The sequence below is a fragment of the Komagataeibacter ossonobensis genome (assembly GCF_057359305.1).
Map to the genome: position 1 here is coordinate 285,250 of NZ_JBXAYQ010000001.1, position 55,608 is coordinate 340,857.

Consider the following 55,608-nt stretch of genomic DNA (forward strand, 5'->3'; position numbering starts at 1 on the left):
CAGGGCGACCTTGGTGCCGGGGCCAGCACTGTCCACCTGCGCATTGTCCACGACCACGGTCTGGACTTCGGCATCCGAGGTCTCGGTGGTATAGCCAAGGAATTCGCTGGCGCCGAAGGTATCACGCGCCTCGAACCACACGGTTTCGGTGGCACTGTCGCCTGATCCGCTCCATGCCGCGCGGGCGCGCTTGCGCTGCACATCCATGGCCTCGTTGAAGCCTGCGACGTCAACGCTGTGGCTGGTGCCACGCAGGGCGTCCTGTGTCAGGTCAAGCGGGAAGCCGAACGTGTCATACAGCTTGAAGGCTACAGCCCCCGGCAGGGGCGCGCCATCGCCAAGGTGTTCCGTCTCGTCCGCCAGCAGCGACAGCCCACGGTCCAGCATGGCCTTGAAGCGTTCTTCCTCGCCCTTCATCGTGCCCTCGATCAGGGCGCGGACATGGATCAGTTCGGGATAGGCTTCGCCCATCTGCCGGATCAGCGCGGGAACCAGTTTGTAGAATGTCGGCTCCGTCGTGCCCATCATGTGCAGGTGGCGCATGGCGCGGCGCATGATGCGGCGCAGCACGTAGCCCCGCCCGTCCTTGGACGGCAGCACGCCATCGGCAATCAGGAACGAGGTGGAGCGCAGATGGTCGGCCACCACGCGGTGACTGGCATTGAACGGCCCGTCCGGGTCCTGTCCCGTGACCTCGGCCGAGGCCAGGATCAGCGCGCGGAAGGTATCGGTATCGTAGTTGTCGCGCTTGCCCTGCAGGATGGCGGCAAAGCGCTCAAGCCCCAGCCCGGTATCGATGGACGGACGCGGCAGGGGCGAACGGGTGCCGGGCGGATTCTCGAAATACTGCATGAACACGAGGTTCCAGATTTCGGTAAACCGGTCGCCGTCCTCATCGGGGGAACCTGGGGGGCCGCCCGCCACTTCGGGGCCGTGATCGTAGAAGATTTCGGAGCACGGGCCACACGGGCCGGTATCGCCCATGCGCCAGAAATTGTCGGAGGTGGGAATGCGGATGATCCGGTCATCCGACAGGCCCGCGATCTTGCGCCACAGGGTGGCTGCTTCCTCATCATCGGCATAGACGGTGGTCAGCAGCTTTTCCTTGGGGAGCCCGAACGTGCCGGTGACCAGTTTCCAGGCCAGTTCGATGGCTTCGGCCTTGAAATAATCCCCGAACGAGAAATTGCCCATCATCTCGAAAAAGGTGTGATGGCGGGCGGTGTAGCCCACATTGTCCAGGTCGTTGTGCTTGCCGCCCGCGCGCACGACCTTCTGGGCCGTCGTGGCACGGGAATAGGGGCGCGTTTCCTGCCCGGTGAACACGTTCTTGAACTGCACCATACCAGCGTTGGTAAACAGCAGTGTCGGATCGTTGTGCGGCACCAGGGACGAGGACGGCACGATCTGATGCCCGTTCCCCGCGAAATAGTCGAGGAAGGTGGCACGAATGTCGTTTGTTGTGGGCATGGCGGGAAACAGACGATCCTGTATTGAAGGTATAGATGTAAAACCGGTTTCATTCACCTAGCGCACGTAGCGCCAGACCGGAAGTATGAACATGCGTGTTGTGCCCATATGGCTGTTGCGTGCCATGCGTGGCGCAGGGCGGACAAAACCGCGGGAAGGGAGAAAACATGACCGGGGAATGGCAGGCGGAACGTGAGTGGCCATTGCTGACGCAGGGGCTTGCCGGCCGCCTGCGTCGGGATTGCATGAAGCAGTGGCTGGATTTTGTGGGACATCCGTTCGTGCATGGCGTGGCCGATGGCACGATGGCGGTGGAGGCGTTCCGCAACTTCCTGATTCAGGATTACCTCTATCTGGTCCAGTACGCCCGCGCCTGCGCCCTGCTGGTTCACAAATCGGATACCCTTGCATCCATGCGGCATGCGGCCGGTCTGCTGTCGGGCATACTCGATACCGAACTATCCATGCATGTGGGCTACTGCCAGCAGTGGGGAATAGGGGATTCGGCGCTGGAACAGGCAGAGGAATCAATCGAATTACTTGCCTACAGCCGTTTTATACTTGACCGTGCACAGACGGGCGACATGCTCGACCTGCTGGTGACACTCGCGCCATGCCTGATCGGTTATGCCGAGGTGGGGGCACGACTGCATGCCAGTCCGCGCACGCTGCGCGAAGGCAATCCATACTGGTCATGGATCGCGTTATATGGGGGAGATGAATATACCGCGCTGGTGGAAGACGGCATCCGTCGCCTGGATGAAGTGGGCGCGGCCTATGGCGCGCAGGCGCGTTATCCGGCCTTGCTGCGGGAATTTACAACCGCCGTGCGGCTGGAAACCGTATTCTGGACCACGGCGCGTTCGGGCTGAAACGGGACAATTTCCGCCGTCGTGCGTTCGGGTTGGGTGGATTCGGGATGAAAAACAAGCTTCCGGCTGATATGGAAGTTCGCCATCATCCCTGCCGCCGCCCCTGCCGCCAGCGCCAGAACGGGATAGGCCTTGAATACGGGGGAAAGGTGGAACAGCGTGAATACGCATCCACGATTGAGGAAGAAGCCCAGTGAATTGCCCGCAAGGAAACGCAGCCACTGAATGACGAAATGATGCTGGTTGCCAACGTTGTGGAAGGTCCACAGGCGATTGATCAACCAGTTGATCGATGCCGCAATGAAATATGCGGCAATGGTGGCAATCGTCAGGCCCACGAAGGGGCGTAGGCTATAGACCGTTCCCGTATCCCAACACAGCCCCAGAAGACCAACAACACCAAATTTCAGGAACTGTGTCATTTTCTGGGAAGATAGAATTGGCAAGACATTATCCTTCTGCCTGCGGACAGGCGACCATCACATGAACAGGTCTGCATGTGATACTGCGGCTCCGCGCTGAGCGGATATGTCATACGATATAACACGATCTGAATGAAAGGAGAAAAGAGGCAGATCAAAGCCTCTTTTCTTTTCTTTACATTGATTAGTGCAAGATGATCTCGACGCGACGGTTCTGGGGCTCACGCGTGTCGGGGCCGGTCGGCACCAGCGGGTGGGCTTCACCATAACCATGGATGTCGATGGCGTTGGCGGGCACGCCGTCACGGATCAGTTCAGCCTTCACGCTGTCAGCACGACGCATGGACAGGCCAAGGTTGTACTTCTCACCACGCGGGCCGGGATGGGCCGAGGTGTTGTCGGTGTAGCCGTTGACTTCGATGCGGGTCGTCTGGACGTGGGTGGACGCCTGGGCGGCCTCTGCCACGATCTCACGCGAGCGGCCGGTAAGGGCTGCGCCGTCCCAGTCGAAGAACACCAGGTAGGTACGGGCTGCAGTCGGTGCGGGCGGCACGACGGCAGGGGCCGGCGGCGGCGGCGGCGGCGCGTTGTTGAACGCGTAGCGGACACCGACGATGAACTCGTGGTTGAAGCGGTGGTCGAAGCGGACCGCCGTGTTGCCGGAATGGATGTTACCCATACCGAAGTCTTCAACCTGACCAACCATGCGGTATTCGGTGGTCATCTGCAGGCCGGACACGCCCGGGATGTCGTAGGCCGCACCAACGATACCCTGATAGGCGAAGCTGCCGTTCGTGCCCGTCATACGGCCGCCCGTGGACATGCCGGTAACGTTCGCGTTTTCCCACAGGTAACCGGCACCGGCACCGACAAACGGCGTGACAGGCACGTCGATGTTGAACAGACGCTTCAGGTCGATGTCATACAGTACGTTGATGAAGCCGCCATAGGAACGGTCATGGCCCTTGGTCTTCTCGGAACCGACGCTGTTGATCGCGGTCCAGCTGTAGGCACCTTCGACTTCGGCGCGCAGGCCGTTACCGAAACCCCAGCCAACATTGGCGAAGCCGGTCCAGCCATGGCCGTGACGGACGTGCTGACCACCGTCGCCACCCGGCATGTCGGGCTTGTCCTCAGCTGCACGTCCGTGCTGGGTCTGAGTCAGATCATAACCACCGCCAATGCCAACATAGGGGCCGGTGATGGTGGTCGCTTTGGCGGCGAACGGGGCCGCTGCCAGCAGGCTGGTAGCCAGTAACGCTGCGCGAAGACGCATGTTTCAGTCCTTAACTCTGTTGTTGCAGGGCAGAGCCCTATCTTGTGGTCGGGCAATGGATTTGCCCCGAGACAGGGCAGCCTGAGATTACCCGCAAGCTATGATGCGGGATTAGCCTGTCTGGGCTGACTTGAGAATGGGCAAAATGCCGCATGCCACTGAGGTGTGGCGAAAAACACACATATCTTTCAGGGCATTTGGGGCCACTTCGTGAAAAGTCCCGATTTTATAAGGTTTTTTTTGAAGTCCGATAATAGACCCCTTTATTTTGCATAGGACAGTGCCGGAAACGGAAGGGCTGATTCGTGCCCTGTAATGCATCGGAACGATTCGATATGGAAAGGGGAGCATCCTGCGCTCCCCTTTGTAAAAATGTCTATTTTTCAGTTTATTGCAGTATGTGTCGTCAGTGCAGGATAATTTCGACGCGACGGTTCTGCGGTTCACGCGTATCGGGCTGGGTGACCACCAGGGGATGGGCTTCGCCATAGCCATGGATGTCGATCCCGCTGGCGGGTACGCCGTCACGGATCAGTTCGGCCTTCACGCTGTCCGCGCGATGCAGGGACAGGCCAAGGTTATACTTTTCGCCACGTGGCCCGGGATGGGCTGATGTGTTGTCGGTATAGCCGTTGACCTCGATACGGGTTGTCTGGACATGGGTGGAAGCCTGCGCCGCTTCCGCCACGATCCCGCGCGCGCGATCGGTCAGCACCGCGCCATCCCAGTCAAAGAACACGAGATAGGTCCGGGCCGCGCTGGGGGCGGGCGGGGCTACGGCGGGTGCTGGCGGCGGTGGCGGCGGCGCGTGGTTGAAGGCGTAGCGGACGCCCACGATGAACTGGTGGTTGAAGCGATGGTCGTAGCTCAGCGTGCGGTCGCCGCCGCCTGTCTGGTTGATATTGCCCATGGCGAAGGATTCCACCTGTCCGATCATGCGGTATTCGGTGGTCATCTGCAGGCCGGGTACGCCGGGGATGTCATAGGCGGCACCCACGATGCCCTGATAGGCGAAGCTGCCATTCGTGCCGTTCTGGCGTATGTTCAGGCTGCTGGTGATGGGGGTGCTGGCATCCACGTTCTGCCACAGGTAACCGGCGCCGACACCGACGAAGGGTGTCACGGGCACGTCGATGTTGAACAGGCGCTTGAGGTCGATGTCATACAGCACGTTGACGAACCCGCCATAGGATCGGTCACTGCCACTGGTCCGGCCGCTCTGGTGGCGTCCATCGCCCGTGGAGTCCCGATAGCCTGTCAGGGCGGACCAGTTGTAATCCCCTTCGATTTCAGCGCGCAGGCCATTGCCGAAGCCCCAGCCGAACGTGGCAAACCCGGTCCAGCCGTCGCCATGTTCCATGCGTTCGCGTGAATGGGCTTCCTTCAGCAGCCGGGCATTATCCGATGCGTCAAGGTAACCATCGGTTTTCACGTTGTTTTCGTACTGGTTCCTGTCAAAGCCATGGGCATGCTGGGTCTGGGTCAGGTCGTAGCCGCCGCCAATATCGACATAGGGTCCTGTAATCGTTGTGGCCATGGCGGTGGCGAATGGCGCCGCGCCCAGTGCGGTCACCAGTAATACCATGCGAAGACGCATATTCCCGTCCTTAAAGATACTCGATCAGACGCCTTCTTGTTTGTGGAGATGGGGGCATGTTCCACACTGGCCTGATGCATGTTGATACAGTTGGCCCGGGGGCCATTATCGCAATGCCAGCGGGAAGGGGCTTAGACGGGAATGCCGGGAAACCTGCCCGCACCTGTCCATGGCTGGATCGTTGTGCGGACCAAAGATTGAGATAGTATTAAATGCCCTTTCCCCATCGGATCGGTCGGAAAAGGGCGTTGTACAAATATCACATGGACAGATGCAGGATCAGGGCGTGCAGCCATCCGCGCGCAGCACGTCCAGCACGACATCGTCGGGCACGTCACGGCAGGTGAAGGCCCGTCCAATGCCGCGCACCAGCACGAAGGACAGGCGGCCGTCGCGCATCTTCTTGTCGCGCTGCATGTTGTGCACAAGCTGGGCTGCGGAGAAATTCCGTCCCGTATCGCTGATCCGCGCGGGCATGGACAGCCGTTCAAGGTGATGGGTCACGCGGTCCAGGTCTTCCGCCGGGCAGTAGCCCAGCCGGACCGACAGCATGAACGCCAGCCGCAGGCCGATGGACACGGCCTCCCCATGCAGAAGGCTGCCATTGTACCCCATCTCGGCTTCCAGCGCGTGGCCGAAGGTATGGCCAAGGTTGAGCAGTGCGCGGCCATCGGCCTTGCGTTCCTCGCGCTCATCCGCAATGACCACCCGCGCCTTGAAGGCGCAGGCCATGCGGATGGCTTCGGCCTGCATGGCCGGGTCGCCATCCAGCACGTCCGCCCCGTGGCGTTCGCACCAGTCGAACAGGCCGGCATCCCCCAGCAGCCCCGACTTGACGATTTCAGCATAGCCCGCGCGCAGTTCGCGCACCGGCAGGGTGGCAAGGGCGGAGGTATCGGCCAGTACCGCGATGGGCTGGTGGAACGCGCCCAGCAGGTTCTTGCCGAACGGGGTGTTGATGCCGGTCTTGCCACCCACGGACGAATCCACCTGCGACAGCAGCGTGGTGGGGATCTGCACGAAGGGCAGGCCACGCAGCGTGGTCGCGGCGCAGAAACCGGCCAGATCCCCCACCACGCCACCGCCCAGCGCCACGACCGTGGTGCCGCGTTCGACATGCGCCTCCAGCAGGGCGTTGGTCACGCGTTCATACATGCCAATGGTCTTTGAACCCTCCCCGGGGGGAATGGTGATGACTTCGGCGCGGATCCCGGTTTCCTCCAGCCCTTCCAGCAGGCGGGGCAGGTGCAGGGGGGATACGGTTTCATCCGTCAGGATCATCACGCGCTTCTGCGGCAGGACAGGGGCCAGCAGCGCACCCGCGCGCCGGATCACGTCGGGACCAATCACGACATCATAGCTGGCGCGGTCCAGCCGTACTGGCACCCGCAGCGGCTGCTGGTTATGTTTCAGGGCCTGCATGACATGGTCGGCGCTGTGTTCCACGTTGTCGTCTCCACAATCCACGATGATATCGGCTTCGGCATAGACCGGATGGCGCAGTCGCATGAGATCCGCCAGCACCGCATGCGGGGATGTTGCGTTCAGCAGGGGCCGGTGCGTGCGGTCGGCCACGCGCTGCAGCAGCACCGGCAGCGGGCAGCGCAGCCAGATGGAGATCGCGTGTTCGCGTACGCCCGCACGCGTGCGGGAATCCATGAATGCCCCCCCGCCCGTCGCCAGCACCACGGGGGGACCGGACAGCAGGCGGCGGATGACCAGACGTTCACCGCGCCGGAATTCGGGTTCGCCATATTTCTGGAACAGGTCTGCGATGGTGTAGCCGGCCGCCCGCTCGATTTCCTCATCCGAATCGACAAAGGGCACACCCAGCCGTGCGGCGAGGATGCGCCCGATCGTCGTCTTGCCCGCCCCCATAAGCCCGACCAGCACGATGGTGCGTCCACTGCCCGGCTGCCGTGGCATGGCGGGGCCAACGGCATTGAGGTCAAGCGGTATGGCGAGCGATGAGGCGGCCGGTGTGGGCCGGTCGGGGGGAATCTGGCGTGACATGCCGGACAACCTAACATACAGCAGGATGGAACCGGTAGAGTCCGCGCCTGGGTCCCGCCATGCGCGTGAAAATGTGTCACCGGCCCGGTCATGTGTCACCGGGTATGCTGGATATGGAAAGCGGTTGGATGATCCGTATTGTTATTGCCGTCATAGGCGTCCTGGTCGTGTGCGCGGTGGGGGGATTTTTCTCCCTCGGCGCCTTTCCGCCTGCGCTGGTGCAGCAGGATGTGCACAGGGATATTGCGTTCGCCGCCCCCGTGGCGGCGGCCCCTGCGGCGCTGGGCACGCCTGCCCCCCTGCCGGTGGCGCCGCTGGCCCCGGTGGCGGGGCCAGCGCCTGTTCCCACGCGGTAAGCAGCAGACCACGACATGGCCGGGGATGGGGTTGATGCCTTTCTGGAAATGCAGGCGGCCGAGCGTGGGGCGGCGCTGAACACCATCAGCGCCTATGCCCACGATCTTGGGGACATGATGCAGGCCCTGCACGCGGGTGGCGTCTCTCCCCTTGATGCGGGGGAGGGCGACCTGCGCGACTATCTGTCGGGGCTTGCACGGCAGGGACTGGCCCCACGCACGCAGGCCCGCAGGCTGTCCTGCCTCAAGCAGTATTTCCTGTTCCTGGCCCGTGAGGGGCTGCGGCCCGACAATCCTGCTGCCCTGCTGGAAGCCCCGCGCCTGGACACGCCGCTGCCACGTTTCCTGTCGGAGGCGGAGGTCACGGTGCTGCTGGCCGCGTGTGAACCTGAAGCGGACGCGACACCCGCGCGCAGGCGCAGGCTGCTTATGGCGCGTGCGGCGCTGGAAATGCTGTACGCATCGGGCCTGCGCATATCCGAACTGCTGTCACTGCCGCGCCGTGCGCTGGATGCCGCACCCGGCATGATGCTGGTGCGCGGCAAGGGCGGGCGTGAACGCATGGTGCCCATGTCCGCCCGTGCCCGCGCCGCCGCGCGCGCCTTGATGGAACTGGATGCGGGGCGGAAAAGCCCATACCTGTTTCCCGGCCGGGGGACGGCGCGGCCCATGACGCGGCAGGGCTTTGACCGGATCATGCATGATGTGGCGCTGCGGGCGGGGCTGGACCCGCAACGGCTGTCGCCCCATGTGCTGCGGCATTCCTTCGCAACACACCTGCTGGCGCATGGGGCGGACCTGCGGGCGCTGCAGGTGCTGCTGGGCCATGCCGATATCGCCACGACCCAGATCTATACCCACGTGATGCTGGACCGCCTGCGTGACGCTGTGGCGCAGCATCATCCGCTGTCGGCAATGCATGACGCGGCGGCGACATAGACAAAAATGCATGGCAGGGCGGATTCCCTGCGTGAAAATGTTTGGCTGGCGTGCAGGCTGTGCTATCGGCAGCGCATGCGCCAGTTTCTAGATTTCGAAAAGTCGGTCGCCGAACTTGAGAACAAGATCGACGAGCTTCGCAGGATGTCCGGTCCGGACGGGATCAACATTGCCGAAGAGATCACCCGGTTGAGCGAAAAAGCCGACCGGCAGTTGCGTACGGCCTATGCCAAGCTGACGCCATGGCAGAAGGTGCAGGTGGCCCGCCATGCCCAGCGCCCGCATACGCTTGATTACATCAATGCGCTGATTACCGAATTCGCGCCGCTGGCCGGTGATCGCCTGTTTGGTGATGACAAGGCCATCATTGGCGGCGTCGGCCGGTTTAAGGGTACGCCGGTGGTGGTGATCGGGACCGAACGCGGGGCCGAGATCGAAACGCGGCTCAAGCACAATTTCGGCATGGCCCGGCCTGAAGGCTATCGCAAGGCGCAGCGCCTGATGAAGCTGGCCGGGCGATTCGGCCTGCCGGTCCTGACCTTTATCGACACATCCGGCGCATGGCCGGGCATTGACGCGGAAGCGCGCGGTCAGGCGGAAGCCATCGCGCGCTCCATCGAAACCTGCCTGAGCGTGCCGGTGCCGGTAATCGCCACCGTTATTGGCGAAGGTGGCTCCGGCGGGGCCGTGGCGCTGGGCGCTGGCGACCGGGTGATGATGCTGGAACACGCCATCTATTCCGTGATTTCGCCAGAAGCCTGTGCCTCCATCCTGTGGCGTGATCCCAAGCAGGCTTCCACGGCGGCGGATGCGCTCAGGCTGACGGCGCAGGACCTGCTGCAGTTGCGCCTGATCGACCGGATTATTCCCGAACCGCTGGGTGGCGCACAGCGTGAACCGGCTGCCGCGATTCGCGCGGTGGGGGACGCCATTGCGGCCGAACTGCCCGGATTGCAGGCCAAGGACCCTGTGCTGCTCAAGGCGCAGCGGCGTGAGAAATTCCTGGCCATGGGGCGTGACGCCGTCGCCTGAACTGCGACAACCGTGCGGCTGAAAAGGTAATGAAAGTTTTTTGGGTGCCGCCTTTTTTCAAAAAGGCGGCATTCCTGAAACGTCTTTCAAAAAAGCGCTGCCAGACGCGTTCCTTTTGATGTGCGGTACGCGGTATGGCAGGCTTCACGCCTTCGACGGCTCACCCGCCTGCGGGGTAAAGCCCAGGCGTTCGATCAGGTCACGTACGGCGCTGGATGCGGCCTTTACACCTTCCGCGTCGGTTCCCTTGCACAACAGGCACACGCCCCGGCTGCTTTCATCAAGGCGGTAGGGATAGGACCCGATGTCGATGTCGGGATGGCGCTGCTGTATCATTTCTAGACCGGCGGCCAGACTGCCTTCATACAGGCCATTGGCATGCCATGCCTCTGACACGACCGGCGTGCCGTGGGGCAGGGTGGGCAGCACTTCCTCAAACATCGCGCGCATGATGCGGGGCACGCCCGCCATGACATGGACATTGCCCATGGTGAAGCCGGGCGCGACGGAAACCGAATTGCGGATGGGCACCGCACCCTGCGGCATCGTGGCCATGCGCTGGCGGGCGGCGTTGAATTCGGCGGGTGTGAAATGTGCTTCAAGCAGGCGGAACGTCTCGGGGTGGTGGACCCATGGCACGCCAAACGATTCCGCGACGCAGGCGGAGGTGATATCGTCATGCGTCGGCCCGATACCGCCGGTAGTAAAGACATTGTCATAGGCGGCGCGGGCTTCGGTCACGTTGCGCACGATGACGGTGCGGATATCCGGTATGATCCGGACCTCGCTCAATGTAATGCCGGTTTCAGACAGGCGGCGGGCAATATACTGCACGTTTACGTCCTGTGTGCGACCGGACAGGATCTCATTGCCTATGACCAGCAGGCAGGCGGTGGGGTTCATGATGCATGTTTCCACTAGGTTGTGGGTAGGGACATTTCCCGCCACCCTATAACGACAACCTGCCTACCGGAAGGAGAAGCCATGAATACGGCAGCAATGCCATACCTGCACTGTGTATGGGATATCCGGGCACAACTGGGCGAAGGTCCCGTGTGGTCCATGCGCGAACAGGCACTTTATTTTGTCGATATCGTCGGGCAGGCCATTCACCGCTTCCATCCCGCCAGCGGGGCACGCGCGTCATGGTCCGCGCCGCAGCGCCCCGGTTTTGTTACGCCGGTCAGTGACGGCACGCTTATGTGCGGACTGAAGGACGGATTGTACAGCCTGGATCCCACCAGCGGTGAATTTCACAGGGACGTCGCGGTTGAACCTGGCCTGCCGGGTAACCGGATCAATGACGGCTGTGTCGATTCGAAGGGACGGCTGTGGTTCGGCACCATGGATGATGGCGAAAGCACGCCCAGCGGCGCGCTGTATTCCGTGACCCGCAGGACGGACGGGCTGGATGTGCTGCGTCATGATGAAGGGTATATTGTCACCAACGGTCCCGGTATTTCCCCCGACGGGCGGCGGCTGTACCATAACCATTCCCCCGCCGGGATCATTTATGTATTCGATCTGGCGGATGATGGCACCCTGTCGAACCGGCGTGTCTTCGCGCGCCTCAGTGACGGCTATCCCGATGGCGTGGTGGTCGATAGCGCGGGCACGTTATGGGTTGGCGTGTGGAACGGCGGACGGATTGCACGGTTCAGGCCCGATGGCACGGCCCTGCCATCCATTCCCGTGCCCGGGGCGCTGAATGTGACCAAGGTGGCCTTTGGCGGTCCGGACCTGCGCACGGCCTATATCACCACCGCACGCAAGAACATGTCCCCTGAACGTCTGGCGCAGATGCCGCAGGCGGGCAGCCTGTTCAGTCTGTCTGTCGATGTACCGGGACAGGAGCCGGTTGCGTTTCCCGCTACTGAATTCGATGCCATGCATGGCATGACGCTGGGGCGGGACTGATCATGCCGCGCATAGTGGGGCATCCCGCACCTTTATGATTTGCAGGTTGCCGCCCGCAGTCTTTTAAAGCAGATCCTGCAACAGCGGGATCAGGGGCCGGTCGGCATCGGGCATGGGGTAATCCCGCAGGTCGCTGGCCGCCACCCATTTCAGGGTCTGTCCTTCGCGCGGGGTCGGTGTGTTTTTCCACCGATGGCAGACATAAACGGGCATGAGCAGGTGAAAGTGCCCGTAATCGTGGGAAACGAAAGTGAACGGCGCAAGGCAGGAGCGCGCGACATCCAGCCCCAGCTCCTCATCCAGTTCGCGGATCAGGGCCTCTTCGGGCGTTTCCCCCGCCTCGACCTTGCCGCCGGGGAATTCCCACAGACCCGCCATGGACTTGCCTTCGGGCCTGCGGGCCAGCAGCACGCGGGTATCCGAATCCACCAGCGCCACGGCCGCCACCAGTACGACCTTGCGGGTGCTGTCTGCCGCCTGGGCCATTTCCTCGGCCATTGCTTCCCTCGACAGGTCGGCATGGCGCGCTTCGAACAGGCGGACGGGATATTCCCCCCCGCGTGAGACGAATTCCTGCGATCCCGTCCCGTTTTCCCGAAAACCGATCCGCTTCAGCACCGCGATGGACGCATGATTGTCGTGTGCAGCCGATGCTGTCAGGCGTTCCACCGGCAGGTTGGCCAGCGCCCAGCGCGCCAGTCGGCCCGCCGTGGTGGTGGCGACCTTGCGGTTCCAGTGCGCCCGGCCCACCCAGTAACCCAGCGAACAGGACCGGTCGGCGGCGTTGATGCGCAGGCCGATGCACCCGATCAGCGAATCCGGCTGGTCGGAGCCCGGGCATGTAATGGCGAAATGATAGGCTTCGCCACGCTGGGACTGTTCGATGGTGGCAGCGATCCAGTTCTCGGTCAGCGCCAGCGAATACGGGAACGGAACGCGGCTGAGCATCCGCACCACGCTCCAGTCATTGATCAGCCTGTGCATGGTGCCCGCATCAGATGTGCGGACTTCACGCAGGCGGTATTCCCCGGCATCCAGTAAGGTGCCCGAACCATGTAATCCCTGCACGCTCATACGGGCAGGGTACCTCTGGCGACCGGGGCCGGGGCATCCTGTCCGGCCGGTAGCCCGCATTCCACCAGCAGTTCGCGCAGGTTGCATATGACCGGGAAGATTTCCTGGTTCCGGTCCCCGCCCTGTTCGTACCAGGCGTTCTGTTCCAGCTCCACGATTTCACGATCCTCACGGAAGATCCGTTCGGTAAATGCGGTCAGGAACGGCCATGCCAGATCCAGTACGCCCGGAATGCCCGGCCGCTTGATCGACAGCAGCCCGAAAACCCGGTTGGTCAGTTCCGCCTCATCCTGTGGCACGTAGGCGATCCACAGGTCCATGACCGGGGCATTGTCGCCCGTCTGGATATGCAGTGTCTGATAGGGATAGGTCGTGCGGATGGTCATGACGTCGCGATGGGCGAATTTTTCGCTGTTGTCGCGCTTCTGGCCAAAGATCAGCGCCTCGCCAATCGGCTGCTTGCCACTGGTACGCGCGAAGCTGTAGCGCGCTTCCACCAGTCCGGGACCACGTTCCTGCCCCAGGAAACGGGGCTTCATCTGGCCCATCTGCTTCATGTGCATGAACTGGTGGTTCATATCCATCAGGTTCTCATGCATGAAACTGTAGTGGCAGTGCACAAGCTGGCCGAAGCGGCGGGTCTTGTACGCCGGGTTGGCCACTTCCGCCAGGCGGGGGAAGGGCGTTGTTTCCGCCTTGGCCGCATCTCCGGGGAAAATGAAAATCAGGCCATCGACTTCCCGCACGGGATAGGTGCGTACCCCGTTGGGCAGCTTGCCCTTGCCTAGATAGGGGACGTCAATGCAGCGCCCCGACCGGCCATAGGCCCAGCCATGGTAACAGCACTGGACCGATTCGCCCTTGACGGTGCCCTTGCTCAGCGGGACCTGGCGGTGCGCGCAGCGGTCTTCCAGCGCGAACACGCTGCCGCCTTCCTTGGGGCGGACAAGGGCGATGGGCTGCCCGGCATAGCGGGTGCCTATGGTTTTGCCTGGCTTCAGCTCCCGCGACCAGGCGACGGGGTACCAGAAATCGGGGTTGGCACGAATTCGGCGCAGGTCCCGCCCGGTGACCGGGGCGGAAGACTGCATGCTGTCAGGCGATAACGACTGATCCATTGTCTCTCTTGACTGTTAACAGGGCATGGCAGCCGGATGTGCCATGGGACAGGATACCGGTCACATGCCGGAAGGGAGTGCACGTCCGACCTGTATCGTGCCGCCATGGCGATATTAAGGATGTTTTTTAGCCTCAGGGCAAATGGTTCAGCGCCATAATGTTTTGTAATATATTGCTGCCTCATCCCTTGGCCGCCTTCCCGCTGCTGCCATGGTGGTTGATGGTGACACCAGCATGGCAGGCAGGACATGGATCAATCCATGTTATGGATCATGGTCGGGTGGAAAGTTCCGCGCTCAGGTCTTCAATGAATTGGAACGCGACACGGCCCGACCGGCCACCGCGCGACAGCGACCACGCATTGGCCCGCCGGGTCAGGTCCGCATCCGTGATCGGCAGGCCACGCTCCCTGGCATAGGCACGGACCATGTCCATGAAGGTGTCCTGCGCGCAGTTGTGGAATCCGATCCACAGGCCGAAACGGTCGGACAGCGAGACCTTTTCCTCTGTCGCTTCGGCCGTGTTGATGGCGGTCGAACTTTCGTTCTCGATCATCTCGCGCGGCATCAGGTGGCGGCGGTTGGACGTGGCGTAGAATAGCACGTTCTGCGGCCGCCCGGCGATCCCGCCATCCAGCACCGATTTCAGGGCCTTGTAATCCGCATCTTCACGCTCGAACGACAGGTCATCGCAGAAAACGATGAAGCGACGCGGGCTTTCGCGCAGCAGCGCCAGCAGGTCGGGCAGGGTGGACAGGTCCTCGCGCTGGATTTCAACCAGCACCAGCCGTCCCTTGCCTGGCGCCGCGGGTCTGCCGTCCACCAGGTTCGCCTGCGCATGCGCCGCCTTGACCAGTGACGACTTGCCCATGCCGCGCGCGCCCCACAGCATGGCGTTGTTGGCGGGCAGGCCGCCTGCGAAATGCAGCGTGTTGTCCAGCAGCATCTGCCGCTGGCGGTCGATGCCCTGCAGCAGGGCCATATCCACATGGGCGACATGGGGTACGGCCGTCAGGCGGCCAAGGCCGGGATGCCAGATGAAGGCATCCGCCCGCTCCAGCCCCACAAGCGAGGGGGCAGGCGGCGACAGCCGTTCAAGGGCCGCGGCAATGCGTTCGAGAAGGGGAAGGGCGTTGCTGTCCATCGTCGTTCCTGATTCCAGCATGACTGTGTGCGATGGCATATGCCACCAGGCGATCCGGAGCGCGTTGGCCAGCAGGGGCAGGCGAACGCCTTGACGGGAAACAGGCGAAAACTATGGTCCGCATGGCAAACCCGCAACCCGTTCAATTCCTCATTATGCCGGAAAGATCATAATGCCTTCTATTATCAATGATTTGCTGACCACACCCGCCCATGCCCAGTCGGCTGGCGGCGGCCTGCTGAGTGGCGACGGCATCATGGCCGTGCTGCCGTATGTGGCCATGTTCGCCATTTTCTATTTTCTGCTGATCCGCCCGCAGCAGGTCAAGCAGAAGCAGTTGCGCAATCAGCTTGCCAGCCTGCGCCGGGGCGACCGGGTGCTGACGGCGGGCGGCATTATTGGCGTGGTGCAGAAAGTACAGGCGGAATCGAACGAGGTCGAAGTCGAGATCGCGCCGGGCGTGCGTGTGAACGTGCTGCGTGACACCATCGGTTCGGTCATCACCAGCGCGGGCACGCCCGCCAATGATTCCACCCCCGACAAGCCGGCAAAGAACGGCTGATGCCCTTTATCCCCGCCTGAGTACCGACGGGGGTGAACTTCCCCCGCATTGTGCCGTTGCTTACTGTAACATCAGGAGTAGGCATGATGCACAGGCAGCCTGGCGACGCAGAGACTGGCCCCACCATCCGGCATGGGCCGGTCCTGCGCGGGCGTGCGGGGTTGATCGGTGGTCTTGCTGCGCTGTCGGGTATCCTGTTCGGGCTTGATACGGGTGTCATGTCCGGTGCGCTGGACCTGATCAGTCAGGAATTCATCCTGTCGGATTTCCAGCGCGAATCCATGGTGGGCATCATGCTGCTCGGCGCGGCGATGGGCGTGCTGGGGGCTGCATGGCTGTCGCACCGGATCGGGCGCAAGCGCACGCTGGTGCTGACGGCGGGACTGTTCGTGATCGGTCCCCTGTTATGTGCCGAATCCACGTCCTACCGCACGCTCATGCTGGCGCGGCTGATGCTGGGACTGGCGACGGGGGCGACCACGTTCGCCACGCCGCTTTATATCGCCGAAATTGCCGATTCCGGGCGCCGGGGCGCGATGATACTGGGCTATCAGCTCATGATTTCATGCGGGTTGCTGGCGGCGTTCGTGTCCGACGGGCTGTTTTCCTATTTTGGCGGATGGCGGTGGATGCTGGGTGTGGTGGGGTTTCCGGGCCTTGTCTTCATGATGGGGGTCCTGTTCCTGCCACCCAGCCCGCGCTGGCTGCTGGCGCAGGGGCGCGAGCGTGATGCCCGCCGCGTGTTGATCGAACTGCGTGGCCTGCCCCGGCTGGTCATGGCCGAACGCAACGCCATCATGGCCCGTCTGGCTGCGCGCCGCGACGGGATCGGCAGTTTCATGAAGGATTCGAACTGCCGCCGGGCCATGTGGCTGGCGGTGGGGCTGCAGGTGGCGCAGCAGTTTTCCGGCATCAACGCGGTGCTGTATTACGCGCCTTATATCATCGGGCTGGTGGGGTACGGCCATTATGTGCAGGTGTGGGGGCCGGTCGGGATCGGGATCATCAACCTGCTGTCCACCTGTATCGCCACGACCTGCGTGGACCGGATCGGGCGCAGGCCCATGCTGATCGGCGGTTTCGCCGTCATGGCGCTGGCCATGGCGGGACAGGCAGCCGTGGTGGCGGGTGGCATGCCGCCCATGCCGGGCATGCGGCTGCTCATGGGGGTGTTCATGCTGCTGTTCGTCGCGGCGTTCGCATTCGCGGCAGGGCCGCTGACGTGGCTGATCTGTGCCGAAATCCTGCCGCTGCGTGGTCGTGAATTCGGCATGGCGTGTTCTACCTGCGCCAACTGGATCGCCAACATGCTGGTCAGCGCCACGTTCCTGACCGGGCTGGAAATCTTCGGGGCAGAGCGGGTGCTGTGGGGCTATGCCGGGCTGAATGCGGTGTTCATGGTCATGGTGGCGCTGCGTGTGCCCGAGACACGTGGCATGACGCTGGAACAGATCGAGGTGGAACTGATGCGCGGCACCCCGTTGCGGGCGCTGGGTACGCGGGCGCATTCCTCCGGGGTGTGAAGCGCACACCATGATCCGGTACGCAAAAAACCCGGCGCAAGGCCGGGTTTTTCGGTCTGTTACCTGAAACCAGGCAATCAGGCGGACTGGAGCTGTGCTTCGGCGAACTCATAGTTGGCCAGCTTGTCCAGGTAGTTGGTGATGTAGTCGGGGCGACGGTTGCGGAAGTCGAGGTAGTAGGAGTGTTCCCACACATCCAGACCCAGCAGCACCTTGCCCTGGCCTTCGGCCAGCGGGTTGGAGCCGTTGGCGGTCTTGGTCACCTTCAGCTTGCCATCGGAACCCAGCACCAGCCATGCCCAGCCCGAGCCGAACTGCGATGCGGCGGCTGCCTTGAAATCGGCCTTGAACTTTTCAATGTTGCCGAAATCCTCGACCAGCTTCTTGGACAGGGATGAGGGGATCTCGCCGCCCTTGGGGGCCAGGTTCTGCCAGAACAGGATGTGGTTCCAGTGCTGCCCCGCATTGTTGAACACGGGCGCCATGTCGGGCTTGCCCTTGACCATGAGGATGATTTCCTCAAGCGACTTGCCCTGCAGTTCCGGCTTGGATTCGACAAATCCGTTCAGCGCCGTCACATAGGCCTGATGGTGCTTGTCATGATGCAGTTCCAGCGTTTCCTGGCACATGCCACGGTTGGCAAGGGCATTGTAGGCGAAGGGAAGGGACGGCAATTCGAAAGCCATGAACATTCTCCTGGGAATTGCAAGGAGCGGCATGAAGCCGCCATACCAAGATTGCTATGGGTGTGGAGCGGGTGCGTCAAGTGACGGTCATATGAACACCCCCCTGCCACGCCTTGGGGAGCAAACGCCATGACGGGGCGGATGGATGCATCGTCCCCGGCGACGGGGGGCGTGTCGTTCCTGCATGATGCGCGCCTGGCGGACCCCGACCGCTTTTTCTGCGCCCTGTTCATGCCGTCCGCCGCGCGCATGGCGGCCATGGTGCTGATCGCCTTCAACCATGAATGCACGCGGGCGGTGGCGACGCCTGCGTCATGGGCGGTGGCGGGGCCGATGGCGGGCCTGATCCGGCTGCAGTGGTGGCGTGACGTGCTGGAAAGCGGCAATGCGCAGCGCCACGACACGGCGGCGGCGCTGCTGGACCTGATGGCGCGGGGCACGGTGCGGCGCGAGACGCTGGAGGGCATCATCATGGCACGCGAATGTGAACTCGACGGCCTGCCCGACCGGGCGGCATGGCAGGCATCCATGCTGGATGGTGCGGGCGGGGTACAGGTCGCCATGGCGCAGGCGGCGGGGTTTGCCGATCCCACGCTGCTGGCGCGCATACGTCTTATGGGCGGGATTTACGCGGTGGGGGCGCTGGTGCGCCATCTACCCGCCGTACTGCGCACGGGGCGCTGCCCCTTGCCCGAGGATGCGCTGGCGGTGGAGGGGCTTACGCGCGATGGCCTGCGCACCGGACAGGCCACGCCCATCCAGATCGCTGCCCTGCGTGACGGGTTGCGCCAGCAGGGACGGGAATGGCTGGAGATGCTGCGGGAGGGACCACGCCTGCCCCGCGCGGCCCTTGCCGCCGGGCTGCCCGCTGTGCTTGGCCTGCGCGACATGCGCGGGCATGTGGGGGGTGATGGGGATGCGTCCCCCCGTGGTGTGGGCGACCGGCTGGCGGTTATGGGCGCGCTGTTGCGCGGGTGGGTCTAGAACAGTCCGTTGCCACAAATAACGGAAGTTTTCGGGTGCCGCCTTTTTTCAAGAAGGCGGCGTCCTTCGCAGCTTTCTGCAAAAAAAAGATTCGCCAAAAACTTTTATTTTTTTCAGTGTGTTATGGCGTATTGGCCACCATGCTTTCCATGACGGCGAACAGGGCGGAATAATCCTCGTCCGGGTGGCGGCGGCGTGTCAGCGACAGGCTCTGGGTTGCAGCCGACATGGCGGGCAGGGGGGCTGTCTGTCGGGCCGCGTCGGTCATGAGCAGGCGCATGTCCTTCTGCATGAGGCGGGCGGGAAACTGCGGGCTGAAATCCCCCGCCTTCGCTGCTTTCAGCTTGCGCTTGTGGTGGGGTGAGATCACCGGCACCTCATCCAGCGCGTCAAACAGCATGTTCCGGTCCAGCCCGGATGCCAGCCCGTAGGTGACGCCTTCCGCCACGACCGCAAGGCTTGCCCCCATGATGCCATTGATGACCAGCTTCAGCTTGGACCCGCTGCCTGCAGGCCCTGCATGGATGGTCAGGCGGCCAATGGCGTCAAACACACCTTGCGCGCGGCTGATATCGGCCGCCGTGCCACCGGCCAGCACGATCAGGTTACCCGATTCCGCTTCCGGCGTGCTGCCGGCTACGGGCGCGTCGATGACGGCGATGCCGCGTGCATGTCCCGTCCGCGACAGGGCTACGGAGGTCTCGGGTGCGACCGTGCTGGTGTTGACCAGCAGGCCACCGGACTTCATGCCTGCCAGCACGCCGTCGGGACCGTTCATGGATTTGTCCAGTGCCTCGTCATCCGGCACGCAGGCCACGACAATATCGGCTTCCTGCGCCAGCGCGCGGGGGGTGGGCAGGAAGCGGGTGCTGCCATCGCCGCCCCTGCCCGACGGGGTATAGGCCACGATCCGGTAGCCAGCCTTGACCAGATTGGCCCCCATGCGGGACGCCATGGCCCCAAATCCGACAAAACCGATCAGTGGAGTGGTGGACATGCGGCTTCTCCTTGCCTGTTGCGCAATGGCCCATGGGCCGATGCCTGAATGTGGGCAATAGCATGCACGACGTCACGTCCCGATGCCGCGCGGCGGCCATGCCTCGCATAAAGATGATGGCGGAAGGTGGCGGGGTCCTGTGGCATCACGTGGCCATACCCTGTCCGCCACGGGAAGGAGCCATGATGCGCAGCCTGCATTTTTTTGACGACCTTGCACAAAGCCTTGCCGACCACCCGCCCATGGCGCTGGGCGTGGTCTATCCCTGCAGCGTGCCCGCGTTGCAGGCGGCGTCCGAAATTGTGCAGGCGGGTCTGGCCACGCCTGTGCTGATCGGCCCCGCCAGGCGGATTGGCCAGATGGCGCAGGGTGCGGGCATCACGCTGTCTGGCTGCCGGATCGTTGACGTGCCCACCGATGGGGACGCCGCGCGTGTGGGCGTGGGCATGGCGCATGAAGGCACGGTTGCGGCGCTGATGAAGGGATCGCTGCATTCGCGCATCTTCCTGCATGAACTGGGACACCATGAAGGCGGCCTGCGCACGACCCGGCGCATGAGCCATGTCTATGTCCTTGATGCGCCACAGGCCCCGCGCGTGCTGCTGGTGACGGACGGGGCGGTGAACATTGCCCCCGACCTCGAAGCCCGGCGCGATATCGTCCAGAACAGCATCGACCTTGGCCATATGCTGGGTATGGCGCAGCCAAAGGTGGCGGTCCTGTCGGCGGTGGAGATGGTCAATCCGGACCTGCCATCGACGCTGGATGCGGCCATATTGTGCAAGATGGCCGAACGCGGCCAGATTACCGGTGCGGTGCTGGACGGCCCGCTTGCACTCGATAATGCCGTCAGTCCCGAAGCCGCGCGCTGCAAGGGCGTGGTCTCCCCCGTGGCGGGACAGGCGGACATACTGGTGGTGCCCGACCTTGAGGCCGGGAATATCCTGGCCAAGCAGATGACCTTCATTGGCCAGGCGCGGGCGGCGGGCATTGTCATGGGCATGCGCGTGCCGGTGATCCTGACCAGTCGCGCCGACCCCGTGCCGGTGCGCGTGCTGTCATGCATGGTGGCGGCGGTCATGATCCGGCAGGGTTACGGCGGGAATCCGGTGGCCAGCATGGATCAATGCGGATGACGGTCCCATGTGATGCGTGTAAGGAAGGGCAGCCCGCTCGCGCGATGTTGTCCATGCGGGCCGGTGGCGTTTTCCCGCCGGTGGACACGGCACGAACCGTGACGTCCGGCCCCCGCGTGCCGGTACGGGTTGCCTTCCTCGCGCAGAGATGATGCCCCGCCCTGGCGCACATGGTGGCAAGGAAAGGGCTGACGACTGCCCGGCCGGTGGGGCCACGCCCCGTGTGCCGGTGACTGACATGAACGTGCAATCAGGCCGGGTTCCCCGCGCCACCGGGTGGCTGCCCGGTCCAGCCGATGAACAGCCACGCAGCGGGTTTCCGATGCCGATCCGGAGAATGCCATGACCTCGAATCCCTCCTCTGCCGCTTCCACCTATGATGTGGTCCTGATTGGCGGCGGAATCATGAGTGCAACGCTGGGCGCGCTGCTGCGCCAGCTTGAACCGGGCCTGTCCATCGCCCTGTTCGGGCGGCTGGATGACGTGGCGCTGGAAAGTTCCAATGGCTGGAACAATGCCGGCACCGGCCATTCCGCCCTGTGCGAACTGAATTACACGCCGCTGCGCCCCGACGGGGTGGTGGATATTTCCAAGGCCGTGAACGTCAATGAAGCCTTTCAGGTTTCACGTCAGTTCTGGTCCTATCTGGTGGAATCGGGGCAGATCGCCTCGCCGCGCGATTTCCTCAACCCCATTCCGCACATGAGCTTCGTCTGGGGACCGGAAAATGTCGATTTCCTGCGCAGGCGCCATGCGGCGCTGCAGGAACATCCGCTGTTTGAGGGCATGTCGCTGTCAACCGATGAAGGGCAGTTGCGCCAGTGGATGCCGCTGGTCATGCAGGATCGCAAGCCGGGACAGCCGCTGGCCGCCACATGGCACCCGGCGGGCACGGATGTGAACTTTGGCGCGCTGACCCATCGCCTGATCGACCTGCTGCAGGGCAAGCCGGGCTTTGACCTCAACCTTGCGCATGAGGTGGAAGACCTCAAGCCTGCGGGCAGCAACGGGTGGGATGTATCCGTCCGCGCCATGCATGGCGGTGGCGAGCGCAGGGTGCGCGCCAAATTCGTGTTCATTGGCGCAGGCGGCGGCGCGCTGCACCTGCTGCAGAAAAGCGGCATACCCGAAGCCCGTGGCATTGGCGGTTTTCCCGTCAGCGGTCAGTTCCTGCGCTGCACCAACCCCGAAGTGGTGCAGCAGCACCATGCCAAGGTGTATGGCAAGGCATCGGTCGGCGCGCCGCCCATGTCGGTGCCGCATCTGGATACGCGCGTGATCGATGGGCAGCGTGGCCTGCTGTTCGGTCCGTATGCCGGGTTCTCGACCAAGTTCCTCAAGCAGGGGTCGTGGCTGGACCTGCCGCGGTCCATCCGCATGGACAATCTCGGGGCGATGCTGGCTGTGGCGCGCGACAACATGCCGCTGACCAAATACCTGATCCAGCAGGTCATGCAGTCCAGCGAGGACCGCCTGAAGGCGCTGCGTGACTTCGTTCCCACCGCGCGCAAGGAAGACTGGGAACTGATCACCGCAGGCCAGCGCGTGCAGGTCATCAAGAAGGATGCCAAGCGCGGCGGCGTGCTGCAGTTCGGCACCGAAGTGGTGACCGGGGGGGGCGGGTCGATCGCGGGCCTGCTGGGCGCATCGCCCGGTGCCTCCACGGCGGCGCCGATCATGCTGACGGTGCTGCAGCGCTGCTTTGGCGATCGCCTGCCGCAGTGGGAATCCCGCCTGCGTGAAATGATTCCGTCCTATGGCACCAAGCTGGGGCAGGATGCGGCCCTGTGTGCGCAGGTGCGCGAACGCACGCGCACGGCATTGCAGCTGGACGGCTGAACTGGATGAAAAAAACCCGCCCGGCCATGATCTGGCGGGCGGGGCGGGATCTGTCTCAGTCCTCGTCGTGTTCGCTCATCTGGTCGGCGGGATGGCGCACCGGCGGGGCGGCATTGCGCGGTGGCCGATTTTCGATGTGGCGGCGCATGAAGTGGGTTGCGATATCCGCCAGTTCAATGAACTGGTCCGCCTGACGGCGCAGTTCGTCACCGATCAGCGGCGGCGAGGTCTTGATCGAGCCGACCACGGTGGTGCGCACGCCCTGGCGCTGCATGGATTCCAGCAGGCGACGGAAATCCGAATCCCCGCTGAACAGGACGGCGTGGTCGATGTGCGGGGCCATTTCCATCATGTCCACCGCCAGTTCCACATCCATGTTGCCGCGTACGCGGCGGCGGCCGTTATGGTCAATGAACTCCCGCGCGTTCTTGGTCACCAGTGTGTAACCATTATAGACCAGCCAGTCGGTCAGTGGCTTGAGGGGTGAATATTCCTCGGTGTCCAGGACGGCGGAATAGTAATAGGCACGCAGTACATTCGACTTGGAACGGAAAAACTGCAGCAGCTTGCGATAATCGACCTCAAATCCAAGATTGCGGGATGCGGAGTACAGGCTGGTGCCGTCTATAAAAAGACAAAGCCGCTCCTGAGATTGAAAAAACATTTATGGTCTGTCCCTGAAACAAAAAAAGTGAATGCGTTACAGCCGTGTCAAATTTTGCATTGCATGTATTCTGCAGCGCAGTGAAAGTTGTCTGGCAGAAATGAACCCTGCATATATAGAAGCCACATCCTTTCCGGAAGTTCCCCATGCGGGGATTACTAACCGACAGCAACCGCCCCGGACACTGTTTTTACATGACAATGCTGCAATCTGCGCCCATTTCTGGTGATATAACAATTGCGGTAGGCGCCAATCTGCCACGCGAAAGTGGTGAAACTGCGGCCGATACCTGCCTGTGGGCGGTGGATCAGCTTGCCCGCATGCCTGGTCTGTCGGTGGTGGCGGTTTCGCGCTGGTATGAAAGTGCCCCGGTGCCGCCTTCAGGCCAGCCACCCTATGTGAACGGAGTCGTGCGCCTGTCGGGTCGGGTGGACCCGGCATGGCTGCTGGCGCGCCTGCATGAAATCGAGGCCGCGGCCGGACGCAGGCGCACGGTGGCCAATGCCGCCCGCCCGCTGGACCTTGACATCATCACCATGGGCGACCTTGTCCGCGCCAGCCCCGATCCCGTTGTGCCGCACCCGCGCGCGACCGGGCGGGCTTTCGTGCTGCTGCCGCTGCGTGATGTCATGCCGGACTGGCGCGACCCGGTGACAGGGCAGGGGATCGACGCCTTCCTGCCCGCTGTCGCGGGACAGGACATTGCGCCCATGGCCGCGCGGGTGGACTGAAATGCTTGCATCAGGACAGGGGCGGAGGTAGTAAGGTAAATTCTGATCAACACAACCAATTAACAACCGGAGTTCAGGCCTGATGGCACGCGTCACTGTCGAGGACTGCGTTGAGCGGGTTCCTAATCGTTTTGAACTGGTGCTGCTGGCGGCCCAGCGCGCACGCGCCCTGTCTCGTGGCGAGGAAATGACGATTGACCGCGATAACGACAAGAACCCCGTTGTCGCCCTGCGTGAGATCGCGGACCAGACCGTCAGTCTGGACCAGATCCGCAGCGACCTTGTCCGCTCGCTGGCCCGCGCGCCGGAGCCGGAGCCCGCTGATGAGGAAGTGGTCGACCTGATCCCGACCGAGCAGAACATCTTCGGCCTGCAGGATGTTTCGGCCGAGGAAGAGGCACGCAATGCCAGCGGCGGCATGTCGGCTGAAGAACTTGAGGCCTCGGTTGAGGCGGCCCTGAGTGGACGGGGCCGGTAACATCTGACGAAGGGGTGGAAGGTGACTGACCCGGTCAGATCGGAAACGACATCTTCCTCCATGCCCGTGCCGGTCACGGGCGGAGTGACGGCAGGCGCTGCCGCCCTTCCCGCCACGCGGGGGGAAGGGGAACGCGCGGTTTCATGCGACGGCCTGATCCGTCGTGTGCTGGCGTATGATCCCGGTGCCGATACGGACCTGATCCGTCGCGCGTTTGACGTGGCGAAGGCCGCCCATGCGGAGCAGGCGCGCGATAACGGCGATCCCTACATTACCCACCCGCTGGCCGTCGCCAACATACTGGCGGGCTTTCATCTTGATACCGCCTCGATCATCACGGCGCTGCTGCATGACACGATCGAGGATACGGGTGTCACCCAGCAGCAGTTGCGCAGCGAATTCGGCAATACCGTTGCCGAACTGGTGGATGGCGTCACCAAGCTGACACGGCTGGAACTGCAGTCGGACCGTACCAAGCAGGCGGAAAACTTCCGCAAGCTGGTGCTGGCCATGTCGCGCGATATCCGCGTGCTGCTGGTCAAGCTGGCCGACCGCCTGCACAACATGCGTACGCTGCATTACGTGCAGCGTCTGGACCGACGCCAGCGCATCGCGCGCGAAACCATGGAAATCTACGCCCCCCTTGCCGGCCGTATCGGCATGGACAAGGTGAAGGTGGAACTGCAGAACCTGTCGTTCGCGGCCCTTGAGCCCGAGGCGATGGCGACCATCCGCGCGCGCCTGAACTACCTGCGCGGGCAGGGCGCGGATGTGATCGAGGAAATCCGCCGCGAGCTGCAGGCCCTGTGTGCGCAGGCCGGGCTGGAAGGCGTGGAGGTGACGGGGCGTGAAAAGACGCCCTATTCCATCTGGGAAAAGATGCAGCGGCGCAATGTCGCCTTTGAACAGCTGTCCGACATCATGGCGTTCCGCATTCTCGTGCCATCGCGCGAAGCCTGTTACGTGGCGCTGGGCGCGGTGCATGCTGCCTATCCGGTCATTGCCGGGCGGTTCAAGGACTATATCTCCACTCCCAAGGCCAATGGTTACCAGAGCCTGCATACCGGCGTGACCCTGCGTCATCCGCGCAACCAGAAGATCGAGGTCCAGATCCGTACGCCGGAAATGCATGACGTGGCCGAAAACGGTGTCGCGTCCCACTGGCTGTACAAGCAGTTGCCCGATGCCGCGACGGGCAGGGAGACCAAGGGCGTCGTCTCCGGCCTGCGTTGGGTGCAGGATCTGCTCGACATCCTTGAGGACTCGGCGGCGCCTGACGAGTTCCTCGAGAACACCAAGCTCGAACTCTATCAGGACCAGGTTTTCTGCTTCACGCCCAAGGGGCAGCTGATTTCGCTGCCGCGTGGGGCGACGCCGGTCGATTTCGCCTATGCCGTGCACAGCCAGGTGGGCGACAGCTGCGTTGGCGCGCGTATCAATGGCCGTCTCATGCCGTTGCGCCATGAACTGCAGAATGGGGACCAGGTCGAGATCATGACCGCGCGCGGGGGCACGCCCTCGCCGTCATGGGAACGCTTTGTCGTCACCGGCAAGGCGCGCGCGCGTATCCGCCGCCATGTGGCGCTGCAGCAGCGCGAGGCCCATCTGGAAAGTGGCCGCGTGGCGCTGGCCAAGGCCTTCCGGCAGGAAGGCGTGGACGGGTCGGAAAAGGTGCTGGACAGCCTGCTCAAGGACCTGCGGATGCAGTCGGTGCCCGACCTGTACGTGGCGGTGGGCAACGGCAACCAGTCCGCGCGTGAAGTCGTGCAGCTGGCCTATCCCGAACTGCGTCGCGCGCCGCGTGCGCCACGCATGGTGCCAGGGCTGTCCATGCGTGCGCCCATGGCGACCCCCGGCGGGGCGGCAGGGCGGCGCAAGCCAGCCGCGGGCATGGCGCTGGCGGGCGTGGGTGCTGGCATGGCGGTGCATTTTGCCGGGTGCTGCCACCCGCTGCCGGGTGACCGGATCGTGGGCATCGTGTCCACCGGCAAGGGGATCACGGTGCATACGCTGGGGTGCCAGACGCTGGAAAGCTTTGCCGCAACCCCTGAGCGGTTCATGGACCTGGACTGGGATTACGACCTCATCGCGCGCCATGCCACCGGCCATTATATCGGGCGGCTGAGCGTGGTGACGGCCAACGAACCGGCCATGCTTGCGACGCTGACCAATATCGCTGCCAAGCATGAAGGGGTGCTGGTCAACCTGCGTATCGTCAACCGCCAGCTTGAATTCATGGAAATCCTTGCTGATATCGAGGTACGGGACCTGCGGCACCTGACCGCCATCATGGTGGCGCTGCGTGCCGCCCGTGGGGTGGTACAGGTCGAACGGGCCAGGGGCTAGGCCATGTTGATCGGCATCGGGTCCGACCTGTGTGATGCAAGGCGGATTGAAACCGTCCTGTCGCGACATGGGACACGGTTCGAGCAGCGGGTCTTTACCGCGCCCGAACGCGCCGCCGCCGCGCGCAGGCAGGGAACCGCGCGGCTGGGGACCTATGCCAAGCGGTGGGCGGCAAAGGAAGCCTGTGCCAAGGCACTGGGCACCGGCTTTGCACAGGGCGTGTTCCATCGTGACATGGGGGTTGAAAACCTGCCCACGGGCCAGCCGGTCATGCGGCTGGCAGGCGGGGCGCTGGCGCGGCTGGAGACATTGGTGCCTGACGGTCATGTGGCACGGATTTTCCTGACCATGACCGATGAACATCCCTATGCCTTCGCGCAGGTCATGATCATGGCGGAAAGGGCCGGCGGATCCTGATCGCCTGTCACGCCCGCATGGGCAATGCTTGACAGGTGGGGGGTGCGCGGGCTTGATCCGCACGTTATTCGTCCGGCACTGCCTGTCCGGTCGATGCCAGATCCGGATTGAAGAACAAGTATGCCAATGGACGATAACAAGACGATTTCCCCCCCATCGGGACCAGACGCGGCGCGTCGGGACGGTGGCCTGCTGGACCTGGTGCGCACCGTCGTGATTGCCGGGGTTCTGGCCATCAGCGTCCGCACGGTGCTGTTCGAGCCGTTCAACATCCCGTCCGGGTCCATGATCCCGACCCTGCAGGTCGGGGATTATGTGTGGGTAGCCAAATACAGCTACGGCTATTCGCGTTATGCGCTGCCCGGTTCGCCCAATCTGTTCGAGGGACGGATATTCAACAGTTCCCCGCACCGTGGCGATGTGGCGGTGTTCCGTTTCACCAAGGACACGTCCATCGACTACATCAAGCGTATCGTCGGCCTGCCCGGTGACACGGTGCAGATGCGCGAAGGCAAGCTGTTCCTGAACGGGCAGCAGGTCCCGCGTGAGCCGGAAGGCGAATATACCGCGATAGACGAGCATCGCACCCATATGGATGGCGAACGGTACCGTGAAATCCTGCCCGGCAGTGGCGGCCATGGACCCGTTGCTCATGACATCCTGAAACTGACGGATGAAGGGGGCAAGAACGACACCCCGGAATACGTCGTGCCGCCGGGCTATTTCTTCGCCATGGGCGACAACCGCGATGACAGCGCCGACAGCCGCTTCATGGGGGATGAACCGCAGGACCTTGGTTTCGTTCCAATGGAAAACCTGGTGGGGCAGGCCAAATGGATCTTCATGTCCGTCGATAATGCCCATCCATTCTGGCAGGTCTGGTACTGGCCGGTCGAAATCCGCTGGAACCGCCTGTTCATGGGGATTCACTGATCATGGAGGCCGAACGCGTGCCCGCGGCGGAAATCACCCGGCTGGAGGCATGTCTGGGATATCATTTCACGCGGGCCGACCTGCTGTTGCGCGCATTGACCCATCGTTCCGCAGCGCATGAACGCAATGGTGGCCGTCGTGCGCGGCAGAGCGTGGCGAAGCGCGGGGTCGGGTCCAACGAACGGCTGGAGTTCATAGGCGACCGGGTGCTTGGCCTGCTCATGGCCGAATGGCTGCTGGAACGCTTCCCCGATGAGCAGGAAGGCGCGCTGGGTCCCCGTCACGCGCATCTCGTCTCCCGCACGGTGCTGGCGCAGGTGGCCCATGTCATGGGGCTGCAGTCGGCGCTGGACGTGGCCGAGCACGAGGCCCGCGCGGGCGTGCGCCAGATGGCCAACGTGCTGGCCGATGCGGTCGAGGCCATACTGGGCGCCATGTACCTGGATGGCGGGCTGGACCCCGCCCGCGCCTTTGTGCGGCGGATGTGGAATGAATCCATCGTGGCCCAGGCCCGCCCGCCCAAGGATCCCAAGACCGCATTGCAGGAATGGGTGCTGGGGCGCGGGCTGCCGCTGCCACAGTACCGTGTTGTGTCCGCTGACGGGCCATCGCACGCGCCGCGTTTCGTCATTGCGGTGGACGCGCAGGGAAAAACCGGGCAGGGGATCGCGGGCAGCAAGCGCGCGGCTGAAAGCGATGCCGCATCGGACCTGCTGCGCCAGCTGGGCGCGGGCGGACAGGCCGCTTCATCCACCGACCGCAAGGGGCAGGGAAAATGACCGGGCACGATCAGGACAACACGACACGCTGTGGCTTCGTGGCCATTGTGGGCGCGCCCAATGCGGGCAAGTCCACGCTGTTGAACCGCATGGCGGGCACCAAGCTTTCCATTGTCAGCCCCAAGGCGCAGACGACACGGTTCCGGGTGCTGGGCATCCTCATGCGCAACCATACCCAGATCCTGCTGGTGGACACGCCGGGTATCTTCCAGCCGCGGCGCAAGCTGGACCGCGCCATGGTTGCGGCCGCGTGGACGGGATCGGAAGATTCCGACATCACGCTGCTGATCGTGGATGCGCGCGCGGGCATGACTGATGCGCTGCGGGCGATTGCGATCCGTCTGGCGGAACACAGGCGCAGGCTGTGGCTGGTGCTGAACAAGACCGACCTGGTCCGGCGTGACGCGCTGCTGCCGCTGACGGCGGAACTGTCGGCCATCCTGCCGGTCGAGCATGTGTTCATGGTCAGCGCGCGTTCGGGCGAGGGGGTGGACGACCTGCTGGACCGTCTGGCGGCCGACCTGCCGGTGGGGCCGTACCTGTATCCCGAAGATGACCTGACCGACCTGCCTGACCGTCTGCTGGCGGCTGAACTGGTGCGCGAGCAGATTTTCCTGCAGACGCATGAGGAAGTGCCCTATGCCGCAACGGCCGAGACCGAAGGCTTTGCCGAACGGCCTGATGGATCGGTGCGCATTGATGTCACGATCTATGTCGCGCGTGGATCGCACAAGGCCATCCTGATTGGCGAACGCGGCAGCCGGATTCGCGCGATTGGCGAAAAGGCGCGTCATGAACTGACGCGGCTGCTGGGGCGCAAATGCCATCTTTTCCTGAATGTGAAGGAACGCGCGGGATGGGATGAGGAGCGCGCCCGCCTGCGCGCGATCGGCCTGGATGATGCGTCCTGAATCCTCAAAAGAGGGATCATCGGCTTGTGGGGGGGGGCATCCCTCTATATGACAGGGCATGGCCGGGCGGCCTGCCCGTCCCTAGCCCCGTCTGCCTGACCTGCGCCGAGGACCAATGACCCAGTCCGACATATCCCCCGCACCATCGTACAAGCGCGTCCTGCTGAAAGTATCAGGGGAAGCCCTGATGGGCAGCGGATCATACGGGGTCGATCCCGCCACGGTTGACGCCATCGCGGCCGATGTGGCGGCTGTGGCCCGGACGGGGGTTGAAGTCTGCCTGGTCATCGGCGGCGGCAACATTTTCCGTGGCGTTGCGGCAGCGGCGCGCGGCATGGACCGTGCGCAGGGCGATTACGCTGGCATGCTGGCGACCGTCATCAACGCGCTGCTCATGCAGAACTCGCTCGAACGCCATGGCGTGCCGACGCGGGTCATGACCGCCATCCACATGTCTTCTATCGCGGAACCCTATATCCGCCGCCGCGCCGTGCGGCATATGGAAAAGGGTCGCGTCGTGATCTTCGCGGCGGGCACCGGCAACCCGTTCTTCACCACCGATACGGGGGCCGCGCTGCGTGCGGCGGAAATGGAATGCAACGCCCTGTTCAAGGGCACGCAGGTTGATGGCGTCTATTCCGCCGACCCGCGCAAGGTGCCCGATGCCAAGCGTTACGATACGCTGACCTACCGTGACGTGCTGGCCAATGACCTGAATGTCATGGACGCGGCGGCGATCAGCCTTGCGCGCGAAAACCGGCTGCCTATCGTGGTATTCAATATTCATGGGAAGGATCCCTTCACCCGCGTCATGCGCGGCGAGGGACGTTTCACCACCATCGTGGCGGCTGACTGAAACGGGGATATCCCTGTTGCCCGTTCGCGGGTGTCGCCATGCCCGGTGGATAAGGAATCAAAAAGGAGGGCCACAGTGTCTGTCGATCAGAAAACCTTGCTGGCGGATCTGACCCGCCGTATGGACGGCGCCATTGAAAGCCTGCGTCGTGACTTCGCGGGTCTGCGTTCGGGTCGCGCCAATCCGGCGCTGCTGGAGCCCGTGCGGGTGGAAGCCTATGGCGGCGAGGTGCCGCTGACGCAGGTTGGCTCCATCGCCGTGCCGGAAGCACGCATGCTGACGGTACAGGTCTGGGACCGTAGCCTGGTGGGTGCGGTTGAACGCGGCATCCGCGATGCCGGTCTTGGCCTGAACCCGGCGGCCGATGGCCAGACCGTGCGTGTGCCTATTCCCCAGCTGACGGAAGAACGCCGTAACGAACTGGCCCGTGCGGCTGGCAAGTATGCGGAAAATGGCAAGATCGCCGTGCGCGGCGTGCGCCGTGATGGCATGGACCAGACCAAGAAACTGGAAAAAGCCAGCGAGATCAGCGAAGACGATGTCAAGACATGGTCTGACGCGATCCAGAAGCTGACCGATCAGTACGTCAAGCGCATTGATGACCTGCTGGTTGAAAAAGAACGTGAGATCAAGCAGGTCTGATTGATGCGTGAATGCCGTAACCCCTGCGCGCCATCGTGTGTGTGACTGAGGAGGGCGATCAGGTCTTGTCCGGGTCAGATCATCCAGCCACAGCCCATACGTGCCTGCCGGAACATGTTGCCATCATCATGGATGGCAATGGTCGGTGGGCCAGTACGCGTGGCCTTCCACTACTGGCGGGGCACCGTGCGGGTGCGGAGGCCGTGCAGCGCACCGTCCGCGCCGCCACGGCACGGGGGGTGCGATGGCTGACGCTGTATGCCTTCTCATCCGAAAACTGGCGGCGCGCACCGGGGGAAGTCGCGGACTTGACCAGCCTGCTGCGCTATTATCTGCGCCACAAGGTGGCCGAACTGTCGCGCGAGGGGGTGCGGCTGCGCATTATCGGCGATCTTGCACGTTTCCCCCGCGATATTCAGGAAGAAGCCCGTCGCGCCGAGGACGTGACGCGTGGCAACACCCGGCTGGTGCTGGTGCTGGCGTTGTCCTATGGCGGCCGGGCGGATATCGTGCAGGCAGCGACGCGCATGGCGCAGGCCGTGGCACGGGGTGACCTGCGGGCCGATCAGATTGACGAAACCGTTTTCGCCGGCGCCCTGCTGACGGCCGGCATGCCCGATCCCGACCTGGTGGTGCGGACAAGCGGGGAATGCCGCCTGTCCAATTTCCTATTATGGCAGTCGGCTTATGCCGAACTGGTTTTCCTTGATATTCCCTGGCCGGATTTTGACGCGACGCATTTTGATGCCGTGCTGGACATCTATTCACGGCGTGAAAGGCGATTCGGTGCAAGACCAGCCTGAACACACGGGCCGGACAGCTCCCGCTGCCGCGACAAAGAAATCAGGGAACTGGAAAGATCTGCGCGCGCGCGTCCTGTCGGCCGCCGTGCTGGTGCCGTGCGTTGCGCTGTGCGTGTGGTATGGCGGCCTGCTTTATGGTGCGCTGATTGTGGGGGCCATGGCGGGCATGGCGATGGAATGGGCGCGCATGTTCGGCTTCGGGCTGGAAACGCGGCGTGGTCAGTTATGCATGGCGTGGGCGGCGTGCGTCGGGATTGCGGCGCTGGCGGGGCACTGGGGCGGGGCGCTGCTGGTCATGGTGGCGGCGATCGTGCTGGGTCCGGCCCTGTGTGCGGGTCAGGTGGCCATTGGCTGCGCCGGGCTGTCGCTGCTGTGGCTGCGTTACATGAGTGAGCCGGGGGCAGGGGTTGTCCTGTTCCTCGTCGCATGCGTGGCGCTGAGCGACACCGGGGCCTACATGGCCGGGCGGCTGTTTGGTGGCCCGAAGCTTGCGCCGCGTATTTCACCAGCCAAGACATGGTCCGGTTCCATCGGTGGCCTGGGCTGCGCCGTAATGGGGGGCATGCTGATCGCAGGCCTGCTGCCCGGCGCGCTGCCGGGTGCCTTGTGGCGCGGGGCGGTGTTCGGCGCCCTTGTCGCCGTTGCGGCGCAGGCCGGGGATCTTGCGGAAAGCGCGCTCAAGCGCGCCCGTGGGGTAAAGGATTCGGGTACGATCCTGCCCGGGCACGGTGGGCTGCTGGACCGTTTTGATGGCCTGCTGGTTGCGGCCCCGATGGCGGCCCTGCTGTCACTGGGGGCGGCGGGCAGTGCCGCTTTCTGGTATGTGGGTCTGCGCTGAGCCGATGGCCGGAGCCATGAACAGTTTTGGGGAATGACGTTACAATGAAGACAGTTTCCGTTCTGGGCAGCACGGGCAGCATTGGCTGTTCCACGGTGGACCTGCTGCTGCAGGCCCCTGACCAGTTCCGTACCGGCGCGCTGGTGGGCGGGCGTAATGTCACGAAGCTGGCGGAACAGGCCCGTGCGCTGGGTGCGCAGCGCGCGGTAATCGCCGATGAAAGCCTGCTGCCGGAACTGGAACGCCTGCTGGCTGGCAGCGGAATCGAGACCGCAGGCGGCCGTGCGGCCGTGATCGCGGCGGCAAGTCTGCCAGTGGACTGGACCATGGCCGCCATTACCGGCGCCACGGGGCTGGAACCCACGCTGGCCGCCGTGCGCAATGGCCGGTCCGTGGCGCTGGCCAACAAGGAAGCGCTGGTCTGCGCCGGTGATGTCATGCTCCGCGCCGTGGCGGATGCGGGCGCGACCCTGCTGCCGGTCGATTCCGAACATAACGCCGTATTCCAGTCCATGGCCGACAAGCAGGCCGATGAGGTCGAGCAGATCATCCTTACCGCCTCGGGCGGGCCATTCCGCAGGGCAAGCCTTGAGGAAATGGAAAAGGCCCCGCTGGAGGCGGCGCTGAAGCACCCGACATGGACCATGGGGGCGAAGATCACCATCGATTCCGCCACCATGTTCAACAAGGGTCTGGAACTGATCGAGGCCGCGCGCCTGTTCAACGTGACCGAGGACAAGCTGGGTGTTGTCGTGCATCCGCAATCCGTGGTGCATGGCATGGTGCAGTACACCGATGGTTCCATCGTGGCGCAGCTTGGTTCGGCCGACATGCGCATTCCCATTGCCCATACGCTGGCGTGGCCCGCGCGCATGCCCACCAATTCGCCCCGGCTGGATCTGGCCGCACTGGCGCGCCTGGATTTCGAGGCCCCGGATGAGGTCCGCTTCCCCGCCCTGCGTCTGGCGCGCGAATCCCTGCGTGCGGGCGGGGCAATGCCCGCCATCCTGTCGGGGGCGAATGAAATCGCGGTCGAAGCGTTCCTGAAGCGCGAAATCGGTTTTCTTGATATTGCACGGATCGTCGAGGATGTGATGCAATCCATCGGGCCGCAGCGTGCGGATACGCTGGAAGAAGTGCTGCACTGGGATAATGAATCCCGTCGTGTTGCCCGCCAGCGTACGGTTGCCCGCGCGGCCTGACATGATTCTGGATGGTCTTTCTGGCCATCGGGAGATAGCGTAGCATTCATGCATGATCTGATCCGGACCGTTCTGGCTTTCTCCCTTGTGCTGGGGGTGCTGGTTTTCATTCACGAACTTGGTCACTACCTTGCCGCGCGCTGGCGTGGCGTACATGTCGAGGTTTTTTCGATCGGTTTTGGCCGTCCGCTCCTGCGCTGGCATGACAGCGTGGGCACGGAATGGCGCCTGTGCCCGGTGCCGCTGGGTGGATATGTCCGCCCGCACGGATTCGAAGGACCGGAGGACGCGACCGAGGAACAGAAGGCCGCGTGGCAGCCCGGACGCACGTTCCATGACAAGCCGGTCCTGTCGCGGGCCATCGTGATCATGGCCGGGCCGGTCTTCAACTTCCTGCTGGCCATCGTGCTGTTTACCGGCCTGTTCGCCATGTCGGGGCAGCCACATATCCTCAATCAGGTGGCGCAGGTCATGCCCGATGGTGCTGCCGCCAGCGCCGGGGTGGAAAAGGGCGACGTGATCGTGTGCGTGGGTGACCATAAGGTGCGCGACGTAGCCGACCTGCAGTCCTTTGTCAGCGGGCAGGCGGATGCCCAGACCACGCTTACGGTCCGCCGCAATGGCGCGGAACAGACATTGCCGGTCCATATCGGCGCGGTAGGGGACAAGGCCAGCCGCCATGGCCAGATCGGCGTGTCCTTCGCCGCCGAGGTCGGTAAGCCGCAATCCCTGCCACGGGCCTTTGTTTCCGCCATCAGGGAAACATGGAACGTGTCGGTCCAGACGCTGGACGGGCTGTGGCAGATGATTACGGGACAGCACAGCACCAAGGACCTTGGCGGCCCGCTGCGCATTGCCCAGATGTCGGGGCAGGTGGCACAGTATGGCGTGGCCAGCCTGGTGTCGTTCATGGCGCTGCTGTCAATCAACCTCGGGCTGATCAACCTGTTTCCCGTGCCGATTCTTGATGGGGGACGGCTGGTGTTTTATGTATTTGAGGCTATTCTGGGGCGGCCGGTGTCTCGCCGGGTGCAGGAAATCAGCTTTCAGGCTGGCTTTGCGCTGATTGCCGGATTATTTCTGTTTTCAACCTTTAACGATCTGTCACATTTCGGCCTGTTCCAGTGGCTCGCGTCACGCGCGGGACAGGGCTAAGGTGCAGCAGGTGACACAAGTGCTTGCACAGTGTGGCGTATATCGGATAGGTCCGCCACGAAGACTGATACATGACAGGAAGGGAGCCGGCCCTCCATCCGGTCTTAATGCATGGCTGATCCGCATGCCGAGTGGTGAGGAATAGCGATTTTGTCGAGTAAACGTTCAGCGCTGCTTGCGTCTGTCTGCGTTATGCCGCTGTTCTGGACGGCCGGTGCATATGCACAGGAAGAAGCAGCACAGAACACGCCATTCGGCGGGGATATGGCGCCAGTGGATGGCGTGCAGCAGGCACCCGAGGCGGAGGCGATCAAGGCTCCGCCGCTTGAAGACCCGATCGAAGCGGTGGACATCAAGGGCAACAGCCGCATCGAGACCAGCACCATCCTGTCATACATGGTTGTCCAGCCGGGCGACCGCTTCAATCAGGACCTGCTCGACCGTTCGCTCAAGACCCTGTATGCCACCGGGCTGTTTCATGACGTAACGCTCAAGCGCGTGGGCAACGTGCTTGAAGTGCATGTGGTCGAGAACCCGATCGTCAACCGTATCGTGTTCGAAGGCAATCACGCCGCCAAGGACGAGGACCTGACGAAGGTCATCTCGCTGCGTCCGCGCGCGGTCTATTCGCCACAGGGCATTTCCGCCGACCGTACGAAAATCCTGGGCGTCTATGCGGAAAAGGCGCGGTACGCGGCCACCGTCACGCCGCAGATCATCCGCCTTGCGCATAACCGTGTTGACGTGATCTTCCACATCAACGAAGCGCAGAAGACGCTGATCAAGAAGGTTACGTTCGTGGGGAACCACGCGTTCAGCAGCGCGGCCCTGGCTGGTGTCGTATCGTCCAAGGAGACGGCATGGTACCGTTTCTTTGCTTCCAGCGACCAGTATAATCCCGAACGGATCAAGTACGATGCTGAATTGCTGCATCGTTTTTACCTGAAAAACGGCTTTGTTGATTTCCAGATCAAGAACGCCACGGGTGAACTGTCTGCCGACCGCAAGAGCTTCTACATCACCTATACGATGGAAGAAGGTCCGCGTTACCGCCTGAACAAGATGGATGTGCGTTCCTCTCTGCGTCATGTCAGTGCTGAGTCGATGCGCAAGTACATCTCCCTGTTCCATGGGCAGTGGTATGATGGTAGCGCCATCCAGCATAACGCGACGGATATGCAGGAAATGCTGCAGGGCAAGGGTTATCCCTTCGCCATGGTCCACCCTGAAATTGCCCGCAACCCGGAAAAGCGCACCGTCAACCTGCTGTTTGACATAAGCGAAGGTCCGCGGATGTATGTCGAGCGTATCGACATCAACGGCAACACCATTACCGAGGACAAGGTCATCCGGCGGCAGCTGCCCATGGCCGAAGGCGACCCGTACACCCCGTTGGACCGCAAGTATTCCAAGCTGATTCTGGAAGATCTGGGCTTCTTCAAGACGGTCTCGATCGACCAGACGCCGGGGTCCGCGCCGGACAAGGTCAATATTTCGGCCGATGTGGTGGAAAAGCCGACGGGCGAATTCTCGCTTGGTGGCGGTTACTCGACCGATGCCGGCGTGCTGGGCAACCTGGGGCTGAAGCAGCATAACCTGCTGGGCACCGGCATTGACGCGGGCTTTACGGGTACGGCCGCCTATTACGAAGACCAGGCCGACATCTCGCTGACGGACCCGTATTTCCTCAACCGCAACCTTGTGGCGGGCATCGACCTGTTCGGTATCCAGAACCGCTACATGACGTACCAGAGCTATTCCGAAGCGCGTATCGGCATGACGCTGCGCATGGGGTATTCGTACAACAATCATCTGTCGCAGTCGTGGAGCTATACGCTGACCGATCGTGACATTGGTGATACGTGGTCTGATTCGTCATATTACGTGCAGGACCAGAATGGCTGGTCGCTTCTGTCACAGCTCAGTACCACACTGACATACGATACACGTGACCGCAGGCAGCAGCCGCATAAAGGTTTCGTCATACGTGTGGGTGGCGATTTTGCCGGTATTGGCGGTAACGAACGCTACCTGCGTGGCAAGGTGGATGCGGCCTACTACATCCCGCTTGACAGCATCATGGGCAACCATGACTGGACGGTCAGCTTCCGTGCCGGTGCGGGTGACATCATGAACTGGGGCGGCGGTCGCAGCGACATCATCGATAACTTCTATCTTGGTGGTAACTCGCTGCGTGGCTTCATGGATGGTGGTGTCGGTCCGCGAAGCTACGCCATCCCCGCGCGTGACGGCAATCCGATGCATTCGCAGCAGGACTTCCTGGGTGGCCGGTTCATGTACACGGCCTCCGCACAGGTGGATTTCCCCATTCCGTTCGCATCCGCCATGGGGATCAAGGGACGGTACTTCGTGGATATGGGCGGACTGGACGGACTGCGTGTCCGCCGACGCTATACTTCCATGAAGGACTGGCCAAAATATACCCCGGTGTATGATGATACGCTTACGCCTGTGGTCTCGACTGGCGTTGGTATCGCGTGGAAGAGTCCGTTCGGGCTTGTGAATATTGATCTGGGCGTTCCCCTGCACAAGGGAACGAACGACAGGACCCAGTTGCTCCGCTTCGGCTTCGGCCAACAATTCTGAGGTGATAATGTTGCGTAAATCCGGCATTCGTCTGCTTGCCGCAACCGCTCTGCTCGGGTGGGGATATCAGGCCGTATCGGGCGCGCATGCGCAGGGTTCGGGCGGGAACTCCGGCTGGTTCGTGCCCAAGGCTTCACAGCCTGCACCCCATCCGGCTCAGCATGAGGCACCGGCTCCCGTACAACTGCCCGCCCCGCAGTCCGACAGCGAGGAAGCGCAGTCACAGACACCGCCCATCCTGCCGCAGCCGCCCGTGCCCAAGGCACCGGACGTGCCCAAGAGCGCACCGCCTCCGGCCCCGGTCATTGGTGTCATCAGCGTGCCTGATGTCATGCGCATGTCGTCTGCGGCCCAGCAGGCCGAACGTGTGCTGGGTGCGCGCCGTGATGATCTGGCCCGCGATGCCCAGAAGGAGCAGGCAGGCTGGCGTGACGAGCAGCAGAAGCTGCAGGGTCAGGCCAAGACCATGTCATCCGACCAGATCCAGAGCAGCGAGCGCAAGCTGCAGGAACGCGTGCTGGCGGCGCAGAAGAACTTCCGCAACCGCAACCGCGTCATTCAGGAAGCGGCCCAGGTCGCACTGGGGCAGATCGAACGCGAACTGGTCCAGATCATTCGGCAGGTTGCCGCCAGCCGTGGCATGAACCTTGTGCTGCATCGTGAACAGGTGGCCCTGAGCCAGGAAAGCCTGGATATCACCCAGCAGGTGGCGACACAGCTGAATGGCGTGCTGCCAACCGTATTCATCCCCGCGGCCGATGTGGACCCCGAGGTTCTGGCCAAGTCCGGCACCATGCCGACCACGGCGGATGCCGACCGCCAGGCTGCCCCTGCCGCCGCGCCGGCCAAGCATTAAGGCCGGTTTCATGACAGTGACGCCGGATAACGTGCCGGGCGATCCGCGGTTTTTCGTAACGCAGGGACCGTTCGGGCTGGAACAGCTTGCGCAATGCAGCGGGGCTGAACTGCGCAAGGCTACGGACGGGATGGAAACCGGCACCGCGTTCAGCGGTATCGCGCCGCTGCAGTCCGCCACGCGGGCACAGGTCAGCTTTCTGGACAACCGGCGCTATCTTCCCCTGCTGGAAGGGACGGGTGCTGGTGCAGTGATCGTGGCCCCTGCCTTTGCGGACAAGGTGCCGCCGCATGCCGCCGTTCTGGTGTCAAAGGCGCCGTACCAGGCATGGGCCCGCATCGCGTCCCTGTTCTATCCGCCGCCGCCGGTCCAACCGGGTATCCACCCTTCCGCCGTGATCGGTACGGGGTGCAAAATCGACCCGACGGCTGCGATCGGTGCCTTTACGGTGGTGGGTGACGGCGTACGGATTGGCGCGGGTTCGGCTATCGGCACCCATGTCAGCATCGGGGGCGGGGTGGAAATCGGGGCGCGCTGCCGTATTGGCGCGCATGTCGCCATTTCCCACGCCCTGCTGGGTGAACGTGTCACGCTGCTGCCGGGGGCACGGATCGGTCAGGACGGGTTTGGTTTTGCCGTGACACCCGAAGGCTTTGAAAGCGTGCCACAGCTTGGTCGTGTCATCCTGGAAGACGGGGTGGAGATCGGGGCCAATTCCACCGTGGATCGCGGGTCCATCCGTGATACGGTGATCGGGGCTGGCTCACGCCTCGACAATCTGGTGCAGATTGGCCATAATGCACGGCTGGGACGCTGCTGTATTGTCGTTTCCCAGGCTGGCATTTCGGGTTCGACCGAACTTGGTGATTTCGTGACGGTTGCGGCGCAGGCCGGGCTGATCGGACATATCAAGATCGGTGCCAAGGCCCGGATCGGCGCGCAGTGTGGTGTCATGTCCGATGTGGAAGCCGGAGCCGATGTGATCGGTAGTCCGGCCATGCCTTTTCGGGAATTTTTCCGGAACGTGGCTTTTCTTCGTCGGATGGCCAAAAAAACGACGCAGGATGGAAACAGGGAAAAGGCCGACAAGGCCTGATTATCTGCTGCCATTGCATATTCAACCGGCAGGAAGCCACTGTTCCGTCTGGCGCGGGAGGCTTTCAGGCCGAACAAGTGGTTGGACGACGTGGATAAAGAAGTAGAGGCACTCCCAGCGGACGGCACGCCCGCGACGCTGGAATCGATTGATATCATGCGGATCATGGAAGCGATTCCCCATCGCTATCCGTTCCTGCTGATTGATCGCATGGTTGATATCGTGATGGGACAGTCGGCGGTTGGCATCAAGAATGTCACGGTCAACGAACCGCATTTTCAGGGGCATTTTCCCGCGCGCCCCGTCATGCCCGGTGTCCTGATCATCGAGGCCATGGCCCAGACGGCCGCGACGCTGGTGGTCCTGACGCTTGGCCCGGCATTCGAAGGCAAGCTGGTTTACTTCATGACAATCGACGGCGCGAAATTTCGTCGTCCCGTCGGGCCGGGTGACCAGCTGCGCATCCATGTCGAAAAAGAACGTAGCCGCGCGAATGTCTGGAAATTCAAGGGTGTGGCGCGGGTTGATGGCGTATCTGTTGCCGAAGCAACATTCAGCGCCATGATCATGGGGTAATACCGCGGGAAACGGGTTGTGGCGCGGGCCATCCCAATGGGCGGCCCGGTGTCCGCTTCCGGGTCTTTGGGCCATAGTTACTTGCGGGGATGGAGGCTATTCTGGCAGGAAGTTCATCTAACGATACCGACATGGATGAACGGCGTGGAAAAGCGCCTGAAATCCATCCGTCATCCATTGTGTCCAGCCGTGCGCGGATCGGTCGCGGCGTGCGCATCGGGCCATGGTGTTCGATCGGGCCGGATGTCGAGATCGGTGATAATGTCGAACTGATTTCACATGTGGTGATTGACGGGCGCACGACGCTGGGGGACGGGGTGGTGTGTTATCCCTTCACCTCTGTGGGCATGGCGCCGCAGGACCTGAAATACAGGGGCGAGCCGACATCGTGCATGATTGGCGCCCGTACCATCATCCGTGAAAACGTGACCATTCACCGTGGCACCGCCACCGGCACCGGTTTGACCCGTATCGGGCCGGACTGCCTGATCATGGCGAATTCCCATGTGGCACATGACTGTACGCTGGGGCGCGGCGTCATTATCGTCAACAACGTGGTCATGGGTGGCCATGTGGTGATCGGGGATGATGCCCGGATCATGGGGGCGGCGGCGCTGCACCAGTTTGTGCGCATTGGCCATGCGGCGCTGGTCGGTGGCGTGTGCGGGGTGGAAGCTGATGTCATCCCCTATGGCAGCGTGCTGGGTAACCGGGCGCGGCTGGTGGGGCTGCACTGGATCTGGCTGCGCCGTAATGGCGTCCAGCCAGAAGAAGTCCGGCGCATGCGTCAGGCCTTCCGCGCCCTGTACCCCAAGGCGGCCCATGCTACCGGCGCGGTGTTTCAGGACCGGCTGGAACACGTGCGCCAGACCTATGCCGATGACGCGCGTGTTGTTGAAATCCTTGATTTCATCGCCGCTCCCAGCCATCGCGGGCTTGTGCGTGTCCAGAGCGCGGACATGATCGAGAGCGATGGCGCCTGAACCCGCAGCCGACCGGCAGGGGCCATGTGTTGGCATCCTTGCCGGTGGCGGTCCGCTGCCTGGTCAGGTGGCGCAGGCGGTGGAACAGGCGGGTGGCCGGGTTTTCATTGTCGGATTCCAGGGCTTTGCCGAACCTGCGGTGATCGGTCACTGGCCGCATCGCATGATCCGCCTTGCGGCGGCGGGTGAAATCCTGTCCGCATTACATGAACATCACTGTCGTGATCTTGTGCTGATTGGTCCCGTAAGGCGGCCCTCCCTTGTCAACCTGCGTCCCGATGCGACAGGTGCGCGTATTCTTGCGCGTATCGGCAAGGCGCTGTTCGCGGGCGATGACGGGCTGCTCGGGGCAATCGTGCGCGTGCTGGGGGAAGAAGGGTTCATCATCCGGGGCGCGCATGAATACCTGTCCGGGTCGGTGGCACGCCGCGGCGTGATGGGGACGATCAGGCCCGATACGGCGGCCAGGGCCGATATTATATTGGCCCGCCGTGTGGTGCGTGAACTGGGCCGGCTGGATATCGGGCAGGGATGTGTGGTGCAGGGTGGCCTTGTGCTGGCGGTGGAAGCACTGGAAGGCACCGATCGCATGCTTGAACGCGTGGGTGGCCTGCGGCAACCTGACCGTCCCGCCGGTGTTCTGGTCAAGATGGCCAAGCCGGGGCAGGAGCGGCGTGCCGACCTGCCAACAATCGGCCCGCGAACGGTTGCGGGTGCCGTGGCCGCTGGTCTGCGTGGAATCGCGATCGAGGCCGGGGCTACGCTGATGACCGATCCCGCCGCCTGCATTGCCATGGCGGATGAAACCGGGCTGTTCCTGATCGGAATTGGCGGCGAAGATGAAAAGATGGACTGAAGGGGAAATGTCAGATGGGAACCTACCTGCATACCATGGTGCGCGTGCGCAATCTGGAAGCCAGCCTTGATTTCTACCAGCTGCTGGGCATGCACGAACTGCGCCGCAAGGATGTGCCTGAAGGGCAATACACCCTTGTCTTCATCGGTTATGCCGATAACGCGGCGGGGCAGGCGGAAATCGAACTGACCTATAACTGGGGTCAGGATGATGGATATGATGTCGGTACGGGATTTGGCCACTTCGCCCTTGGCGTGCCCGACGTGACCGCGCTGGTTGAAAAGATCCGCGCAGGCGGCGGCAAGGTCACGCGTGAGCCGGGACCGGTCAAATTCGGCACCACCTTCATCGCCTTTGTCGAAGATCCCGACGGCTACAAGATCGAGTTGATCCAGAAGCCCTGAACGGCGCGTCCGGTTACGATTTGCGCGCGGTAAGGAGCTTGCGCATCGCGCTGAGTTCCCTTGTCGCCGCATCCAGCGCCGTCAGGATGTCACGCGCGGCTTTCTGGGTGCGTTCGTCCTTGCTGAGTGCCAGCGAATCCGCCTGCAGCATGGCGGGCGACAGGTGGCCACGAATGTCATGGATATGTTGCCGCAGCCTGTCATCGGTCACATCGGTAGAGTCGCGTGCAGGGCTGGTCATGAAAATCATCCGGTTATGGTGTGAAAGGGGAGCAGCATTGACGTTGTCCGAAAGCATCAGTATAAGGCGCGGCTCAGGGTTCCCGTAGTGTACGGGACCTGTTGGAATTTATTCCGTAACCTGTCTGTCATTGTCAATCTGGGAGTGCCGTTGTGAAGCGCACGTATCAACCCTCGAAGCTGGTCCGCAAGCGTCGCCACGGCTTCCGTTCGCGTATGGAAACCGTTGGTGGCCGCAAGGTTGTCGCAAACCGTCGTACCAAGGGCCGCAAGCGTCTTTCTGCCTGAGGCAGGTGACGTCTGTACATTCCGGGTGCCCGTGTGCCCGGAACCATGAATGTCTCTATACAAGGGGCGGCTGAAAGTGGCCGATAAGTCCACGCGCCTTAAAAAACGTGCCGAGTTCCTGCGGGTTGCGGCCAAGGGTCGCAAGGCCCCCGTTCCGGGACTGGTGCTGCAGGCGCTTGAACGCGGTGACACGCAGGCTGCCCGGTACGGTTTTACCGTTACCAAGAAAGTAGGCAATTCCGTCGTGCGCAACCGGGCGCGGCGGCGCCTGCGTGAAGTGGTCCGGCTGGTTGGCCGCGAACAGGCGCTTACGGGTGTCGATATCGTGGTCATTGGTCGGGGCGGCACATGCGGGCGGCGGTTTGATGCCCTGATGGGGGATTACCGCAAGGCCCTGCGCAAGGCGGGAGTGAAGGAAGAATCGTGAGCACGTCTTCCATCAGCCTGCCTGCCCATATGCTGCGCGCGGTCATTCGCGCGTATCAGCTGGTGATCCGCCCCATATGGGGCGCGCATTGCCGATTCACTCCTTCATGCAGTCATTACGCACGCGACGCGATCGCCCGCCATGGGGCCATGCGCGGCAGTGTGCTGGCGGGGTGGCGCATCCTGCGCTGCAACCCCTGGAACGCGGGTGGTCATGACCCCGTTCCCGCCACGGCCTGCGGCTGTGACATGCATGACTCCATGAAAAACACGAAAAGTCTGGCGGGTCGCTGATGGATATCAAGCGTTTTATGGTGGCAACAGCACTGTCTGCCGTGGTGCTGGTTGGGTTTGAGTATTTCCTGCCACAGCAGAACCATAAAACGGTCGAGCAGCAGGCCGATACCGCCACGCCCGCACCGGCGCCAGCACCCGCGTCAGGTGACGCCACGGCGGCGGCGCCTGCGAATACGGGGCAGCCCGACCCGCGCGTGGCCATTGATGCCGACCGCGTGCATGGGTCACTCGACCTGCGTGGCGCGCGTCTTGATGACCTCGTGCTCAAGAATTATCACGAAACGGTGCAGCCAGGCAGCCCGCTGGTGCGCGTGCTGGAACCGCGCGGGCAGGCGGAACCCAACCTGGTTGAAGTCGGCTGGACCAATGTCAGCGGCGGCCATGTCAGCGTGCCTGATGCCAATACCGTCTGGACTGCCGACCATGATACCCTGACCCAGGCACAGCCCGTTACCCTGTCATGGGATAACGGTCAGGGACAGGTGTTCCAGATCGGCATTGCGATTGACCAGAACTACATGTTCTCGGTCACGCAGAAAGTCATCAACCATGGGGGGGAACCGGTTTCGCTGTATCCCTTCTCCCGCGTGGAGCGTGCCTATACCCCGGTCGAGACGGGCGGCTACCTTGTGCATGAGGGGCCGATTTCCGTCATTGACCACAAGCTGGATGAAAGCTCCTACAAATCCCTGCGCAAGGGGGCGGTGCCGCCGGGCAACATCGCGTGGACCAAGGCGGGTCAGGGCGGATGGGCTGGCATTACCGACAAATACTGGTTGTCCGCCGTCATTCCGCAGCAGGACAGTGATGTGGCAGGCACCTATGCCTACCAGCCCACGGGTGGGGACAAGGGCATCTATGATGTCGGCTTTACCGCGCGCGCGCCGCTGGTGGTCGCGGCCGGGGGCGATGCCACAACCGCAAGCCACGTCTTTGCCGGGGCGAAGGAAGTGCCGCTGCTGGAAAAATATGAATCCAGCCTGCATATCCCCGATTTCTGGAAAGCGGTCGATTTCGGCTGGTTCGCGTTCCTGACGCGTCCGATCTTTACGGTTCTGGACTGGCTGAACACCATGCTGGGCAATTTTGGCCTGGCGCTCATGGCCTTCACCCTGCTGGTCAAGGCGCTGTTCTTCCCGCTGGCGACCAAGCAGTTCCATTCCATGGGCAAGATGCGGCAGCTTCAGCCCAAGATCAAAGCCCTGCGTGAGCGGTATAAAGACGACCAGATGGCGCTGAACCAGCAGATGATCGCGCTGTACAAGCAGGAAAAGGTCAACCCGGCCAGCGGCTGCCTGCCCATGCTGCTGCAGATTCCGGTGTTCTGGTGCCTGTATAAGGACCTGTACGTCACGATCGAGATGCGTCACGCGCCCTTCTTCGGCTGGATCCATGACCTGTCATCCTTCGATCCGACAAACCTGTTCACTCTGTTTGGCCTGATCCCGTGGAATCCGTCGGTCATTTCCCCCATGCTTCAGCTTGGCCTGTGGCCGATCGCGTTCGGGCTGACCATGTTTGCCCAGATGCGCCTGAACCCCGCACCAGCGGCGGACCCGGCGCAGCAGAAGATGTTCCAGTTCATGCCGATCATCTTCACGTTCTTCATGGCGCGCCAGCCATCGGGACTGGTGATCTACTACTGCTGGAACAACCTGCTGACCATGGCGCAGCAGACGCTGATCCAGCGCCGGATGAACAAGGGAACACCCGCTGTTGCGACACCTGCGAAGCCCAGGCTTCCGGCAGGGAAGAAATAGGACGGGATCAAGATGGTGGAATTTTCCTCCTCCACGCCAACACCGGAAGAAATGCAGCGCGACATTGAAATCGGTCGCGTCCTGTTCGCGGGTGAATTCAATTTCGTGTTCGGCGCGCAGCAGCTTGGCCAGCTGCCCGACCCCGTGCTACCCGAAATCGCGTTTGCCGGGCGGTCCAATGTCGGCAAGTCCAGCCTGATCAACGCCCTGACCGGGCGAAAGGCACTGGCGCGGGCCTCATCCGAGCCGGGGCGGACCAAGCAGCTCAATTTCTTTGAACTGGCCGACCGGCTGACTCTGGTGGACATGCCGGGTTATGGTTTTGCCAAGGCCGCCAAGGCGGTCAAGGAAGACTGGCAGGGCATGATGTTTTCCTACCTGCGCGGCAGGCCGACACTGCGCCGTGTCGTGCTGCTGCTGGACAGCCGGGTGGAGGTCAAGGCGACCGATCAGGAAATCATGAAGCTGCTGGACCGTGCCGCCGTGACCTTTCAGGTCGTGCTGACCAAGTGCGACGTGCCCAAGCCCGCGGTGCTGGAAGCCAAGATGCGCGAAGTCACCGCTATTGTTGCGACGCATGCGGCAGCTTTTCCGGATGTGCTGGCAACCAGCAGCGAGACCGGCGAAGGTATTGCGGAACTGCGCGCGGAACTCGCGCGGCTGGCCAATCCGGTCTAGGGCGGTCACACGTCAGGCCCCGCCACGGGCCATGGGTATTCAGCAGTCAGGAGCGAAGGGAACGTTCGGATGACAGGAACGGAATCGGGCGACCGGGAAGCACAGGTACGGGCCGAGGTTCTGGCCAGGGCGCTGCCTTACCTGCGTCGGTATGCGGGGGATACGGTTGTCGTCAAATATGGCGGCAGCGCGATGGTCGATACATCGCTGTCCACCGCGTTCGGCCATGATATCGCACTGCTCAAGCAGGTCGGGGTCAACCCGGTGGTGGTGCATGGTGGCGGGCCGCAGATCAGCGCGATGCTCAAGCGACTGCAGATTGAATCGACCTTCATCGACGGCCTGCGCGTGACCGACGCCGCCATGATCGACGTGATCGAGATGGTGCTGGGCGGCAAGGTGAACAAGCAGGTCGCGGGCCTGATCAACCGGGCCGGTGCGCTGGCGGTTGGTATTTCGGGGCTGGATGGTGGCCTGATTTCCGCCCGCAGGCTGCAGCGCCGCGCGCGTGAAGCCGGTGTCGAGACCGATCGCCTGCTGGACCTTGGCTTTGTGGGCGAACCCACCCGTATCGACCCGCGCGTGATCTATGCGCTGTCCGGTTCGGGCCTGATCCCGGTGATCGCGCCCATCGGCGCGGGTGAACAGGGTGAAACCTACAACATCAATGCCGATACGGCTGCGGGTGCGATTGCGGGCGCGGTCAATGCCAGCCGCCTGCTCATGCTGACGGATGTGCCCGGTGTGCTGGATGGCGACGGGAAACTGATCCCGGAACTGACGGCGGAAGATGCGCGCCGTGGCATTGCCAGCGGCATGATTTCCGGCGGCATGATCCCCAAAGTCGAAACCTGCCTCGAAGCCGTGCGCGCGGGGGCGAAGGCCGCCGTCATCCTTGATGGCCGGGTGCGGCATTCCTGCCTGCTGGAACTGTTTACGGAAGCCGGGCCGGGCACCCTGATCCGCGGCGGATAGAACGCGCCGGATCGGGACATGGGGGGACAGGGCCAGTGCGTTGACATTGCCCATGATCCTCCGCATGGTCCGCAGGCAATCAATACCGAAGGCCCCCGGCATGACCCGCCGGGGACGCCTGCCCAAGACAGGATTTTGCAAATATGACCGATACATCCCTTCAGAGCCAGATCGAGGCCCTGTGGGAGCGTCGCGAGACGCTGTCCACCGCCACCACAGGCGCTGACCGTGATGCCGTCGAGGCAGCCCTTCTGGCGCTGGATTCCGGCAGGCTGCGCGTCGCAACCCCCGGCCCGGCCGGCTGGGTCGTCAATGAATGGCTGAAGAAGGCTGTCCTGCTTTCCTTCCGCCTCAATGACAACCGGATTGTCGAAGGCGGTGGTGCTGGCGCGCCCAGCTTTGACAAGGTGCCGCTGAAATTCGCGGGCTGGGACCAGGCGGCGTTTGCCGCCGCGGGCTTCCGCGCGGTGCCGGGTTCCATCGTACGCCGTTCCGCGTTCATCGCGCCGGGTGTGGTGCTGATGCCCAGCTTCGTCAACGCCGGTGCGTATGTCGATAGCGGCACGATGGTCGATACGTGGGTTACGATCGGCAGCTGCGCGCAGATCGGCAAGAACTGCCACATCAGCGGCGGCGTGGGCATTGGCGGCGTGCTGGAGCCGCTGCAGGCCGCCCCCGTCATCATCGAGGACGGCTGCTTCATCGGCGCGCGTTCGGAAGTGGCTGAAGGTGTTGTGGTCGAACGCGGCAGCGTGCTGTCCATGGGCGTGTTCCTTGGCGCTTCCACCAAGATCGTTGACCGTGCGACGGGTGAGGTCTTCATGGGCCGCGTCCCGGCCTATTCCGTGGTTGTCCCCGGCACGCTGCCGCCGCGCCAGGCGACCAGCACCGATGGCAAGCCGCTGCCGTCTCTGGACTGCGCGGTGATCGTCAAGCGTGTCGATGAGCGCACGCGCTCCAAGACCTCGATCAACGACCTGCTGCGCGGCTGAGAAACATCATGGGGGATGGCGGAATGGCGAATACGGAACAGGATCCCGGCGGCGTTATCGCCCTTGCGCGTGACCTGATCCGCTGTCCTTCCGTAACCCCTGATGATGGCTGCGGCATCACCGCGCTGGCCCATGTGCTGGAACAGATTGGTTTCAGCGTAACCCTGTTGCCGTTTGGCGAAGGGGCGGCGCGCACCCCCAACCTGTTCGCCCGCCTTGGCACGGGACATCCGCATCTGTGTTTTGCAGGGCATACGGATGTCGTGCCGGTGGGCGACAACAGTGCATGGGCGCATGACCCCTTTGGCGGGGTCATACATGACGGCGTCCTGTTCGGTCGGGGCGCATGCGACATGAAGGGGGGCATCGCCGCCTTTGTTGCCGCCGTCAGGCTGTATCTGGAACGCACGCCACGACCACAGGGATCGATCAGCCTGCTGATTACGGGCGATGAGGAAGGCCCCGCCACCAACGGCACGGTGCGTGTGCTGGACTGGATGGCGGCCGAGGGCCAGATCCCTGATTTCTGCCTTGTGGGCGAACCCACCAATCCCGCTGGCATGGGTGAGGTCATCAAGATCGGCCGCCGTGGCAGCCTGAATGCCCATATTACCGTGCATGGCACGCAGGGGCATGTGGCCTATCCACACCGGGCGGATAACCCGGTCCATCGCCTGCTGGCGCTGCTGGGTGCACTGACGGCGGCCCCGCTGGATGCCGGCAGTGAATGGTTCGAGGCCTCCAGCCTGCAGGTCACCAGCCTTGACGTGGGCAATACGGCCACCAATGTCATTCCTGCCCGGGCCGAGGCCCGGCTGAACATCCGTTTCAATGACCTGCATACCGGCGCCGACCTTGCGGGCTGGATCCGTACCGTGGCCACGCGGCATGCGCCACGGGCGGATGTGGGTATTGCCATCAGCGGTGAATCCTTCCTGACCGAACCCGGCGTGCTGGTGGAGGCCCTGCGTGCGAGCGTGCGCGCGGTGACGGGGCATGTACCGAAGCTGGATACCGGCGGCGGCACGTCGGATGCCCGCTTTATCAGCCGTTACTGTCCCGTGGCGGAATTCGGGCTGGTGGGGGCAAGCATGCACAAGACGGACGAGCATGTCAGCCTGTCGGACCTGAAGCAGCTGACAGCGATCTATACCGGCTTTCTTGAAAAGGTAATGCGTTAATGTCTGATCGCGGCACATCCCCCCAGCCGAATTCACCCGGTCTTGGCATGATCCTCAAGGGAATGCTGCTGCTGGGGCGGGGCCGCGCGGAAGGCATCGCCTATTTTGGCAATACGCGCGATTCCGTCCTGGCTGCACTGGCACCCCGCCTGGCATTGTGGCTGGTGGGTGGCGGACTGACCATCGGCACCGCCCCGCAGGCGCTCAGCGGGGTGAAGGTGCTGTTTGCGCTGTGCCTGATCCTGCTGCCCGCCATCGTGACCCATGCGCTGGCGCGGCGGTGGAAGCGGGAGGGGCTGTGGCTGCGCTACATCACGGCCGCATGGTGGACGGACTGGGTCACTTTGTTCGTGGGGCTGGCGGTGGCGCTGCTTATGGCGCTGGCTTCGCCCAAGCTGCTGGAATCCAGCACGGGGGCGATGATTCTGAACGGGGTGGAGTTCGGTTACAGCCTGTGGCTGACATGGTACGTGGCACGTATCGGCCTGCTGCTGCGCCGTGGGCAGGCGGTGGTGCTGGTGCTGGCGATACTGGGCAGCCTTGGCCTGTTGTCGGCGGTGGTCGGTGTGCTGTCCCCCAACCAGCGCGCATGGCATGATTTCCTTTACCCCCTGCTGGTGCAGCAGGGGCAGGGATCGGCTCACTGATAAAAAACAGAAGTTTCTGGGTGCTGCCTTTTTTTTAAGGCGGTGTCTCCTGAAGCTTTTTGGAAAAAAGCTTCACCAAAAACTTTTGCTGGTTACCACGCAGGTCAGCGGCTGAAGGGATTTTCCTCGTAACCCACACCTGTCAGGCACAGGCCTTCCGGCGGGGCGGTCGGACCACCCGCGCGGCGGTCACGCGCCGCAAGGGCCTGTTCCACCCGTTCCGGTGCCCAGCGGCCTTCACCGACCAGTTTCAGCGTCCCGGCCATGTTACGCACCTGATGGTGCAGGAAGGAACGGGCTTCGGCTTCAATCACCACATATTCGCCTGCGCGCCGCACCTCCAGCCGGTCGATCGAACGCACCGGGCTGCGCGCCTGACAGGCCGAGGCACGGAAGGACGTAAAATCATGCCGTCCCACCAGCGACTGGGCAGCGCTGTGCATTACATCCGCATCCAGCGGTGCGCGGACATGCCAGACATGGCCTTCCTCCAGCGCCGGGCGGGCGGCACGGTTGAGGATCCGGTAGCGATAGGCGCGTGAACACGCGGAAAAACGTGCATTCCAGTGCGGTAGCACCGGGCGCGCCATCAGCACCACGACCGGGTGGGGCTTCATGTAGAAATTCAGTCCGTCCCGCACCGTGGCGGTGGACAGTGTGACGTCGGCCGGGAAATCCAGATGTGCGACCTGTCCGCTGGCATGCACGCCCGCATCCGTGCGGCCTGCAGTGATGCTGCGCACGGTACGCCCGGCGGTCAGGTTCTTCGCGGCATCTTCCAGAAGGCCCTGTATCGAGGTCAGGTGTTCCGCCTGCTGGCGTTGCCAGCCGACAAAGCCGCGCCCGTCATATTCCATTAGCACCGCCCAGCGGCAGACCGATGGCGGGGCGGCGTCACCGGGACGCGCGGGCGGGGCTTCAGACATTGGATGTCTCTGTCCCAAAACGCGTGCCGGGGGCGACAGCCTGCCCGCGCAGGAAATCGGCGGCTTCCATCATGCCGCGTCCAGGACGCTGCAGGCGGGTGATGCGCAGCGTGGTGCCGTTGCCACAGGCTACGAGAAGCTGGTTATCCAACACCATTCCAGGCACGACCCGCATGTTGTTGATCCACCCACGCTCCATAATGCGGGCCATCTGCGTAACGAATGGGGACAGGACTGAATTCTCAAGGCTTACCGCCCCGATCTTGATGACTTCCCCACCCATTACGGTAAAAGTGCCGGGCCATGGCGTCAGCGCCCGCACCTGCCGGTCAATGTCAGCGGCGGGACGGGTCCAGTCGATGCGCCCGTCCTCACGGCTCAGGCGCTGGACATAGGTGACGCCTGCTTCAGGCTGCGGTGTGCCGGGAAAGGCAGGACGGTTCAGGACGTCGACAATCAGCCGCCCGCCCATGGCCGCAAGGTCATCATGCAGCGTGTTGGCGGTAGTGTGCGCTGTCAGTGTCACATGGTCGCGCAGCAGCATGGCGCCGGTATCCAGTCCTGCATCCATCTGCATGATGGTGACGCCACTTTCGCTGTCACCGGCCAGGATGGCGGCCTGTATCGGGGCCGCACCGCGCCAGCGTGGCAGCAGGCTGGCATGGATGTTCAGGCAACCCCGCTCGGGGGCATCCAGCATGGCCACCGGCAGGATCAGGCCATAGGCCGCGACTACGGCGGCATCCAGCTTCAGGTCACGGAAATACGCGTGTTCTTCCACATTGCGCCGCAGCGACAGTGGCGTGCGGACGGGAAGCCCCAGTTCTTCCGCGGCAGTCTGCACGGGGGAGGGGCGCAGCTTCTTTCCACGCCCGGCAGGGCGGGGGGGCTGGCTGTAGACGGTCACGATATCATGCCCGGCCTCATGCAGGGCACGCAGGGCGGGCACCGCGAAATCAGGCGTACCCATGAAGGCCAGTCGCATGGCGTTGGAATCCGTTCAGGCTGGGCCGGAACCCGTCTGGTGTCACCCCCGGTTCCGGACTGTGTGGTCGCGACCGGCGCGATCAGTGCTTCTGGCGCTGTTCCTTGGCCAGGCGGCGCATGATCATGTTGCGCTTGAGTGTGGACAGGTGATCGACAAACAGGATGCCTTCCAGATGGTCGATCTCATGCTGCAGGCAGGTGGCCAGCAGGTCATCAGCTTCCAGTTCCTGCATCTTGCCATCCATGTCCTGATAGCGCACGCGCACGGCTTCAGGGCGGATGACCTCGGCATACTGGTTGGGCAGCGACAGGCAGCCTTCCTCACGCACGGCCATGGCGTCCGTCTCGGCGATCACTTCGGGGTTGATCAGCACCAGCGGGTTGCGCGCCTCGTCCTTGTCGGCCACGTCCACGATGGCAAACCGCATGCCAAGACCGACCTGCGGGGCGGCCAGGCCGATGCCGGGGGCCTGGTACATGGCCGCAAACATGCGGGGAATGATGGTGCGCAGTTCGCCCATGTCCTCGGGGCGGACAAGGCGGGTTTTCTGGCGCAGGACCGCCTGGGGTGCGACCAGGATCGGCATGGGGGTCGCCTGAGCGATGACATCATGATCAATCATAGACTGCCATTTAGCGTGTCCCCACATGGGATGCCAGAGGGGATGCGGCCAAAATGCCATGGCGCGTGCGTGGTATCCTCCCCTTGCGCATGGCTATTATTCTCCCATATCGTGAAGGGACGGGATGCGGATGCTGTTTCGGGTCCGTTTTTCGTTTCTTGTCTCGCTCGCAGCAGAGGAGGCCGATTTGTCGGGTAGAGTTTTCGGGTCACCCATGTTCCTCGGGTTTGACCATCTGGAGCAGATGCTTGAACGCGCATCTAAAAACGCGTCGGACGGGTATCCGCCCTATAATATAGAACAGGTCAGCCCCACGACCCTGCGCATTACGCTGGCGGTGGCGGGGTTTGTGATGGAAGACCTGCATATCACACAGGAAGACAACCAGCTGGTCATTCGTGGCCGGCAGAGCGACGACGGGCAGGGACGGATCTTCCTGCACCGTGGCATTGCCGCCCGCCAGTTCCAGAAGGCGTTCGTACTGGCCGAGGGAATCGAGGTCGGTGGCGCGTGGATGGATAACGGCCTGCTGCATATCGAACTGGCCCGCCCGCAGCCGGAAGTACGTGTGCGCAAGATCGAGATCGGTCGCGCGCCCGCAGCCCCACCGTCACGCGATCGTGTGGCGCCGGTGGTGGACGTACCCGCCGGACGCAAGCAACGTGTTGTGAGGGTCATTGACGAGGAATAACAGCGTACGCCGTAATGTAACGGCCCATATTGCGATGCAGATGGGAAGGGACGACCGTCCCTTCATGATGCAGGAGAGAACGCGATGAGAGTCACAACACAGAATGGCCGGGTGCTGCTGCAGAATGATGTGGTGAATGCCGCACCGGTCATCAGCACCTCGGAACTGCGCGGTCTGGGTATGGAATCGGTGGCCTACATCCGTGCGGTGGAAGTCGAGGGCGAAGCCGGGTTTGCCATCCATGCCGCTGACGGCACTCCCATGGCAGTGACGGACGACAGGGAGACGGCCATAAACGCCATTCTCCAGCACGAAATGATGCCGGTGCCGCTGCACTAGGCACTGTATCACACCAGATAAGGCAATGGCCCTGTCCCGGTTTTCGGGGCAGGGCCATTTGCATTATGGGGTGCTGCCAGCCCGCGCGGATCCGGCGGACTGGCCTGTCGTGTCAGCCGGCCTGACGCAGGGATGGGTCAAGCCAGCCGATATTGCCGTCCAGCCTGCGGTACAGCACGTTGACGGTATCGGTCTTGGTGTTGCGGAAAAGCTGGATCTGGCTGTCCGCCAGGTCAAGGCGCATTACGGCCTCGCTCACGCTCAGGGCCGGGATCTCGGTCGGATGTTCGGCAATGATTGTGGCATAGGGACCGGCGGGTGGCAGCGCCGCGTCCTCATCCTCGGCCACGCCGTCTTCCTCGGCGGCGGCAAGCGGTTCGGCCATGCCGGGGCGCAGCACATAGCCACGACCGATTTCGGGTACCTGCTGGCGGACCTTCAGGTGGCCGTGATTCGTGGCCTTGCGGTGATAACGGCGCAGGCGCCGGGCAATGTGTTCGGCTGCGTCGTCAAAGGCGGAGTGGGCGTCCGCCGCCTCACCCTCACCACGCAGGGTCAGGCCGCGTGTGGCGTGCAGGTTGATGTCACAGGTAAAAAACGAACGTGCGCGGCTGAAGGTAACGCGTGCCTCCATGGCCTGCCCGAAATACTTTTCCGAAATGCGGTCCAGATGGGCGCTTACCCGGTGTTTCAGGGCATCGGACAGGTCGATCTGCTTTCCGGCAACACTGATGTGCATAAGGGGTAACTCCTTACATGATCACAACGCAGTCGCATGCGGGAGACGGAATACGGTCGTTTCAGTCAATGGTCATGAAATTGAGGGGGACGATCCTGCTCCCATGCGGGCTGCGTGCTGGTGGCGGTTGCGTTGTGCCTGTCGGGCACATGGTCCCGAACGGGTACATTTGGGCATGGTTGCACCGTTGCTGTCCATGCCTTCCTTGCATAAAAGACCACAGGTTTTTTCCTTGGCCTTCCCCTTGCGCATACGCCCTGTCACACAGGGGTGGTGCATGCGGACCTACAGCGTGAATTTTTCACCCAGATAGACGCGGCGCACGTCTTCGTTCGCCACGATTTCCTCGGGCCGTCCTTCGGTCAGCACCTGTCCGCTGTGCATGATGTAGGCCCGGTCGATCACTTCCAGCGTCTCACGCACGTTATGATCGGTAATCAGCACCCCGATGCCGCGATCCTTCAGATGGGCGACAAGGTCACGGATTTCGCCCACCGCGATGGGGTCAATACCGGCCAGCGGTTCGTCCAGCAGGATGTAATGCGGCTGGCTGGCCAGCGCGCGGGCGATTTCCAGCCGCCGCCGCTCACCACCCGACAGGGCGAGGGAGGATGAATGCCGCAGCCGGGTAATGCCGAATTCCCCCAGCAGCCCATCGAGCATCGTCTGCCGCCGGTCCCGGTCCGGTTCCACGATCTCCAGCGCCGCCATGATGTTCTGTTCAACATT

The 55,608-nt window shown here is 63.0% G+C and carries 60 protein-coding genes (2 of these 60 cut by a window edge); 41 read left to right on the top strand and 19 right to left on the bottom strand.

What is annotated here, in order from left to right; translation table 11 throughout:
• Positions 1–1,470, bottom strand: partial view of an alanine--tRNA ligase gene (gene alaS / locus AC1RQ9_RS01280; protein ID WP_485985277.1) — the 5' portion only. Its footprint begins 1,173 nt before the window's first position; the window shows 1,470 of its 2,643 coding nt (coding positions 1–1,470); it begins with the start codon at positions 1,468–1,470; the stop codon falls past the left edge of the window.
• Positions 1,471–1,637: 167 nt separating this feature from the next.
• Between alaS and tenA the strand changes: the two genes are divergently transcribed.
• Positions 1,638–2,342, top strand: a complete 705-nt coding sequence (gene tenA, locus AC1RQ9_RS01285; RefSeq protein WP_485985278.1) for a thiaminase II — start codon at positions 1,638–1,640, stop codon at positions 2,340–2,342.
• Here tenA and AC1RQ9_RS01290 read toward each other — a convergent pair.
• From AC1RQ9_RS01290 to aroB, 4 genes are all read right to left on the bottom strand, one after another.
• A complete protein-coding gene (locus tag AC1RQ9_RS01290; protein WP_193733629.1) occupies positions 2,264–2,788 on the bottom strand; it encodes a GtrA family protein in 525 nt (174 codons plus the stop codon). The two genes, tenA and AC1RQ9_RS01290, sit on opposite strands and share 79 nt — an antisense overlap.
• Positions 2,789–2,948: 160 nt before the next feature.
• Positions 2,949–4,040, bottom strand: coding sequence for an OmpA family protein (locus AC1RQ9_RS01295; RefSeq protein WP_485985279.1), 1,092 nt, complete (start codon positions 4,038–4,040; stop codon positions 2,949–2,951).
• A gap of 406 nt (positions 4,041–4,446) precedes the next feature.
• Complete coding sequence (locus AC1RQ9_RS01300) at positions 4,447–5,637, bottom strand: OmpA family protein (RefSeq protein ID WP_485985280.1); 1,191 nt, start codon at positions 5,635–5,637, stop codon at positions 4,447–4,449.
• A 279-nt stretch (positions 5,638–5,916) separates the two neighbouring features.
• Entirely contained in the window at positions 5,917–7,650 is a 1,734-nt protein-coding gene (gene aroB, locus AC1RQ9_RS01305) for a 3-dehydroquinate synthase (RefSeq protein ID WP_485985281.1), read from the bottom strand.
• 128 nt (positions 7,651–7,778) lie between these two features.
• On the opposite strand from aroB, the gene AC1RQ9_RS01310 reads away from it, so the two are divergent.
• From AC1RQ9_RS01310 to AC1RQ9_RS01320, 3 genes are all read left to right on the top strand, one after another.
• A complete protein-coding gene (locus AC1RQ9_RS01310) occupies positions 7,779–8,006 on the top strand; it encodes a hypothetical protein (protein ID WP_485985282.1) in 228 nt (75 codons plus the stop codon).
• Between the two features lie 15 nt (positions 8,007–8,021).
• On the top strand, positions 8,022–8,945 hold the full coding sequence (locus tag AC1RQ9_RS01315) for a tyrosine recombinase (protein ID WP_485985283.1): 924 nt from the start codon (positions 8,022–8,024) through the stop codon (positions 8,943–8,945).
• A 75-nt stretch (positions 8,946–9,020) separates the two neighbouring features.
• A complete protein-coding gene (locus AC1RQ9_RS01320) occupies positions 9,021–9,977 on the top strand; it encodes an acetyl-CoA carboxylase carboxyltransferase subunit alpha (protein ID WP_485985284.1) in 957 nt (318 codons plus the stop codon).
• 144 nt (positions 9,978–10,121) lie between these two features.
• On the opposite strand, the gene AC1RQ9_RS01325 is transcribed toward AC1RQ9_RS01320, so the two are convergent.
• Positions 10,122–10,880: a competence/damage-inducible protein A gene (locus AC1RQ9_RS01325; RefSeq protein ID WP_485985285.1), complete on the bottom strand. Its 759-nt coding sequence runs from the start codon at positions 10,878–10,880 to the stop codon at positions 10,122–10,124.
• A 96-nt stretch (positions 10,881–10,976) separates the two neighbouring features.
• Here AC1RQ9_RS01325 and AC1RQ9_RS01330 point away from each other — a divergent pair, with 96 nt between their 5' ends.
• Entirely contained in the window at positions 10,977–11,894 is a 918-nt protein-coding gene (locus AC1RQ9_RS01330; protein ID WP_485985410.1) for an SMP-30/gluconolactonase/LRE family protein, read from the top strand.
• A 63-nt stretch (positions 11,895–11,957) separates the two neighbouring features.
• On the opposite strand, the gene mutT is transcribed toward AC1RQ9_RS01330, so the two are convergent.
• The 3 genes from mutT to AC1RQ9_RS01345 form a co-directional block, all read right to left on the bottom strand.
• On the bottom strand, positions 11,958–12,968 hold the full coding sequence (gene mutT, locus AC1RQ9_RS01335) for an 8-oxo-dGTP diphosphatase MutT (RefSeq protein ID WP_485985286.1): 1,011 nt from the start codon (positions 12,966–12,968) through the stop codon (positions 11,958–11,960).
• A complete protein-coding gene (locus AC1RQ9_RS01340) occupies positions 12,965–14,086 on the bottom strand; it encodes an aromatic ring-hydroxylating oxygenase subunit alpha (protein WP_227672760.1) in 1,122 nt (373 codons plus the stop codon). The genes mutT and AC1RQ9_RS01340 overlap by 4 nt, the downstream gene beginning before the upstream one ends.
• Before the next feature lie 271 nt (positions 14,087–14,357).
• Positions 14,358–15,230 (bottom strand): ATP-binding protein, encoded by an 873-nt coding sequence (locus tag AC1RQ9_RS01345; protein WP_485985287.1) that lies wholly within the window; start codon positions 15,228–15,230, stop codon positions 14,358–14,360.
• 172 nt (positions 15,231–15,402) lie between these two features.
• Between AC1RQ9_RS01345 and yajC the strand changes: the two genes are divergently transcribed.
• Together yajC and AC1RQ9_RS01355 are read left to right on the top strand one after the other, a co-directional pair.
• On the top strand, positions 15,403–15,792 hold the full coding sequence (yajC, locus tag AC1RQ9_RS01350) for a preprotein translocase subunit YajC (RefSeq protein ID WP_193733642.1): 390 nt from the start codon (positions 15,403–15,405) through the stop codon (positions 15,790–15,792).
• Between the two features lie 86 nt (positions 15,793–15,878).
• A complete protein-coding gene (locus tag AC1RQ9_RS01355; protein ID WP_485985411.1) occupies positions 15,879–17,315 on the top strand; it encodes a sugar porter family MFS transporter in 1,437 nt (478 codons plus the stop codon).
• A 77-nt stretch (positions 17,316–17,392) separates the two neighbouring features.
• Here AC1RQ9_RS01355 and AC1RQ9_RS01360 read toward each other — a convergent pair whose 3' ends face one another.
• The gene (locus tag AC1RQ9_RS01360) at positions 17,393–18,001 is read right to left on the bottom strand and encodes a superoxide dismutase (protein ID WP_193733644.1); all 609 of its coding nucleotides are present in this window, start codon (positions 17,999–18,001) and stop codon (positions 17,393–17,395) included.
• Positions 18,002–18,130: 129 nt separating this feature from the next.
• On the opposite strand from AC1RQ9_RS01360, the gene AC1RQ9_RS01365 reads away from it, so the two are divergent.
• Complete coding sequence (locus tag AC1RQ9_RS01365) at positions 18,131–18,985, top strand: squalene/phytoene synthase family protein (RefSeq protein ID WP_485985288.1); 855 nt, start codon at positions 18,131–18,133, stop codon at positions 18,983–18,985.
• A gap of 121 nt (positions 18,986–19,106) precedes the next feature.
• Here AC1RQ9_RS01365 and AC1RQ9_RS01370 read toward each other — a convergent pair whose 3' ends face one another.
• Positions 19,107–20,009, bottom strand: a complete 903-nt coding sequence (locus tag AC1RQ9_RS01370; protein ID WP_346011966.1) for an NAD(P)-dependent oxidoreductase — start codon at positions 20,007–20,009, stop codon at positions 19,107–19,109.
• A gap of 155 nt (positions 20,010–20,164) precedes the next feature.
• On the opposite strand from AC1RQ9_RS01370, the gene AC1RQ9_RS01375 reads away from it, so the two are divergent.
• Positions 20,165–21,118 carry a bifunctional enoyl-CoA hydratase/phosphate acetyltransferase gene (locus AC1RQ9_RS01375; RefSeq protein ID WP_485985289.1) on the top strand — a complete coding sequence of 318 codons (954 nt, stop codon included), beginning with the start codon at positions 20,165–20,167 and terminating at the stop codon, positions 21,116–21,118.
• Here AC1RQ9_RS01375 and AC1RQ9_RS01380 read toward each other — a convergent pair.
• Complete coding sequence (locus AC1RQ9_RS01380; RefSeq protein WP_485985290.1) at positions 21,106–21,462, bottom strand: hypothetical protein; 357 nt, start codon at positions 21,460–21,462, stop codon at positions 21,106–21,108. The genes AC1RQ9_RS01375 and AC1RQ9_RS01380 overlap by 13 nt on opposite strands.
• On the opposite strand from AC1RQ9_RS01380, the gene AC1RQ9_RS01385 reads away from it, so the two are divergent.
• Positions 21,461–22,957 carry a malate:quinone oxidoreductase gene (locus tag AC1RQ9_RS01385; RefSeq protein WP_485985291.1) on the top strand — a complete coding sequence of 499 codons (1,497 nt, stop codon included), beginning with the start codon at positions 21,461–21,463 and terminating at the stop codon, positions 22,955–22,957. The two genes, AC1RQ9_RS01380 and AC1RQ9_RS01385, sit on opposite strands and share 2 nt — an antisense overlap.
• A gap of 55 nt (positions 22,958–23,012) precedes the next feature.
• Here AC1RQ9_RS01385 and AC1RQ9_RS01390 read toward each other — a convergent pair whose 3' ends face one another.
• Positions 23,013–23,621: a LabA-like NYN domain-containing protein gene (locus AC1RQ9_RS01390; RefSeq protein ID WP_193733650.1), complete on the bottom strand. Its 609-nt coding sequence runs from the start codon at positions 23,619–23,621 to the stop codon at positions 23,013–23,015.
• A gap of 194 nt (positions 23,622–23,815) precedes the next feature.
• Between AC1RQ9_RS01390 and folK the strand changes: the two genes are divergently transcribed.
• The 20 genes from folK (at position 23,816) to gloA (ending at position 43,090) form a co-directional block, all read left to right on the top strand.
• Complete coding sequence (gene folK / locus AC1RQ9_RS01395; RefSeq protein WP_485985292.1) at positions 23,816–24,352, top strand: 2-amino-4-hydroxy-6-hydroxymethyldihydropteridine diphosphokinase; 537 nt, start codon at positions 23,816–23,818, stop codon at positions 24,350–24,352.
• 82 nt (positions 24,353–24,434) lie between these two features.
• Positions 24,435–24,830 carry a DNA-directed RNA polymerase subunit omega gene (gene rpoZ / locus AC1RQ9_RS01400; RefSeq protein ID WP_193733652.1) on the top strand — a complete coding sequence of 132 codons (396 nt, stop codon included), beginning with the start codon at positions 24,435–24,437 and terminating at the stop codon, positions 24,828–24,830.
• A 60-nt stretch (positions 24,831–24,890) separates the two neighbouring features.
• Positions 24,891–27,176, top strand: a complete 2,286-nt coding sequence (locus AC1RQ9_RS01405) for a RelA/SpoT family protein (protein WP_485985412.1) — start codon at positions 24,891–24,893, stop codon at positions 27,174–27,176.
• A gap of 3 nt (positions 27,177–27,179) precedes the next feature.
• Complete coding sequence (acpS, locus tag AC1RQ9_RS01410; protein WP_485985293.1) at positions 27,180–27,593, top strand: holo-ACP synthase; 414 nt, start codon at positions 27,180–27,182, stop codon at positions 27,591–27,593.
• 126 nt (positions 27,594–27,719) lie between these two features.
• Positions 27,720–28,526 (top strand): signal peptidase I, encoded by an 807-nt coding sequence (gene lepB / locus AC1RQ9_RS01415; protein ID WP_193733658.1) that lies wholly within the window; start codon positions 27,720–27,722, stop codon positions 28,524–28,526.
• A gap of 2 nt (positions 28,527–28,528) precedes the next feature.
• Positions 28,529–29,305 (top strand): ribonuclease III, encoded by a 777-nt coding sequence (gene rnc, locus AC1RQ9_RS01420; protein WP_485985294.1) that lies wholly within the window; start codon positions 28,529–28,531, stop codon positions 29,303–29,305.
• Entirely contained in the window at positions 29,302–30,216 is a 915-nt protein-coding gene (gene era / locus AC1RQ9_RS01425; RefSeq protein WP_485985295.1) for a GTPase Era, read from the top strand. The genes rnc and era overlap by 4 nt, the downstream gene beginning before the upstream one ends.
• A 115-nt stretch (positions 30,217–30,331) precedes the next feature.
• Positions 30,332–31,072: a UMP kinase gene (gene pyrH, locus AC1RQ9_RS01430; protein WP_485985296.1), complete on the top strand. Its 741-nt coding sequence runs from the start codon at positions 30,332–30,334 to the stop codon at positions 31,070–31,072.
• A 75-nt stretch (positions 31,073–31,147) separates the two neighbouring features.
• On the top strand, positions 31,148–31,714 hold the full coding sequence (gene frr / locus AC1RQ9_RS01435) for a ribosome recycling factor (protein WP_193733661.1): 567 nt from the start codon (positions 31,148–31,150) through the stop codon (positions 31,712–31,714).
• A 65-nt stretch (positions 31,715–31,779) separates the two neighbouring features.
• Positions 31,780–32,517, top strand: a complete 738-nt coding sequence (gene uppS, locus AC1RQ9_RS01440) for a polyprenyl diphosphate synthase (RefSeq protein WP_485985297.1) — start codon at positions 31,780–31,782, stop codon at positions 32,515–32,517.
• On the top strand, positions 32,486–33,355 hold the full coding sequence (locus tag AC1RQ9_RS01445; protein ID WP_485985298.1) for a phosphatidate cytidylyltransferase: 870 nt from the start codon (positions 32,486–32,488) through the stop codon (positions 33,353–33,355). The genes uppS and AC1RQ9_RS01445 overlap by 32 nt, the downstream gene beginning before the upstream one ends.
• Positions 33,356–33,399: 44 nt before the next feature.
• Positions 33,400–34,557: a 1-deoxy-D-xylulose-5-phosphate reductoisomerase gene (gene dxr / locus AC1RQ9_RS01450; protein WP_193733663.1), complete on the top strand. Its 1,158-nt coding sequence runs from the start codon at positions 33,400–33,402 to the stop codon at positions 34,555–34,557.
• Positions 34,558–34,605: 48 nt separating this feature from the next.
• A complete protein-coding gene (rseP, locus tag AC1RQ9_RS01455; RefSeq protein WP_485985299.1) occupies positions 34,606–35,712 on the top strand; it encodes an RIP metalloprotease RseP in 1,107 nt (368 codons plus the stop codon).
• A gap of 192 nt (positions 35,713–35,904) precedes the next feature.
• The gene (gene bamA / locus AC1RQ9_RS01460; RefSeq protein WP_193733686.1) at positions 35,905–38,319 is read left to right on the top strand and encodes an outer membrane protein assembly factor BamA; all 2,415 of its coding nucleotides are present in this window, start codon (positions 35,905–35,907) and stop codon (positions 38,317–38,319) included.
• A 7-nt stretch (positions 38,320–38,326) separates the two neighbouring features.
• Positions 38,327–39,175 carry an OmpH/Skp family outer membrane protein gene (locus tag AC1RQ9_RS01465; RefSeq protein WP_193733665.1) on the top strand — a complete coding sequence of 283 codons (849 nt, stop codon included), beginning with the start codon at positions 38,327–38,329 and terminating at the stop codon, positions 39,173–39,175.
• Positions 39,129–40,271: a UDP-3-O-(3-hydroxymyristoyl)glucosamine N-acyltransferase gene (gene lpxD / locus AC1RQ9_RS01470; RefSeq protein WP_485985300.1), complete on the top strand. Its 1,143-nt coding sequence runs from the start codon at positions 39,129–39,131 to the stop codon at positions 40,269–40,271. The genes AC1RQ9_RS01465 and lpxD overlap by 47 nt, the downstream gene beginning before the upstream one ends.
• 90 nt (positions 40,272–40,361) lie before the next feature.
• Entirely contained in the window at positions 40,362–40,847 is a 486-nt protein-coding gene (gene fabZ / locus AC1RQ9_RS01475) for a 3-hydroxyacyl-ACP dehydratase FabZ (protein WP_485985301.1), read from the top strand.
• Positions 40,848–40,978: 131 nt separating this feature from the next.
• Positions 40,979–41,830, top strand: a complete 852-nt coding sequence (gene lpxA / locus AC1RQ9_RS01480) for an acyl-ACP--UDP-N-acetylglucosamine O-acyltransferase (RefSeq protein ID WP_485985302.1) — start codon at positions 40,979–40,981, stop codon at positions 41,828–41,830.
• Positions 41,820–42,686, top strand: coding sequence for an LpxI family protein (locus tag AC1RQ9_RS01485; protein WP_485985303.1), 867 nt, complete (start codon positions 41,820–41,822; stop codon positions 42,684–42,686). The genes lpxA and AC1RQ9_RS01485 overlap by 11 nt, the downstream gene beginning before the upstream one ends.
• A 14-nt stretch (positions 42,687–42,700) precedes the next feature.
• On the top strand, positions 42,701–43,090 hold the full coding sequence (gloA, locus tag AC1RQ9_RS01490; RefSeq protein ID WP_485985304.1) for a lactoylglutathione lyase: 390 nt from the start codon (positions 42,701–42,703) through the stop codon (positions 43,088–43,090).
• 13 nt (positions 43,091–43,103) lie between these two features.
• Here the strand turns inward: gloA and AC1RQ9_RS01495 are convergent, their stop codons facing one another.
• Positions 43,104–43,331: a hypothetical protein gene (locus AC1RQ9_RS01495; RefSeq protein ID WP_227672766.1), complete on the bottom strand. Its 228-nt coding sequence runs from the start codon at positions 43,329–43,331 to the stop codon at positions 43,104–43,106.
• A gap of 152 nt (positions 43,332–43,483) precedes the next feature.
• Between AC1RQ9_RS01495 and rpmH the strand changes: the two genes are divergently transcribed.
• From rpmH to AC1RQ9_RS01540, 9 genes are all read left to right on the top strand, one after another.
• Positions 43,484–43,618, top strand: coding sequence for a 50S ribosomal protein L34 (gene rpmH, locus AC1RQ9_RS01500; protein WP_010507731.1), 135 nt, complete (start codon positions 43,484–43,486; stop codon positions 43,616–43,618).
• Between the two features lie 76 nt (positions 43,619–43,694).
• Positions 43,695–44,045, top strand: a complete 351-nt coding sequence (rnpA, locus tag AC1RQ9_RS01505; RefSeq protein ID WP_193733687.1) for a ribonuclease P protein component — start codon at positions 43,695–43,697, stop codon at positions 44,043–44,045.
• A complete protein-coding gene (yidD, locus tag AC1RQ9_RS01510; RefSeq protein ID WP_010507729.1) occupies positions 44,042–44,338 on the top strand; it encodes a membrane protein insertion efficiency factor YidD in 297 nt (98 codons plus the stop codon). The genes rnpA and yidD overlap by 4 nt, the downstream gene beginning before the upstream one ends.
• Positions 44,338–46,101 (top strand): membrane protein insertase YidC, encoded by a 1,764-nt coding sequence (yidC, locus tag AC1RQ9_RS01515; RefSeq protein WP_485985305.1) that lies wholly within the window; start codon positions 44,338–44,340, stop codon positions 46,099–46,101. The genes yidD and yidC overlap by 1 nt, the downstream gene beginning before the upstream one ends.
• 12 nt (positions 46,102–46,113) lie before the next feature.
• Positions 46,114–46,779 carry a ribosome biogenesis GTP-binding protein YihA/YsxC gene (gene yihA / locus AC1RQ9_RS01520; protein WP_193733673.1) on the top strand — a complete coding sequence of 222 codons (666 nt, stop codon included), beginning with the start codon at positions 46,114–46,116 and terminating at the stop codon, positions 46,777–46,779.
• A 69-nt stretch (positions 46,780–46,848) separates the two neighbouring features.
• The gene (gene argB / locus AC1RQ9_RS01525; RefSeq protein ID WP_193733674.1) at positions 46,849–47,754 is read left to right on the top strand and encodes an acetylglutamate kinase; all 906 of its coding nucleotides are present in this window, start codon (positions 46,849–46,851) and stop codon (positions 47,752–47,754) included.
• A 143-nt stretch (positions 47,755–47,897) separates the two neighbouring features.
• Positions 47,898–48,746, top strand: a complete 849-nt coding sequence (dapD, locus tag AC1RQ9_RS01530; protein WP_485985306.1) for a 2,3,4,5-tetrahydropyridine-2,6-dicarboxylate N-succinyltransferase — start codon at positions 47,898–47,900, stop codon at positions 48,744–48,746.
• Positions 48,747–48,769: 23 nt separating this feature from the next.
• Positions 48,770–49,927, top strand: a complete 1,158-nt coding sequence (gene dapE, locus AC1RQ9_RS01535; RefSeq protein WP_485985307.1) for a succinyl-diaminopimelate desuccinylase — start codon at positions 48,770–48,772, stop codon at positions 49,925–49,927.
• Positions 49,927–50,574: a hypothetical protein gene (locus AC1RQ9_RS01540; RefSeq protein WP_193733677.1), complete on the top strand. Its 648-nt coding sequence runs from the start codon at positions 49,927–49,929 to the stop codon at positions 50,572–50,574. Before dapE ends, AC1RQ9_RS01540 begins: the two co-directional genes overlap by 1 nt.
• Before the next feature lie 104 nt (positions 50,575–50,678).
• Here the strand turns inward: AC1RQ9_RS01540 and truA are convergent, their stop codons facing one another.
• From truA to def, 3 genes are all read right to left on the bottom strand, one after another.
• Positions 50,679–51,500 carry a tRNA pseudouridine(38-40) synthase TruA gene (truA, locus tag AC1RQ9_RS01545; RefSeq protein WP_485985308.1) on the bottom strand — a complete coding sequence of 274 codons (822 nt, stop codon included), beginning with the start codon at positions 51,498–51,500 and terminating at the stop codon, positions 50,679–50,681.
• Positions 51,493–52,485 carry a methionyl-tRNA formyltransferase gene (gene fmt / locus AC1RQ9_RS01550; RefSeq protein ID WP_485985309.1) on the bottom strand — a complete coding sequence of 331 codons (993 nt, stop codon included), beginning with the start codon at positions 52,483–52,485 and terminating at the stop codon, positions 51,493–51,495. Before fmt ends, truA begins: the two co-directional genes overlap by 8 nt.
• A gap of 82 nt (positions 52,486–52,567) precedes the next feature.
• Complete coding sequence (def, locus tag AC1RQ9_RS01555; protein WP_193733680.1) at positions 52,568–53,110, bottom strand: peptide deformylase; 543 nt, start codon at positions 53,108–53,110, stop codon at positions 52,568–52,570.
• A 214-nt stretch (positions 53,111–53,324) separates the two neighbouring features.
• On the opposite strand from def, the gene AC1RQ9_RS01560 reads away from it, so the two are divergent.
• Together AC1RQ9_RS01560 and AC1RQ9_RS01565 are read left to right on the top strand one after the other, a co-directional pair.
• Positions 53,325–53,801: an Hsp20 family protein gene (locus AC1RQ9_RS01560; RefSeq protein ID WP_193733688.1), complete on the top strand. Its 477-nt coding sequence runs from the start codon at positions 53,325–53,327 to the stop codon at positions 53,799–53,801.
• A gap of 84 nt (positions 53,802–53,885) precedes the next feature.
• Positions 53,886–54,140: a DUF1150 family protein gene (locus tag AC1RQ9_RS01565; protein ID WP_193733681.1), complete on the top strand. Its 255-nt coding sequence runs from the start codon at positions 53,886–53,888 to the stop codon at positions 54,138–54,140.
• Between the two features lie 112 nt (positions 54,141–54,252).
• Here AC1RQ9_RS01565 and hpf read toward each other — a convergent pair whose 3' ends face one another.
• Positions 54,253–54,879, bottom strand: coding sequence for a ribosome hibernation-promoting factor, HPF/YfiA family (gene hpf / locus AC1RQ9_RS01570; RefSeq protein ID WP_485985310.1), 627 nt, complete (start codon positions 54,877–54,879; stop codon positions 54,253–54,255).
• A gap of 285 nt (positions 54,880–55,164) precedes the next feature.
• Positions 55,165–55,608 carry the 3' portion of an LPS export ABC transporter ATP-binding protein gene (gene lptB, locus AC1RQ9_RS01575; RefSeq protein ID WP_193733683.1) on the bottom strand. The gene runs 336 nt beyond the window's last position, so the window shows 444 of its 780 coding nt (coding positions 337–780); its start codon lies off the right edge, out of view; its stop codon occupies positions 55,165–55,167.

Coding starts and splice junctions, on each gene's coding strand:
- acpS (WP_485985293.1), top strand. CDS start 27,180: ATGTTGATCGGCATCGGGTCCGACCTGTGTGATGCAAGGCGGATTGAA.
- def (WP_193733680.1), bottom strand. CDS start 53,110: ATGATTGATCATGATGTCATCGCTCAGGCGACCCCCATGCCGATCCTG.
- AC1RQ9_RS01330 (WP_485985410.1), top strand. CDS start 10,977: ATGCCATACCTGCACTGTGTATGGGATATCCGGGCACAACTGGGCGAA.
- pyrH (WP_485985296.1), top strand. CDS start 30,332: ATGACCCAGTCCGACATATCCCCCGCACCATCGTACAAGCGCGTCCTG.
- lpxA (WP_485985302.1), top strand. CDS start 40,979: ATGGATGAACGGCGTGGAAAAGCGCCTGAAATCCATCCGTCATCCATT.
- hpf (WP_485985310.1), bottom strand. CDS start 54,879: ATGCACATCAGTGTTGCCGGAAAGCAGATCGACCTGTCCGATGCCCTG.
- lepB (WP_193733658.1), top strand. CDS start 27,720: ATGGACGATAACAAGACGATTTCCCCCCCATCGGGACCAGACGCGGCG.
- AC1RQ9_RS01315 (WP_485985283.1), top strand. CDS start 8,022: ATGGCCGGGGATGGGGTTGATGCCTTTCTGGAAATGCAGGCGGCCGAG.
- dxr (WP_193733663.1), top strand. CDS start 33,400: ATGAAGACAGTTTCCGTTCTGGGCAGCACGGGCAGCATTGGCTGTTCC.
- AC1RQ9_RS01355 (WP_485985411.1), top strand. CDS start 15,879: ATGCACAGGCAGCCTGGCGACGCAGAGACTGGCCCCACCATCCGGCAT.
- rnc (WP_485985294.1), top strand. CDS start 28,529: ATGGAGGCCGAACGCGTGCCCGCGGCGGAAATCACCCGGCTGGAGGCA.
- dapD (WP_485985306.1), top strand. CDS start 47,898: ATGACCGATACATCCCTTCAGAGCCAGATCGAGGCCCTGTGGGAGCGT.
- AC1RQ9_RS01485 (WP_485985303.1), top strand. CDS start 41,820: ATGGCGCCTGAACCCGCAGCCGACCGGCAGGGGCCATGTGTTGGCATC.
- AC1RQ9_RS01365 (WP_485985288.1), top strand. CDS start 18,131: ATGACGGGGCGGATGGATGCATCGTCCCCGGCGACGGGGGGCGTGTCG.
- AC1RQ9_RS01565 (WP_193733681.1), top strand. CDS start 53,886: ATGAGAGTCACAACACAGAATGGCCGGGTGCTGCTGCAGAATGATGTG.
- AC1RQ9_RS01405 (WP_485985412.1), top strand. CDS start 24,891: ATGCCCGTGCCGGTCACGGGCGGAGTGACGGCAGGCGCTGCCGCCCTT.
- AC1RQ9_RS01375 (WP_485985289.1), top strand. CDS start 20,165: ATGATGCGCAGCCTGCATTTTTTTGACGACCTTGCACAAAGCCTTGCC.
- gloA (WP_485985304.1), top strand. CDS start 42,701: ATGGGAACCTACCTGCATACCATGGTGCGCGTGCGCAATCTGGAAGCC.
- AC1RQ9_RS01360 (WP_193733644.1), bottom strand. CDS start 18,001: ATGGCTTTCGAATTGCCGTCCCTTCCCTTCGCCTACAATGCCCTTGCC.
- AC1RQ9_RS01560 (WP_193733688.1), top strand. CDS start 53,325: ATGTTCCTCGGGTTTGACCATCTGGAGCAGATGCTTGAACGCGCATCT.
- AC1RQ9_RS01320 (WP_485985284.1), top strand. CDS start 9,021: ATGCGCCAGTTTCTAGATTTCGAAAAGTCGGTCGCCGAACTTGAGAAC.
- lpxD (WP_485985300.1), top strand. CDS start 39,129: ATGCCGACCGCCAGGCTGCCCCTGCCGCCGCGCCGGCCAAGCATTAAG.
- AC1RQ9_RS01380 (WP_485985290.1), bottom strand. CDS start 21,462: ATGGCATTCTCCGGATCGGCATCGGAAACCCGCTGCGTGGCTGTTCAT.
- AC1RQ9_RS01540 (WP_193733677.1), top strand. CDS start 49,927: ATGTCTGATCGCGGCACATCCCCCCAGCCGAATTCACCCGGTCTTGGC.
- truA (WP_485985308.1), bottom strand. CDS start 51,500: ATGTCTGAAGCCCCGCCCGCGCGTCCCGGTGACGCCGCCCCGCCATCG.
- AC1RQ9_RS01325 (WP_485985285.1), bottom strand. CDS start 10,880: ATGAACCCCACCGCCTGCCTGCTGGTCATAGGCAATGAGATCCTGTCC.
- mutT (WP_485985286.1), bottom strand. CDS start 12,968: ATGAGCGTGCAGGGATTACATGGTTCGGGCACCTTACTGGATGCCGGG.
- AC1RQ9_RS01310 (WP_485985282.1), top strand. CDS start 7,779: ATGATCCGTATTGTTATTGCCGTCATAGGCGTCCTGGTCGTGTGCGCG.
- era (WP_485985295.1), top strand. CDS start 29,302: ATGACCGGGCACGATCAGGACAACACGACACGCTGTGGCTTCGTGGCC.
- tenA (WP_485985278.1), top strand. CDS start 1,638: ATGACCGGGGAATGGCAGGCGGAACGTGAGTGGCCATTGCTGACGCAG.
- AC1RQ9_RS01300 (WP_485985280.1), bottom strand. CDS start 5,637: ATGCGTCTTCGCATGGTATTACTGGTGACCGCACTGGGCGCGGCGCCA.
- aroB (WP_485985281.1), bottom strand. CDS start 7,650: ATGTCACGCCAGATTCCCCCCGACCGGCCCACACCGGCCGCCTCATCG.
- AC1RQ9_RS01345 (WP_485985287.1), bottom strand. CDS start 15,230: ATGGACAGCAACGCCCTTCCCCTTCTCGAACGCATTGCCGCGGCCCTT.
- folK (WP_485985292.1), top strand. CDS start 23,816: ATGACAATGCTGCAATCTGCGCCCATTTCTGGTGATATAACAATTGCG.
- yajC (WP_193733642.1), top strand. CDS start 15,403: ATGCCTTCTATTATCAATGATTTGCTGACCACACCCGCCCATGCCCAG.
- yihA (WP_193733673.1), top strand. CDS start 46,114: ATGGTGGAATTTTCCTCCTCCACGCCAACACCGGAAGAAATGCAGCGC.
- AC1RQ9_RS01295 (WP_485985279.1), bottom strand. CDS start 4,040: ATGCGTCTTCGCGCAGCGTTACTGGCTACCAGCCTGCTGGCAGCGGCC.
- dapE (WP_485985307.1), top strand. CDS start 48,770: ATGGCGAATACGGAACAGGATCCCGGCGGCGTTATCGCCCTTGCGCGT.
- yidC (WP_485985305.1), top strand. CDS start 44,338: ATGGATATCAAGCGTTTTATGGTGGCAACAGCACTGTCTGCCGTGGTG.
- AC1RQ9_RS01385 (WP_485985291.1), top strand. CDS start 21,461: ATGACCTCGAATCCCTCCTCTGCCGCTTCCACCTATGATGTGGTCCTG.
- rpoZ (WP_193733652.1), top strand. CDS start 24,435: ATGGCACGCGTCACTGTCGAGGACTGCGTTGAGCGGGTTCCTAATCGT.
- argB (WP_193733674.1), top strand. CDS start 46,849: ATGACAGGAACGGAATCGGGCGACCGGGAAGCACAGGTACGGGCCGAG.
- fmt (WP_485985309.1), bottom strand. CDS start 52,485: ATGCGACTGGCCTTCATGGGTACGCCTGATTTCGCGGTGCCCGCCCTG.
- AC1RQ9_RS01465 (WP_193733665.1), top strand. CDS start 38,327: ATGTTGCGTAAATCCGGCATTCGTCTGCTTGCCGCAACCGCTCTGCTC.
- AC1RQ9_RS01495 (WP_227672766.1), bottom strand. CDS start 43,331: ATGACCAGCCCTGCACGCGACTCTACCGATGTGACCGATGACAGGCTG.
- rseP (WP_485985299.1), top strand. CDS start 34,606: ATGCATGATCTGATCCGGACCGTTCTGGCTTTCTCCCTTGTGCTGGGG.
- bamA (WP_193733686.1), top strand. CDS start 35,905: ATGCCGCTGTTCTGGACGGCCGGTGCATATGCACAGGAAGAAGCAGCA.
- AC1RQ9_RS01390 (WP_193733650.1), bottom strand. CDS start 23,621: ATGTTTTTTCAATCTCAGGAGCGGCTTTGTCTTTTTATAGACGGCACC.
- AC1RQ9_RS01340 (WP_227672760.1), bottom strand. CDS start 14,086: ATGGATCAGTCGTTATCGCCTGACAGCATGCAGTCTTCCGCCCCGGTC.